Here is a 57,671-nt window from a genome sequence, read left to right as displayed (position 1 = left end):
GGGCTCGGCACGTTCCTGGGCTGGGCGATCGGCCAGTCCATCAAGCCCGGACTGCCCGGCTACGCCCTGGTCATCCCGTGGGACCGGATCGGGATCTTCCTGGTCCTGGCCGCGCTGGTCGGCGTCCTCGCCGCGATGTGGCCGGCGCGCAGCGCCGCGAAGTTGAACATGCTGAACGCCATCAAGGCCGAGTAACTCCGCCGGTGATGTGCCGAAGGGCCGGGTCCTCCCGTGGTGCGGGGGCCCGGCCCTCGGCGTGTCAGCGGTCGCCGCCCCCGGTCCACCGTCTGGGCCGCAGCGGCATCCCCGACGCCCCGCTCTCGGGCGTCTTCACCGCCAGGACCTGGTTGACGCCGATGCGGTTGCGCTCGAAGGAGACGGCGGACGCGGCCATGTAGAGGCGCCAGACCCGCGCGCGGCCGGGGGAGGTCAGGCGCTGCGCCCGGGCCCAGTCGGCCTCCAGGTTGGCCACCCACTGGCGCAGGGTGAGGGCGTAGTGATCGCGGAGGGCCTCGATGTCGCGGACCTCGAACCCGGCCTCCTCCAGGGTGGCGGTGGTGCGGCCGATGGGTGCGAGCTCCCCGTCGGGGAAGACGTACGCGTCGATGAACTCGTCCACGTGGTACGCGGTCTCGTCCGGCTCGGGGCGCCGCGAGATCTGGTGGTTGAGGAGCCGGCCGCCCGGCTTGAGCAGGGCGTACAGGGCGTCGGCGTACTCGCGGTAACGGACGGCGCCGACGTGTTCGGCCATCCCGATGGAGGAAATCGCGTCGTACGGCCCGTCCCTGACGTCCCGGTAGTCCTGGACGCGGATCTCGATCCGGTCGGTGAGGCCCTCCTCGGCGATGCGCTTGCGCGCGAAGGCGGCCTGTTCGGTGGAGAGGGTGACGCCGACGACTCTGGCGCCGTACTCGCGGGCCGCGTGGATGGCCATGGAGCCCCAGCCGCAGCCCACGTCGAGCAGCCGGTCGCCCTCCTTCAGGCCGAGCTTGCGGCAGATCAGGTCGAGCTTGTCGCGCTGGGCGTCCTCCAGGGTGCCGCCTTCCGTCCAGTACGCGCAGGAGTAGACCATCGACGGGCCGAGGACGAGCTCGTAGAAGTCGTTGCCGACGTCGTAGTGGTGGCTGATGGCCTCCTTGTCGCGGCGCTTGGTGTGCAGCGGCCCGGTCCGCCGCCGGACCTCCTCGGCGGGTGGCGCGGGCGGCAGCCAGGCGCCGGCTATCTTCACCAGCCCGCGGACCGCCGCCCGTACCTGCGGGTCGCGCAGGGCGTGGACGGGGTCCTTCGCGTCGGCGCCGCGCTCCCAGATGAAGCCGGCGAGCCGGTCGAGGGCCTCGTACAGATCGCCGTCGACGTCGAGCTCACCGGCCACCCACGCCCGCGCCAGGCCCATCTCCCCCGGCTTCCACAGCATCCGCCGCAGGGCCCGGCGGCTGCGGATGACGAGCACGGGGACGTCGCCCGGAGGCCCCGCCTCACTCCCGTCCCAGGCCCGGATCCGGACCGGCAGGGGGACTCCCAGCAGGTCCTCGGCGAGAGTGGTGAGCCGCGACGCGGCGTCGGCCATGGTGCACACCTCCGTGACGTTCGATCCCAGAAATGCTCGTCACCACGTAAACACCGACAGCGACGGGTGACAGTCCCGGAACGACGCAATGGAAGGGCAAAGAAGCGCCAGGGCCGGCGCGCGGGCAACGCGAAGGGGCCGCCCGCACCACGGATGGCGGGCGGCCCCTCGGGAGCCGGACTTACGGCCGGTCCGGCTCAGCGCTGAGCGTGCGTCAGGAGGCCTTGGCCTTCTGCGGCGGCGTCGCGGAGGAGGACGACGCCTGCGGCGCCGGCTTGGCCGCCTCGTAGAACTCCTCGCGCGGCGACTCGATGGCGCCGAGCGAGACGACCTCGCGCTTGAGGAACATCGCGAGCGTCCAGTCCGCGAAGACGCGGATCTTGCGGTTCCAGGTCGGCATGGCCATGCCGTGGTAGCCGCGGTGCATGTACCAGGCGAGACGGCCCTTGAGGCGGATCTTCATCTTGCCCATGACGATCATCGCGACGCCCTTGTGCAGGCCGAGACCGGCGACCGCACCCTTGTTGGCGTGGCTGTACTCCTTCTGCGGGAAGCCCCGCATGCCGGAGATCACGTTGTCGCCGAGGACCCGGGCCTGGCGCAGCGCGTGCTGGGCGTTCGGCGGGCACCAGGCGTTCTCGTTGCCCGCCTTGCGGCCGACGAGGTCCGGGACCTGGGCGTTGTCGCCCGCGGCCCAGATGTAGTCGGTGCCCTTGACCTGCAGGGTGACGTCGGTGTCGACGTGGCCGCGCGGGCCCAGGGGCAGGCCGTAGCGGGAGAGGACCGGGTTCGGCTTCACACCGGCGGTCCAGACGATGGTGTTGGAGTCGACCTCCAGGCCGTTCTTCAGCACCACGTGGCCGTCGACGCAGGAGTCCATGGAGGTGTTGAGGTAGATCTCCACCCCACGGCTCTCCAGGTGCTCCTTGCCGTACTGGCCGAGCTTCGGGCCGACCTCGGGGAGGATCTTGTCGGCGGCGTCCACCAGGATGAAGCGCATGTCCTCGCGCTTCACGTTCTTGTAGTACTTCGCGGCGTCGCGCGCCAGGTCCTCGACCTCGCCGATGGTCTCCGCGCCGGCGAAGCCGCCGCCCACGAAGACGAAGGTCAGCGCCTTGCGGCGAACCTCCTCATCGGTCGTCGAGTCGGCCTTGTCGAGCTGCTCGAGGACGTGGTTGCGCAGGCCGATGGCCTCCTCGATGCCCTTCATGCCGATGCCCTGCTCGGCGAGGCCGGGGATCGGGAAGGTGCGGGAGACCGCGCCGAGCGCGATGACCAGGTAGTCGAACGGCAGCTCGTACGCCTCGCCGACGAGCGGCGAGACCGTGGCGACCTTGCGGTCCTGGTCGATGCTGGTGACCCGGCCGGTGAGTACCTCGGCCTTGGGCAGCACGCGTCGCAGCGGGACGACGACGTGCCGCGGCGAGATGCTGCCGGCGGCGGCTTCGGGCAGGAAGGGCTGGTAGGTCATGTACGACCGGGGGTCGACGACCGTGACGGTCGCCTCGCCGTAGCGCATCTTCTTGAGAATGCGCCGAGCTGCGTACAGGCCTACGTACCCACCGCCTACTACGAGGATCCTGGGACGCTCCGTGGTGCTCATGCCATCGAGTATCCACCCGCTGGAGGGGGGTCGCTCGTGCGCCCCTTCACAAGCTTCCGGGGGACCTCTGCTACACTCCGCCGCCCACGTGACCGAGGTCATGGCGCCGCAGGGGAACCGCGGTGTAACGGAAGACGTTGTTCACCCCCGTTGAACTGGGACAGAGAGCACCTTGCAACGGTGGACCGCACCGGAGTTCACGCCTGCGAAACATAGGTGAGGTGCCCCTCACGAGGACGGGAAAGGGCCCCGAAGGGGCCCTTGGAGGCCCCGAAACGCCTCCGCGACCCCCCTCAGGGCCCTTTTCCTTGTGAAGAACTTCACGAACTTTCCCGACGGGCCGTCCGGCGACCCTTCCGGCCGGCCGTCCGGCGGTCCCGCGTCAGACCAGCGAGAGGGCGATTCCGTCCAGAATGTCGTGTTCGGAGACCACGACCTCCCGCGCCCCGATCCGGTCCATCACGGCCAGCAGCACCAGCGCCCCGGCGGCGATGACGTCCACCCGGCCCGGGTGCATCACCGGGATCGCGGAACGCTCGTCGTGGGTGGAGGCGACCAGCCGCCCGGTGACCTCCGCGACCTGCTCGTAGGAGATCCGGGAGCGGTGGATCGCCACCGAGTCGTACTCCTTCAGGCCGAGCGCGATCGCCGCCACCGTGGTGACCGATCCGGCCAGCCCGACCAGCGTCCCCGCCCCACGCAGCGGAACGGTCTCCTCCGCGAGGTCGAGGGCCGCCTCGACGTCCGCCCGGATCGCCGCGACCTCCGCCTCCGAGGGCGGGTCGCTGCGCACATGACGCTCGGTCAGCCGTACGCAGCCGATGTCCACGGAGCGGGCCGCGCGCGCGTGCTCGGTGCCGACGACGAACTCGGTGGAGCCGCCGCCGATGTCCACCACCAGGTACTCCTCCCCGGTGCCGGGCAGTTCCTTGGTGGCCCCGGTGAAGGAGAACTCCGCCTCCTGGTCGCCGCTGACGACCTCGGGCTCCACGCCCAGGATCTCCCGCACGCCCCGCACGAAGTCGTCCCGGTTCTCGGCGTCGCGCGAGGCCGAGGTGGCCACGAAACGCAGCCTCTCGGCGCCGTACTCCTCGATGACGCCGGCGTACTCGCGGCAGGCGGCGAAGGTCCGCTCCAGCGCCTCGGGGGCGAGCCGGCCGGTCCGGTCGACGCCCTGGCCGAGGCGGACGATCGTCATCCGCCGGTCCAGGTCGGTGACCTGACCGGTGGTCGGGTCGACGTCGGCGACGAGCAGGCGGATGGAGTTCGTACCGCAGTCGATGGCGGCGACCCGGGTCGTCACTGCGCGTCCTCCCGGTGGGCGCCGACGCACGGGCCCTTGGCCCACCACTCCGGCAGCATCGCCAGCGCCTCGTCGCCCAGCGGGTTCACGCCCGGGCCGGCCACCAGCGAGTGCGCGACGAGCACGTGCAGGCACTTCACGCGGTCCGGCATGCCGCCCGCGCTCGGGAAGCCCTCCAGGACCTCGATGGCGTCCCGGCGCGCGATGTAGTCCTCGTGCGCGGCCCGGTAGGCGGCCGCCAGCTCCGGGTCGGACTGCAGCCGGTCGGTCATCTCCTTCATGACGCCGTTCGCCTCCAGCGTGCCGATCGCGGAGTTCGCGCGCGGACAGGTGAGGTAGTACGTCGTCGGGAACGGCGTGCCGTCCGGCAGCCGGGGCGCGGTCTCCACCACGTCGGGGTTGCCGCACGGGCAGCGGTGCGCGATGGCGCGCAGGCCGCGCGGCGGGCGGCCGAGCTGTTCCTCGAACGCCGCGACGTCCGCCTCGGTGGGTTCGGTGCGTTCGGTCTGCGGAGGGGGCGTTTCCATGCCTGCCTTGGGTTCTACTTGCGGTCGGTGCGAGCGGCGCGGTCCGTGCCGTCGGTGCGGTCGGCGGAGTCCACGCCGTCCCAGAGGTTGGAGTACCAGGCGCGGTCGGCCGCGCCCTGGTCGGTGCGGCGCTGGCGCACCGCGTCGGGGTCGATGACCGTGTAACCGGTCTCCCCGGGGCGTACGTAGTGCAGGTGTGCGCGGGCGAGGCGCCTGATGTAGGCGTCGTCCTGGAGCCGCGCCTTCTCGTCGCGCAGCCGCTCGACGCGCTCGGCCGCCTCGGCCGCCAGCCGCTCCTGCTCGGCGATCTCGCTCTGCTGGGAGACCCACTGGCGCATCGGGTACGCCAGGGCCACCACCATCGAGCAGACCACGAGCGCGAGGAAGGCCGCGCGGCCGGTGAGCCGGGAGCGGCGGTCCTGACGGCGCGTCTGGGAGCGGTACACGCGGGCGGCGGTCTGCTCCGTGAGCAGCCGCAGCCTGGTCGCGGTCGAGAACCGGTCCCGGGCCATCCTCGCTCCTCCCCTGCACCCCGTTACGTACGTACGTCCCCGGACACGGTACGGGACCGTGGCCGGGGACGTACGTAACCGGGCTACTGAGGGCCTCTCGGCCTTACTCGCCCGAGAAGCGGAAGCGCGGGAAGGCGCTGCGGCCGGCGTACACCGCCGCGTCGTCGAGGATCTCCTCGATGCGCAGCAGCTGGTTGTACTTGGCGACGCGCTCGGAGCGGGCCGGGGCGCCGGTCTTGATCTGGCCGCAGTTGGTGGCGACGGCCAGGTCGGCGATGGTGACGTCCTCGGTCTCGCCGGAGCGGTGGGACATCATGCACTTGAAGCCGTTGCGCTGGGCCAGCTCGACGGCGTCGAGGGTCTCGGTCAGCGAGCCGATCTGGTTGACCTTGACGAGCAGCGCGTTGGCCGCGCCCTCCTCGATGCCGCGGGCCAGGCGCTCCGGGTTGGTGACGAACAGGTCGTCGCCGACCAGCTGCACCTTGGCGCCCAGCTTCTCGGTGATGGTCTTCCAGCCGTCCCAGTCGTCCTCGAACAGCGGGTCCTCGATGGAGACCAGCGGGTACGCCTCGACGAGCTCGGCGTAGTAGTCGGTCATCTCGGCGGCCGAGCGGGACTTGCCCTCGAACTCGTACGCGCCGTCCTTGTAGAACTCGGACGCGGCGACGTCGAGCGCCAGCGCGATGTCCTTGCCCGGGGTGTAGCCGGCCTGCTTGATGGCCTCGAGGATGAGGTCGAGGGCGGCACGGTTGGAGTCCAGGTTCGGGGCGAAGCCGCCCTCGTCGCCCAGGCCCGTGGAGAGGCCCTTGTCCTTCAGGACCTTCTTCAGGGTGTGGTAGACCTCGGCGCCCCAGCGCAGGGCCTCGGAGAAGGACTCCGCGCCGATCGGGGCGATCATGAACTCCTGGATGTCCACGTTGGAGTCGGCGTGCGAGCCGCCGTTCAGGATGTTCATCATCGGAACGGGCAGCAGGTGCGCGTTCGGGCCGCCCAGGTAGCGGAAGAGCGGCAGGTCGGACGCCTCGGAGGCGGCGTGCGCGACGGCGAGGGAGACGCCGAGGATGGCGTTGGCGCCGAGCGAGGACTTGTCCGGCGTGGCGTCCAGGTCGAACATCGCCTGGTCGATCAGCCGCTGCTCCGTGGCGTCGTAGCCGACGAGCTCCGGGCCGATCTGCTCGATGACGGCGAGGACGGCCTTCTCGACACCCTTGCCGAGGTAGCGGTCCTTGTCCCCGTCGCGGAGCTCGAGGGCCTCGAACGCACCGGTGGAGGCACCGGACGGAACGGCAGCACGGCCGGTGCTGCCGTCGTCGAGGCCGACCTCGACCTCGACCGTGGGGTTGCCTCGGGAGTCCAGGATTTCCCGGGCTACGACGACGTCGATGGACGGCACGAGCATCTCCTTCTGGGATGTGACGCTAATGGTGACGCGAGCGGTGCAGGGTGCAGGGTCTCTTTGGCCTTGCGCCGTGCGACAAGAGCCTAACCGGCCGGGGGGCCGGGGCCAGCCGACGCCCGTCTCGTGGGACGAAAAACGACCCGAGGGACCCGATAGCGGGGCAAAACCGCGCAAGGTTTACCTGCGGGTAACCGCGAAGGCCCCGGCCCGCCGCGTCAGCGGTCGGGCCGGGGCCATACGGGGGTCAGCTCAGGTGGAGCTGCTGGCCCACGTAGATGAGGTCGGCGTCGTCGACGATGTCCTTGTTCAGCTCGAAGAGCTTCTCCCAGCCGCCCGCGACCTTCTTCTCGGCGGCGATGGTGCTGAGCGTGTCCCCGGCCTTGACCTCGTACTCGCCGTCGCCCTTCTCGACCTTCTTGCCGGTCGGGGTGGTGACGGTCTTCGACTCGGCCTTCGGCGCGGACTCGGCGGCCTTCGGCGCCTTGGGGGCGGCCTTCGGCGCGGTGCGCTGCTCGCTGCGGGTGGTGGGCTGCTCGGCCGTGCGCTCGGCGGCGCCGCCGTTGTACGCGGCGTTGGACAGGCCCACGCCGCACACCGGCCACGCGCCCTTGCCCTGGCCGGCCAGGACCTTCTCGGCGATCTCGATCTGCTGGGCCTTGCTGGCCTGGTCGGCGGTGGAGGCGTACGCGGTGCCGCCGTACGCGGCCCAGGTGGAGGCCGAGAACTGCAGGCCGCCGTAGTAGCCGTTGCCGGTGTTGATGGACCAGTTGCCGCCGGACTCGCACTGGGCGACCTTGTCCCACTCGGCGGAGGTGGCGGCCGAGGCGGAGGTGGCACCCATCAGCGGGGCGGCCACGGCGACGCCGGTGATGCCGGCGAACGCGGCGAAACGGACCGCCTTGGACGGGCGACGGTGCTTGGCCTTGCCGGAAACCTTGCTGGAAAACAGCATGGAGCATCTCCTCACCGACGCCTGCGAGGTGAGCTGTCGGGTTAGGGCTGATGAGCTGCCCCGCCGCGCTTTCGCGCGGCCTCACCCCAAGCCGGCTCACGGACCGTCATTCGACGGCCGGGGGCCGGCACCTACCTTGGGTCCCCCGCTCCTGCCTTCGGCGCATGACGCGACGACTGTTCCCTCGCGTCCGGCGGCAGGATTCGGCGTACCGGTCGGAGGGGCCCGCGGTGGCGAGCGATAAAGACCGTAAACACAGAGCCCGGCGAAGTTCAAAGACGGACATCCGGGTCAATCCGCCCCTACTGCCTTGCGCTTGACGGACGTTTGCGCAGGTGAGGGGCGGAACGGACACATCGTGCGTTCGTGAGGCGCCAGTTGGCATAAAGAGACTCATGTCTCACTGGCGCAGAACCGGACATAGGGGCACCAATAGCCCCTGCCTGACCCGGGTCAACTAGGGCTTGTCGGGCGCCAGATCGAGGCTCTGGCCGGGGAGGATGAGGTCCGGATCCTCGCCCACGGTCTGGCGGTTGGCGTCGTAGAGGGCGGTCCAGCCGCCTTCGAGGTCCTTCTCCGCGGCGATGGCGGAGAGGCTGTCGCCGGGGCGGACGGTGTACGCGCCCGGCTGGGCGTCCGCCAGGTCGCGTGCCGCACCGTCACCCCGCGAGGCGTGGCCGTCCGTTTCGCGCCCGCTGACCGAATTGTCGGCGCCGGTGGTGGTGCCACCTTCCGGTGCGGCCGGGTCCGTGGCCGCCGGGTCCGTCGCCGCCGGGGGCTCCGCGGGGTCGGGCGCGCCGCGGTGCTTTCCGGTGCCGGGGGCCGGCGGGGCGGCCGGGGCGGCCGCGTCCGGGGCGGCGTCCGGCGTGGTGGGGGTGGTGGGCTCGGCGGGCTCGGTCGGCAGGAGGCTCTCGACCGGGTCGGCCGGAGCCACGGGCTCCGTGGGCTCCACCGGCTGCGTGGCGTCGGCCCCGGCCGGGGCGGGCGTCTCGGGAGCGGCGTCCGGCGTGGCCTCGGGCGTCGCGGCGTCGGTGGACGCGTCGGGCTTGGCGCCCTTCGCCGGCGCGGCGGCGGTGCCGCCCAGGCCGACGATGGGGGCGCAGGTCTCCCAGGTCTTCACGCCCGTCGCGGCGTAGACCTGCTCCGCCACGGCTATCTGCTGGGCGCGGCTGGCGAGGTCGGGGCGCAGGGCGTACTGCTTGCCGCCGTACGCGTCCCACGTCTCCTGCGAGAGCTGGAGTCCGCCGTAGAAGCCGTTGCCCATGTCGGCGCTCCACGCGCCGCCGGACTCGCACTCGGCGACCCGGTCCCACGTGTGGGCGTCGACGGCCGACGCGGAGCCGGCGCCGAGCAGCGGAAGGGCGATGGCGGATCCGGTCACCCCTGCCGCGACAACGATGGCGGGGGCCTGACGGGGTCGACGGTGCCTGCCGTTCCCGGAGCGCATGCGGTGTGCCTTTCGCGTGACTGCTGAGGTGACGGTGAACGTAGCGGCATTCGAACGCTAGTCACAAGTCGATGCAGCGGAGATTACGCGAAGATCACATTACTGACGGATCGTCATGTCGTCGTCACGTCTGAGGGCTCCGCAAAGGGGGTGAACTCGACCGGGAGCGTGCGCAGTCCACGCATAATGAGCCCTCCGCGCCACCGCAAATCGGCAGGATCCACCGCGAGTCGGAGGTCCGGCAGCCGGGTCAGCAGCGTCGCCAGCGCGGTCTGCCCTTCGAGGCGGGCGAGCGGCGCGCCGAGGCAGTAGTGGATGCCGTGCCCGTACCCGAGGTGCTGGTTGTCACGCCGCGCCAGGTCCAGCGTGTCGGGCTCCGCGAACCGCTCCGGGTCCCGGTCGGCGGCCGCGAGCACCACCAGCACCGGGTCACCCGCCGCGATGCGCTCCCCGCCGATGGTCAGCGGCTCCGTCGCGAACCGCCACGTGGCGAGCTCCACGGGCCCGTCGTACCGCAGCAGCTCCTCGACCCCGGTCTCCAGCAGCCCGTGCTCGCCCGCGGCGAGGGACTCCTGCAGCCGGGCGCGCTGGCCCGGGTTGCGCAGCAGGGCGTACACGCCGTTGCCGATGAGGTTGACCGTGGTCTCGAACCCGGCGAAGAGGAGGATGAACGCCATCGCCGCGGCCTCGTTCTCGGTGAGGTGCTCGCCGTGGTCGCTCGCCCGGATGAGCCCCGAGATCAGGTCTTCTCCGAGGTCCTCGCGCTTGCGGTGGATCAGCTCGGCGAGGTAGCCCCGCATCTTCTTCACCGACCGCGCGACCCCGCCGCGCGGCCCGCCGCCGTGCCGGATCATCATCCCGGCCCAGTCCCGGAAGTCGTCCTGGTCCTCGGGCGGGACGCCCAGCATGTCGCAAATCGCGTAAATGGGAAGCGGGAACGCGAACTCGTGGATGAGGTCCGCGCTCCCTTTTGTAGCGAAGTTGTCGATCAACCGGTCCGTCAGCTCCTGCACCCGCGGCGCGAACTCCGCCACCCGCCGCGGCGTGAACGCCTTCGACACCAGGCGCCGGAGCCGGGTGTGGTCCGGCGGGTCGATGTTCAGCAGGTGCGTCATCAGCTCCGCCTTGCGCTCCCCCGGAATGCCGGTCTTGCCCTTGGCGTGCGCGGGCTCGTCGTGATGCGCCGGATTCTTGCTGAGCCGCTGGTCGGCGAGCGCCTGCCGCGCATCCGCGTACCGGGTGACCAGCCACGCCTCGACCCCGCTCGGCAACTTGGTGCGGTGCACGGGGGCGTGCTCGCGGAGCCAGGCGTACGCGGGGTAGGGGTCGGTGGCGAACTCCCAGGTGAAGAGCTCGGGGGCGGCGTTTCGGTGGTTCGAGGCGTTCACCCCTCGACGGTATCCGCCTTGGCTTCCACCTTGGCGAAGAGCGCTTCCCGGGCACCGGGCTGCGACTTGTCGGTGCGCTTGTACATCCACCGCTGTTCCTCGGCGGTCCACGAGGGCGTCTCGCTCCTTCCGGTGGCGCCTCTGCCGAAGGAAGCCTCGCTGTACAGGTGCGCCGCCTCGGCGTCATGGGCCAGGGCCGCCTTGCCCAACCAGTGCTTCGCCCGGCCCCACAGCAGCTTCCCCAGCAAGGTCGCCGCCTCCACGTCCCCCGCCCCTGCGGCGGTCTCCAGGTACGGCTCCGCCTCCCGGGTCTCGCCGCGATCGGCGAGCAACCGGCCCAGCTCGCGACAGGCGCCCGCGTGGCCCGACTCAGCGGCCTTCCGGAACCACGCCTCGTCGTCGGTAAGCCGCGCGAAGCGGTACATCGCCTCCGTGTCCCCGGCTTTCGCCTCCGCCCGGTAGTACTCGCGCGCGACCGGTGTCACGGCCTCGGGATCGTACGCGAGGGCGGCCTCCACGATCCTGTACGGCACTGGCCACAGGTCGTCCTCGCCCAGCGCGTCCGCGACCAGGGAGCCGTAAGGGCGCCAGCCGCCACCCACCTCGACCAGCAAGCCCGCGATGCCGAGCCGGGTCCGGGCTGCCCAGGCGAGGGCGTCCTCAAAGGACTCGCCCGAGACTGCATCCGAGTCGTACAGCTCGTGCGTCTCGCGCAGCAGCTCCACCGGTAGCGGCTCGCTGATCCCGCACCGGGCCAAGTCGATGGCCGCCCTGACCAGCCAGTAGCCACGTGGGTGGTTGGCCGGGCGGCGAGCCCGCTGCCATTCGGCCCACAGCTCCGGGCCGATGCCCAAGTACTGCGTCACGCCGGTCCGGCCGCGCCACTCCGACGCGCCCCAGTAGTGCAGATCGGCGCTCTCTTCGAGCCGCCCGAGCTCCGCCTCGCTCCACTCCAGGCCCAGCTCCACCGTCCGCCCCCGGCTCAGCACCCGCGCGTGTGCCGACGCACCGAAGCGGTGCTCGTCGTACGCCTCGTCCGACATCGTCGCGAGCACCGGCACACCCTGGCTGGTCAGCCGGGCCAGCAGCCCCGGGTCCAGGCCGCGTTCGTGGAGGTGGCCCTCCAGGTCGTCGAGCCACAGCACCCACGGGCCGCCGTCGTGCCGGGCCAGGGGCCGCAGGTCGGCGCCCCGCGGGGGCACGCACACCTGGTGATCCGGCAGCGCGCGGACCATCGCCGCCCACGCGGTCGTGGTCTTGCCGGACAGCGGCTCGCCGGTGACGACGACCAGCCCGCCCAGCTCCGCCAGTTCGGCGTCGCGGTCCCGGCGGACGTACGGGCCGTCATAGTGGCGGCCGCCCAGCGCCACCGGGTCCGTCTCGCGGACCCGCAGCCAGAGGAAAGGATCGGGCGGCGAGGCCGCACCCACGTGGACGGCGCCGATCGAGCCGGCCTGCACGATGCCCGCAGCCATGCCGCCGGACACCTGATTGCGCACGGCGGCGACCTCGGCCGCCCGCGTCTCCTCGTCCATGGCCCCCGCCCTGTTCGTCCTTCAGGGACACGCTACTGAGCCGCGTGCCCCTCCGCCGCGCGGATCGCGTCCCGGTACGCCCGCCCCGCCGCCCGCAGCGCCGCCTCCGGGTCGACGCCGTCGGCCTCGGCGCGGACCGCGAGGGCGAGGAGCTCGTAACCGATGCCCTCGCCCGACGGCAGCGGCACGTCGAGTCCGGCGTTGCGCACGCGGCTCGCGAGCTTGGCGACGAGGGCGAGGCCCGGCTGGCCCAGCGGGACGCCGTCGGTCACCGACTCGCGCTGCTTCTCGATCGCCTTCGTACGGAGCCAGTGCTCCTTGACCTCCTCCGGCGTCTCGGCGCGCTCCTCGCCGAAGACGTGGGGGTGGCGGTGGATGAGCTTGTCGACGATGGTGCCGGCGACGTCGTCGATCGAGAACGGCTCCTCGTCGTGCTCCTGCGCGATGCGGGCGTGGAAGACGACCTGGAGGAGTACGTCGCCGAGCTCCTCGCGCAGCTCGTCGCGGTCGCCGTCCTCGATGGCCTCGACGAGTTCGTACGCCTCCTCGATGCCGTACTTGGCGAGGCCCTCGTGGGTCTGCCGCGACGACCAGGGGCATTCGCGCCGGATGCGGTCCATGACCTCGACCAGGTCCAGCAGCCGGGCGCCCGGCAGGTCGTACGAGCCGGGGAGCAGCTCCAAGTCGGGCATGGCCACGCGGCCGGAGCCGGCCATGCGGGCCAGCCCGTCCGTGAGGGCGCTGTCGCCCTCGCCGGACGGGACGACCACGACGGTGCGGCCGCCGGCGCAGGCGTCGACGAGCTCCTGCGCGGTGGGCGCGGTGATCTCCACGGCGACGCCCGCCTCGCGGAGGTACGGCAGCTGCGGGTGGCCGGCGTCGGCGCACAGCACCCGGTCGGCGGCGTGCAGCGTCTGCCACGCGGGCCAGGACAGCAGCCCGGGCGCGACGCGGTGGCTGGCGGTGAGCAGGACGATACGGCCGGGGGTGTCAGCGTTCACCCCACGAACCTACATCTGCTGCTGGGCGCCCAGCTCCCGGATCCAGGGGGCCCGGTACTCGCCCAGTTGGATCTTGTCGTTGTCCCACGTGCCGTAGCGGGGGTTCACCTCGATGTCGAGCGCCTTGGAGGCGGCGGCGAAGACCTCGGTGAGCTTCTTCTGCCCCTCGGGCGTATTCGTGGCCCCGAGCTTCTCGGCGATCTTGTTCATGAGGACGTTGCGGCGGACGACGGCGTCGATCTCGTCGGGCGCCACGCCCTGCTGCTGGAGCAGCATCGCGGCCAGCTGCTCCTCGCCGCCGGTCTGCCGGGCCGCCGAGCGCCGGGTCTCCTGGATCTCCTTGCGGCTGGCGGTGATGCCGTGGTCGGCGGCGACCTTCTCCACGACCCGGTCGAAGATCATGCCGTTGAGCTTCTCGCGGTTGAGGTCCCCGGTCGCCTTCACCAGCTCCGCGGCCTGCGGCGACGCCTCCTGCGCACTGCGCACGTCCTTGACCTGTGCCTGGAGGGCGGCCACCTCGATCCGCTGCCCGTCGATGACGGCCGCGGCCCCTGGATGCGCCTGGCTCCCGCACCCCGCCAGCAGGGGCCCGGCCACGAGGAACGCGGCGGAGACGGAGAGCGCGGTGCGACGGCGTCGATGCAGGCGGTGCAAAGGAGCCTCCCGGCGTGGGTCGTGCGTCAGTAGGAACGACCTTGCGGTGATCGATGGTAGGCAGTGGACGTGGCCTGGGCCACTACTTCGGCAGCAATGCCGCGGCTGATTCGGTCGTCGCCGGCTCTTCCGGCCGCTTCGGTCAACGATTCACCGGCCCACCGGTCGCGCCGAAGGGATATGCGCGGGAACGGGCGCGGCCCGGCCGGAATCCCCGGCGGGCCGGTGGGGCACACGGCGCGGGTCGACCGGACGGACCGGACCGGCGGCGACCACGTGGCACCGCCCGGCCCGGATGTCACCGACTGCGCACGCTACTTGCAGAACTTGTCCGCGGCGAGCTTCGCGCCCGCCTTGTAGCCCTTCTCGTAGTTCGGGTCCAGGGCCGTGATGTTCTTCGGAGGCTTGGCGTTGCAGTTCTTCTTGATGGCGTTGAAGCCGTCGGTGTGCCCCTTGCGGTACTGCTCCTTCGCCTTCTTGTCTTCCTTCTTCTTCTTGTCGTTCTTCTTCTTGTCCTCCTTCTTCTTGTCCTCCTTCTTCTCGTCCGGCACGTTGGCCTTCGGGCACGTCACCTTGGCGAATTTGGACGTCACGGTGTAGGTGTCGTTGGGCAGTCCGGTGAACTCGAACCCGCCACCCGGCAGCGTGGTGGTGGTGCCCACCACGGCACCCTTGGAGTTGGTGGCCGTCACCTTCTCGTTGTCCGGGAAGCCGCTCCCCGAGACGCCGAACGTCTTGCCCGCTCCCTTGGTCACCTGGCAGGTGATGGCCGGTGCCGCGGACGCCTCCGCGGCCAGGGCGCCGACGCCCACGCTTCCGGTGAGGAAGCATGCCGCTGTCGCCACCGAGATGATCCTTCTCTTCATCGCTTGTCTCCCATCGCGCGCACGCAGCCGGGACTACCGGCATGTGGCCTTGGAGCATGTGTCTGCTGATGTGAGACGGCCGGAGGGGGTGCGGGCCGGCCGGGCTCGGCCCGGTCCCGTCGCCCGCGGCCGTGAAGCACCGCGCTTCGGGTGCGGCACCGCCCTCTGGCCGCGTCGCCGGGCGACTGCGCCGGTGCGCGGCCCACTGATGTGCACGAGGGTTACCGGTGCGAGTTGTCCTCTTCAGGATCTCGCTCATACCTCGCCATGTCGAGCGCAGGGCACGGCCTCGGCTCGCTCCGCCGGAGGGGCGCTCGGCGGCTCGGGCCGCAGCATGATCGTCCGCGAGACGACGAAGGTGATCGGGATCGCCGCCGCCGCGGCCAGGAGCGGGGCGTAGCGGCTGGAGAGGCCTGCCACGTCGACCAGGAGCCACACGCCGCTCGTCGTGATGACGAAGTTGGCGGCGTTGGTGAGCGGGAACAGCAGGAACTTCCGCCAGGTCGGCCGGGTGCGGTAGGTGAAGTGGCTGTTCAGGAAGAAGGAGCCGGTCATGGAGAGGAGGAACGCGACGACGTGCGCGGCCACGTAGGGCAGGCTCAGGGACAGGAACAGCAGGTAGAAGCCGTAGTACGTGGCGGTGTTCACCACGCCCACGAGCGCGAACCTGACGATCTGGCCCCGGACCTTGCCCTGGACCCGGCCCCGACTCTGGCCCTGGACGGTCATCGGCGTACGAGCTCCCCTGAACGGTCACGCCGGGGTGGCGGCGCGGTGGTGTTCGACGCCTTCACCAGGAAGTGCGGGCGGCGCTTCACCTCGTAATAGATACGCCCCACATACTCCCCGACGACCCCGAGCATCACCATCTGGACCCCCGCGAGCGCCGTCACCGTGACCAGCAGGGTGACGTAACCGGGGGTGTCGACGCCCTTCACCAGGGCCGCGCCGACGATCCAGGCGGCGTACGCGGCGGCGAGGGAGACCAGCAGCAGGCCGAGGTGGAGGGCGGCGCGCAGCGGGCGGTCGTTGAAGGACAGCAGACCGTCGAGGCCGTAGTTGAGGAGCCGGCGGAAGGTCCACTTCGAGCGGCCCCGCTCGCGGGCCGCGTTCTCGTACGCGAGGGTCGTCGTGGCGAAGCCGACCCAGGCGAAGAGGCCCTTGGAGAAGCGGTTGTACTCGGTGAGCTCCAGGACCGCGTCGACGGTGCGCCGCGACAGGAGGCGGAAGTCTCCCACGCCGTCGACGAGCTCGACGTCGACGAGACGGTTGACCAGCCGGTAGTAGGCGCGGGCGGCCAGGGTGCGGGTGACGCGGTCGCCCGTGCGGGTGCGGCGCGCGACGACCTGGTCGAAGCCCTCGCCGTGCAGCTCCAGCATGCGGCGCAGCAGCTCGGGCGGGTGCTGGAGGTCGGCGTCCATGACGACGACGGCGTCCCCGGTCGCGTGGCGCAGGCCGGCCAGCATGGCGGCCTCCTTGCCGAAGTTCCGGCTGAAGGAGACGTAGCGCGTACGGGATCGGGGGTCGCGGGCGGCCGTCTCCTCCAGCAGCGGGAGCGTACGGTCGTGGCTTCCGTCGTCCACGTAGACCAGCTCGAACCCCGTCCCGGTCTCGGCTTCGAGGCGTTCGAGTTCCGTGGTCACGCGGGCGTGGAAGCGGCCGATGATCTCCTCTTCGTTGAAGCACGGCACGACAATCGAGATCAGCACGGAAGTACGACAACGGACCCGCGTGTCGCCGGCGGTCGCTTCGCATGGCGGCCCGGCGACCATTGCGTGAACTGGCGCACGAAGCGCACTTTCCGGGGCCGGGGCGCTGGCATATTCGGCGCCATCATGCAGAAAGACGCCTTCCGGGCGCGTGCGCTCCCCGGTGTGTTCGCCGGTGCGCTCCCCGCTGTGTTCGCCGGCGTGTTCGCGGGGCTGCTCACCGCGCTCGCGGTCTGCGCCGGTGACGCCGCCGCCCGTACCTTCCCCTTCGGGCCGCGTACGCGCGCGGTCAACGACCTCGGCAACCAGTTCGTGCCGTTCCACGCCCACCTGTGGGACCTGCTGCACGGGCGGACGGACGGCGGGCTGCTGCTGAACTGGGCGTCGGGATACGGCACCGCCCTCCTGCCGGACCTCGGCACGTATCTGTCGAGCCCCTTCGCCCCGCTCGTCGCGCTCTTCCCGCGCGACGAGATCGACCTCGCGGTGTACGTGATCACGGTCCTGAAGACGGCGGTCGCCGCGGGCGCCATGGCCGTCCTGCTGCTCGCGCTGCGCGCCACCGGCCCCTGGTGGGGAGCGGGCGTGCTCGGCGCGTCGTACGGGCTGTGCGGCTGGGCCGTCGTCGAGGCGTCGTACAACCCCATGTGGCTGGACGGGCTGATCGGCTTCCCGCTGCTGTGCCTGGTGGGCGAGTGGGTCCGCACGGGACGGCGCCCGCTGCTCGGGCCGCTGGTGGTGGCGCTGGTCTGGGTGGCCAACTTCTACACCGCGTACATGGCCACGCTCGGCGCCGCGCTGGTGCTGCTGGCACGGGGGCTGGGCGGGTGGCGCGCCCTCGGCCGGGCCGCCGGGACCGTGCTGCTGGGGGTCGGGCTGGCGGCGCCCGTGCTGGTGCCGGTGTTCCTGGGGTCGCGGCACGCGTACCCGGGGTGGACGCGCGAGTTCCGGGCGGCCGGGTGGGCGGAGGTGGCGGCGCGGGCGCTCCCGGCGACGTACGGCTTCTTCACCCCGGCGCTCTTCGTCGGGACGGGCGCGCTGCTGCTCGCCGCGGCGCTCCCCTTCCACCGCGCGGTGCCGGTGCGGGAGCGGTGGGTGTTCTCCGGCCTGGTGGCGGGGGTCCTGCTGTCGCTGCAGTGGGAGCCTACGCACCTGGTGTGGCACGTGTTCGCCACGCCCAACGGCAGCCCGTACCGCCAGACCTTCGTGCTCGCCGGAGTGGTGGTCATCGCGGCGTGGACGGCCGTGTCGTACGGCTGGCCCGGGCGGCGGGCGCTGCTCGGCGGGACGCTGGTGCTGGGCGTGGTGGCGGCGGCCTCGGTGTCCGGGACCTCCGCGACGCGGTGGTCGTACGCGCTGTTCGCGGGTGGGCTGGCGGCCTCGGTGGGCGCGCTCGCGCTGGTGCGCCGCCGGCCGTCCGGCGGCGCGGTGGCCGGGGCCGTACTGCTGGCGGGCGCGCTGGCCGTGCAGGCGGCGGCCACCACGGCGTACGCCGACCGGGAGCGGCCGGCCCGGCTGGACGACTACCCGGCGTGGGGCGCGGAGCACGCGGCGCGGGCGGCGGCGGTGTCCGGGGCGGACGGGTGGCCGCGGTACCGCACCGACCCGGGGCGGCCGCAGCTGACCGGGAACGACCCGCTGCTGGTCGGCGGGCAGGGCGCCGCGTACTACAGCAGCCACACGCCCGCCGTGCTGACGCGCACGCTGGCGGCGCTCGGCGGCGGCTGGACGTCGAACGGGCGGAACGTGCAGTCCCTGGACAACCCGGTGACGGACGCGCTGTTCGCGGTGGGCGCGCGGGTACGGGGGCCGGACACCGTACGGCGGGACGGAGGCGCGCTGCCGCTGGTGACGGTCCGGCCCCGGAGTGCGGAACTCCGGTACGGCGACTCGGCGTTCCACAACCAGGAACTGCTGCTCGGGTCACGCGTCTACGACCTCCCCGCGGACGGCGCGTGCCCGGTCGGCAGCGAGGTCTTCGTGTGGGCACCCGACTTCACGGGGACGGCGCGGCTCGGCGCCGCGGCCGGCCCGCCCGTGAGCCCGCCCGTGGAGCTGCGCGGCGGCCTGCCCAAGCGGCGCGCGGCGATGGCGCCGCTCGGTACGCAGCGCACGGCGGGCGCGCGGGTGGTGCTGGAGGGCCGCGGCTCCGTGCCGCCCTCCGGCAGCGTCGGATGCCTGGACCGGGCGCGGCTCACGGCGGCCGTCGCGCGGCTGCGGGCGACCGCGGCGGTGGCGGTCGACGTCACGCCCGACGGCGTGCGCGCGGAGCTGCCGCCGGGCAGCCGGACCGCCGGCACGGCGGTCCTGGCGGCACCGCGCATCGCGGGCTGGCGGTGCGGGGGCCGCCCGGCGGACGCGTACCTGGGGCTCGTCGCCGTACCGGTGACGGCGGGTCAGACGTCGGTGAGCTGTACCTTCCGGCCGCCGGGGCTGCGGGCGGGGACGGCGGCCGGCGCGGCGGCGGTGATGGTGTGGGCGGGCTGGGCGGCCTGGACGTGCCGGGGGGCCTGGACGAGCCGGGCGGTCGTACGGCTGCGGCGGCGACGGTACGGGCGGCCCACTGGGCGCCACCAAGACTTCACCGGAGCGGCACCGTCCCGTGGCCCGCGCGCGGGCGGTGCGGCGTAGCTTGCGGCGCATGCCCTCTCTACTGAGCAACCGGCTGGCGAAGCGGGTGCTGAAGCCCGCGTTCGCCCTGGTCGAGCAGCGCCTGGAGCGCGCCACGACCGCGCTCCAGTCCGACCTGGACGCCCTGCACCACGAGGTGGCGGACCTGCGGCGGCAGAGCTACGGGCTCGGGCTGCTGCTCGACCGGGCCGGGCGGGACGGCGACCGGATGCCGACCGCCACCCAGGTCGACACGCTGGTGCGCGAGGTCGCCGCCGTCACCGGGGAGCGCGGCGAGCGCGTGCGGCACGACATCACCGTCGCGTACCGCCACCTGGTCGCGCTGGAGGCACTCGGGGCCGGCGGACTCGGCGGGTCTCTGTCCGACGTGTGCGGACGGCTCGCGACCGTGCCGCTCCTCGCGCCGCCGAACGGCGAGGTCCTGGAACTCGGCACGCGGCACGGCCTGTTCGCGGCGGCGCTGCGGCGCATGCTCCAGCGCGGCGGCCTCGACGCGCGGCTGACGGTCGTCGTCGACCCGCTGGACGGCCCGCCCGCCCGCGAGGACGTCGTACGCGGCAACCTGGCGCTCGGCGGCGCGCATCCGGCCGGCGACACGGCACGCCTGGTGCGGGGCTCCCTCGCCGAGGCGGCCGTACGGGACGAGGTCGGCGACCGGCGCTACGGCGTGATCGTCGTCAACGGCGACGGGCACGACGTGGCGGCGGCGCGGGAACTCGCCGCGCCGGGCGCGGTGGTGGTCCTCGGCGACCAGCCGCGACCCGCGGGCCTCACGGGCCTGGGGCGGGTGGCGGAATCGGTGTACTGCCGGGCGGAGGCGTAAATCGTCTGCTTGACGACGTCGTCGTCGCACCCGCTAGAAGGTGCGTATCTGCTGCTGGCGTTCCAGCCCGCGCCGCAGCTCCGCCGCCTGCGGGTGGTACGGCCCGTAGACCCGCTCGGTGTCGTACAGCAGGCTCTGCAGCTGCTGGTACGCGGCCGAGTGGTCGCCCATCGCCAGCAACAGGTGGCCGATGCGGTGGCGCAGGTCGAAGGCGCGGCCGGGGTCGGGGGCGCCGGTCGTCCGGGTGCCGTTCTCGTAGTACGGGAGGAGCGCGCGGTACTCGGCGAGGGCGGCCGCCGTCTCGCCGAGCTGCTCCAGGCAGAGCGCCGCGTCGTACCGGAACTGGAGCGTCTGCGGGTCGCCCGGGCCGGCCTCGGCCGCCCGGTCGTCCGCGAGGCGCCGCAGCTCGGGCAGGGCGCGGCGGTACTGGCCGTCGTCCATCAGGGTCGTCGCGTACTGCTTGCGCAGGATGCGGACGACCGGGGAGTGCTCGCCGTGCTCGGCGGCGGCGGCCGGGAGGATGCCGCCGAGGATGTCCACGGCCTGGGTGATGCTCCCCTCGCCGAGCAGCCGCTTGACCTCGTCCACGGCTGCGGCGACGTCGGGCCGCGCGGCGGCGGGCGGCACCGGCGGGCGCGCCGGCGGCGGGGGCGCGGCGGCACGGTCCGGCCAGGGCGCGTACGGGCGCAGGAAGGGGCGCGTCGGGTCGAGGGGCCCGGCCGGGGTGCCGCGCACGGGCAGCAGCGGCGCGAGGGCCTCGTACACCTCCTGCGCTCCGGACGGCCGGTGCTGCGGGTCCTTGGCGAGCAGCCGCAGCACCAGGGCCTCCAGGGCCTCCGGTATCTCGGGGCGCAGGCGGCGCACGGGCAGCGGCGGCTCGTAGAGGTGGCGGTGGAGGACGCCGAGGGCGGTGGAGCCGGCGAAGGGCACGTTGCCGCTGAGGAGTTCGTGGAGGAGGACGCCGAGGGCGTACAGATCGGTGTACGGGCCGACGGCGCCGCCCATGGCCTGCTCGGGCGCCATGTAGGCGGGGCTCCCGACGGGCGAGCCCGTGTGGGTGAGGCGGGTGGTGTCGGTGTCGATGACGGAGGCGACGCCGAGGTCGAGGACGGTGAGGGTGCCGTCCGGTTTCACCATCACGTTGCGGGGCTTGAGGTCGCGGTGGACGATCGGCACGGCGTGCACGGCGGCGAGCACGGCGCACAGCTGCGCGGCGACGGCGACGGCCCACTGCCAGGGGTAGGGGTCGTGCTCGGCGAGGTGGTCGGCGAGGTCGGCGCCCTCGACGTACTGCATGACGAGGTACAGGTCGTCGCCGTCGCTGCCCGCGTCGTGGACGGTGACCAGGCCGGGGTGGGAGACCTGGGCGGTGACGCGGCACTCGCGCACGAAGCGGCGGCGCATCTCCTCGGCGGCGGTGGCGGCGGCCATGTGGTCGGGGCGCAGCAGCTTGACGGCGACGCGGCGGTCGAGGCGGCCGTCGTAGGCCGTCCAGACCTGGCCCATGCCGCCCTGGCCGATGACGGTGGACAGCTCGTACCGGTCGGCGATGATCCGTCCGCTCACCGGCGCTCGCCCCCGCCGGGCCCGGGGTCCTGGCGGAGCAGCTGGCTGAGCTCGTCGAGCTCGGCGCGGACCTGGTCGATGCGGGGCGGCGGCTGGGACTGCGACTGCTGAGGCTGCTGGGGCTGGGGCTGGGGTTGCGCGGGGGGTGTGGGCAGCGGGGGCTGCGTGGGCGGCGGGCCGTATCCGTACGGCTGCGGCTGCTGGTGGGGCAGCGGGCCGTAGGGGGGCGTGTGCGGTACGGGTGGCCCGGCGTGGCCCGGCGTCGGCGGCAGCACGGCGGCCCGCTGCCGGTGGTGGATGTCGACGATCAGGTAGTACACGACGACGCCGACCATCTGCAGCAGCAGCCCGGCCATGCCGACGTTCGAGATCCAGTGGTCCGCGAAGTGCTGCTCCAAGGTCACCAGACAGCCGATGTTCAGCGCCAGTTGGCACCAGAACAGCGTCCAGTCGCGGCCCGTACGGCGCACGATCGCGATCCGGAGCATGGCCACCCAGGCGAGCATGCCCAGGGTCAGCACGATCAGCATGCAGATGATCACGCGCACGGCGATCACGCCCGCCGTCACGGCGGGACGCGGTGGCGTCATGGGCGCGTGCCCGTGCATACGTCGCTCCAGGGGGTGCGGATCAGAGGAACTCGAGCGTATACACCGACACCGACAGCCGCCCCAGGGTTGTACGAAACGGCCGACCAGCTGATCACTCGGCCCGCTCAGCTCACTCGGGAAGCACCGTGCCGTCCGCCAGGCCGTCGTACAGGCCCTGCACCAGCTGCTCGCCGAGCCGTCCCGCGAGGCGCAGCGCGTCCTCGAACTCCGCGAGGGCGCGGAAGCGTTCGCCGTAGCGGTGCTGCTCGGCCAGGGGCAGCCGGGGCAGCCGGAGGCGCCGTACGTCGAGCCGGGTGGCGGTGGACGCGTAGCTGCTGGCACGGCGGTTGTTGGCGGTGCCGCGCAGGAAGCCGGCGAGGAACCAGGGGTCCAGGGCGGTGCGGTCGGGCCGCAGCAGCTGGAGGTTGCGGCCGAGCGCGGCGCCGGCCGTGGCGGCGTCGACGACGCGCGCGACGGAGCCGCCGCCGAGGACGGGGACGACGACGTCGCCCTCCTCGGTGAGCACCGGTTCTTCCGGGGGACCGTCGGGGAGGGTGCCGGAGGGGGCCGTGCCGGCGAGCACGTCGTGCTCGGTGAGGACCGCGACGGGGTGCCCGGAGGGGGCCGTGCCGGCGCCGCCGGCGCGCAGCTGGAGGGCTCCGGCGCGGGCGAGTTCGCCGACCGTGGTGAGGGGCCGGGCGGCGGCACCCCCGGCGGGCGCGGCGGGCGGCGGCGTGAGCTCCATGGTGCGGCGCAGGGTGGCCCCGAGGCGGTCGCGTACGGCTTCGAGGCCGGCCGCCGAGCCGCCGGGGGCGGGGACGGGCAGGTGGCGGGCGGGGGCGAGGTCGACGTCGTCGTCGAGGAGTTCGATGACCGGTACGGAGCGGCTCACGCCCGGGACGCCGGGGTGGTCCCCGCGGCCGCGCCAGGCCTCGAGCACCGCCGACTGGAGCGCGGGCCAGGGCAGTTTGTCGCGGCCGCCGTCCGGGACGAGCCCGGTCGTGTCGACGAACAGCAGCTCCGGGGCCGGTCGCTGGTCCGCGCCGGGCCGGCACAGCACCCACAGGTGCAGCGGGATGCCGTACGGGGGCGCGGCCCCGGCGGGCAGGGCGATCACGGCACGCAGGGCGCCGCGGCGCAGCAGGTCGGCGCGGATGCGGCGGCCGGAGCGGCGGGAGGCCACGGCCGGGGGCATCAGGAGGACGGCGGTGCCGCCGTCGCGGAGACGGGCGAGGGCGTGCTGGACCCAGGCCAGTTCGGACTCCGTACGGGCCGGGAAGCCGTACTCCCAGCGGGGGTCGTAGGCGAGCTCGTCGTGGCCCCAGTCGCGTTCGTTGAACGGCGGGTGGCAGACGACGGCGTCGGCGGCGAGGCCGGGGAAGGCGTCGCGGCGCAGGGTGTCGGCGGCGGCCGTGCGGATCTCGGCCGACGTGTGCAGGGCGAGGCGCAGCGCGGTGAGCGCGGCGAGGTCGGGGTCGGCGTCCTGGGCGTGGAGGGTGCCGGCCCGGTCGACGGCGCGGTCGACGGCGCGCAGGAGCCCGCCGGTGCCGCAGGCCGGGTCGAGCACGGTCCGCGGGGAGGGGCCGGCGAGGGCGGCCATCAGCTCGGCGAGGCCGGGCGGGGTGAGCGTGTACTGGCGGGGGTTGGCGTCCAGGTGCCGTCCGAGCAGGAACTCGAACGCCTGGCGCGCCCCGCCGAGCTGGGCGGCGAGTTCGGCGCCGCCGCGCAGCAGCGGCAGGGAGGGGGCGAGGTCGGCCGCCGTGGGGGTGCGTACGGAGCGGGGAGTGCCGAAGCGGGCGGTGAGCACCTCTTCCAGGGCGGTCGGCAGGGCGTCGGCGAGGCGGTCGTCGGGGAGTGCGGACCGCTCCAGCCACCCGGTGGGCCGCTCGTGTACGAGGAGCAGGGCGCAGCCCGCGTGGACGAGGGCGGTGAGGGGCCCGGCGGGGTGGGCGGTGAGCTGCTGCCAGACGCGCTCGCGCAGCGGTACCTCGGCGAGCTTGCCCTGGTCGCGCAGCCATCGCTCGACGTCGGCGAGGGCGAAGGAGGGGCTGGTCTCGGTGCCGCCGACGGGCTTGGGGAAGTCGGCGTGGCGCCTGCGCCAGTTGCTGACGGCGGCGCGGCCCACCCCCGCGAGCCGGGCGATACCGGCGGCGGTGACCTCCGGCGCGGCTGCTGCGGCAGTCGCGGCCGCCGCACTCGACGCGGCGGCTGTCGCGTGTGCCGCTGCCGGCGCGCCCCCTGTGCCTGCTGTGCGTTCCTGCGGCACGTGTCCGTCTCCCCTCGTCCGCGCTCTCACCGCGCTGAAGGAACGAGCATACCGAGCCAACGGTTCACAGTGTGAGTCGATCCGATTTTCGTGAACCGTGTTGACTCGGTTCACAGGCTCTGCTGTGATTGACCCATCGAACAACGGAGCAACTCCAGCGCCCGGGAAGGTGCCACAGCCATGTCTCAGTCCATGTACGCCCCGCAGCAGCCCCAGCAGCCGCAGCACGGCCGGCCGGAGAAGAAGCGCGGCTGGTTCGCCCGCCACAAGGTCCTCACCGGCCTGGGCGCGGTCGTCGTGGTCGTCGCGATCGCCTCCGCGGTCGGCTCGGGCGGTGACGACTCGTCCCCCAAGGCGGCGTCGGGCGACACCAAGGGCAAGCAGGAGCAGCAGGCCAAGCCGGAGGAGGCGAAGAAGGCGCCCTCGATCGCGGGCGACGGCGACCACGAGGTCGGCAAGGACGTCCAGCCCGGCCTGTACCGCACGAGCGGCAACGACGACGGCCTCTGCTACTGGGAGCGCGCGAAGGACTCCACCGGCGAGACCGACTCCATCCTCGCCAACGACAACGTCACGGGCACGAGCTACGTGCTCCTGAAGGCGAGCGACAAGATCTTCAAGTCCTCCGGCTGCAAGGACTGGGAGGCCGTCGACGAGAAGGCCGCCGGGACACCCAAGGCGGAGGCGAAGGGCGACGGCGGCATGTACAAGGTGGGCGCGGACCTCGCGCCCGGCACGTACAAGTCCACCGGCAACGAGGACGACATGTGCTACTGGGAGCGCGCGAAGGACGCCTCCCACAGCTCGGACGCGATCCTCGCGAACGACAACGTCTCCGGCACGGCCATCGTGAAGATCACCGCGAGCGACGCGTACTTCAAGACGACCGGCTGCAAGGACTGGGTCAAGACGGGCTGACGCCTCCCCCTGCGGGGAGCACCGCTCCCGGCACCGGCCCCAGGAGCCTCCCTCCAGGGGTCTCCCGCCCAGAAGCCCCGGCCCCAGGTGCCTCGCCCGGGGCACCTCGCCCCCAGGCGCCCCCTCCCGGAAACCTCTCCGCCGGCCTCACCCCGGGCGCCTCACCCCCCAGGCACCCTCACCTCCGGGGCGCCTCACCCCTAGGCACGCCCGGGCGCCTTACCGCCAGGCGCCTCAGCCCCCGGGCGCCTCACCCCCTGGCCCCCGGACACCCCTGGGCACCTCCGGGCACCGCCACCCAGGCGCCTCGCCCCCGCCGGCCTCACTCCCGCTCCACCGTGACCGTCAGCGCCGCGTCCCGTACGTCCGCCACCGGGTGGCGGCGCAGCGCGCGCAGGGCGGCCCGCCAGGGTGCGGGCCAGCCGAGGCGGACGCCGAGGGTGTGGACCAGGTCGACGGCCAGCAGTCCGGCACCCGGGTCGCCCGCCGCCGCGCACCCCTCGGCGGCGGCCAGCAGCGGCGCCGGGTCCTGCGCCCGGTGCATGACCGCGACCCGCGAGCCCAGCCGGCCGGCGATCCGGGCGGCGAGCACCGGCCTGCCGTCGACGGCGTCGGCGACGGCCCGCAGCCGGGCCGTCAGCTCCGACGGCTCCGCGTCGAGGTCCACGAGGCTCACGAGGAGCTGGGCCCGGGCGGCCGCGAGGGACGGCTCGGCGGCCAGCTGCGCGGCGACCGCCTCCACCACAAGGCGGGCGCCGGCCGCCTGGCCCCGGTCCGCGGGGAGGTTGTCCACCAGGGACAGCAGCCGCTGCCGGGCCGGCAGGTCGCGGTCCTCCAGCGCCTCGTACTCCCCGGCCGCGACGGACGCCAGCAGCCGGGTCACCGTGTCGTGGAGCAGGCTCCCGGGCGCCGCGCCGCCCAGCGGGTGCGGCAGACCGGAGACGGCGAGCGTCGCGACGGCCTGCGCGGCGGTGCGCCACGGGCGCTGCCAACCGTCCTCCCCGATGCGCTCCTCCAGGTCCGTGACCGTGCCGGTCAGGACGGCCGCCTCCTCGGGTGCGTCCCCGGCCCAGCGCGGCAGTCTCTCCAGCGCGGCCACCGCGGCACCGCGGTGCGCGGACCGGCACACCTGGCCCACCAGCCGCGCGTACCGGGCCCGGTGGGCGGCCGGCACGGCCTCGTACTCCGCGCCCACCAGCGCCCGCAGCACCTGCTCGGCGCCGGCGCGCGCGGCCTCCGTGAGGACCGCCCACGCCTCCTCGCGCCCGAGGAGTCCGGTGCTGGCGGCGACCACGGCCGCCTGGACGTCCGGGTGGGCGCCGGGCGCGCGGTACGCGGCCGCCAGCAGCGCGGCGGCGCGGTGCGGCGGCAGGTGGCGGGCCGCGAGCCGGACGGCCTCCTTGCGGCTGGTCACCTTCACGCCGTCGCTCGCGGTCAGCAACGCCCGCAGGCGGCCGTCCAGTTCGGAGGGCGCGGCATAGCGGGCGGCGCGCCCCGCCGCGTACACGGCGACCCGGGCGCGGTCGCCTCCGGCGTGCGCCAGCAGCAGCGGCAGGGCGAGCTGTGGCTGCTCGGTCCACACCAGCGCGCCGAGAGCGGCCTCGACGAGCACCACCTCGGCCGGCCCGTCGCCCTCCTCCCCCTCCTCCCCCTGCGCGTACCGCAGCGCGAGCGCCCGCCCGTGCACCGGCAGCGCGGCCGACGCCCGGAGCACCGCGGCCCGCTCGTGGAGCGGCAGGGTCGCGTCCGCGACGGCCTCGGCGGCCAGCCGGGCCGCCGCCGCCTGCTGGCGGGGCAGCCACCGGTGGGCGTACCCGAAGAGGGGCAGGGGGCGGCGGGTGCCGGGCTTGAGGAACCGCCCGTACGGCGGGGTCCGGCCGATCACGGTGTCGAGGAGGTCGGTGCGGCGGGCCGCCAGCACGTGGTGCACGGACGGCAGGGCGGCCGCCGACGGTTCGAGGGCGAGGATCCGCTCGGCCCGCTCGTCGCGGGTCGCGGCGGGTTCGAGCCACAGCCGCGCCGCGGTCTCGAAGGCGCTGTCGTCGCCGGACGCCAGGGCGTCCTGCAGCATCCGCTGGAGGGTCTCCATCCGGTGGGCGCGCGGCCCGAGCGCCTGGACCAGCGCGAGGAGCGGGCGGTGGTCGCCCTTGTGCGCGGCGGCTTCCAGCCAGGGCCGCAGGGCTTCGAAGAGCCGCTGTTCCTGGCCGCGCGGCAGGCCGCGGTGGAGGGCGCCGAGGTCTCCGACGCCCACGTGCCCGGCGATCCGCTCCAGCGCGGACAGGGCCCAGTCGCGCAGCGCCGCGTCGCCGTCCGGCACGTGGGCGCGCAGCACCGCGAGGGCGAGGCGGCGCAGCGCGCCCCGGGTGCGCGGGGAGCCGTCGCGCGCCTCCAGCGCGTCACGCACGATCTGGTCGAGGGCGCCCACGCACTCGGCCGTGAACAACTCGGCCCGTACGCCGGCGAGCGCTTCGAGCGCCGCCGCACGCACCGGGTCCTGTTCGTTGCGGAGCCGTGTGCTCATCAGGTCCAGCAGGTCGCGTACGTCGGCGGTGTCGCCGGACGCGTCCACGTTGGCGGCCAGCAGCGGCCAGACCACGGCCCGTTCGGTCGCGTCGGGCCGCCGCAGCGCCTCCAGCAGTTCGGGGCGGGCCTCGGCGACCGGGCAGAGGGCGAGCGTCTCCAGGATCTCGGTCCAGTACCACCCCTCCTCGCGGCCCTTGCGCACCCAGTGGCGGGCCTCCGCCCACCGCCGTTCGCGCGGCAGCACGGCGAGCACCGCGTCCGCGATGGTGGCCCTGCCGTCCGTGCCCTCCATCGCCGTGTCGAGGAGGTCACCGCGGCGCCCCGGCGCCACCGCCTTGAGCAGCGCGGCGAACTGCTCCGTGCGGCGCACCCAGTGGCGGGCGAGCGCGGGCAGGGAGGGCGGGTCGGCGCGCGCGATCCGCCGCAGCACCGAAGCAGACAGCAGCGGCTCGTAGCGCTGCGCCGGGCGTTCCGGCGAGATCAGCCACCGGACGACGCGCTCGGCGTCGGCATCCGCCAGTACGCCCAGCTTGTCCCGCAGCGGCGCCGGCAGGACGCCGGGCCCGTACGCCTCCAGCAGCGCGAGCACCCGCAGCGGCCGGGCGGGCGCGGCGGCCGCGACCCCGCGCGCGTGCGCCTGCCACCAGGCCGCGCGCAGAGGGAGCGGCTGCACGGCGAGTTCGCGTGCGGCATGGTCGAGCACGGCGTCGGGGTGACGGCGGCCGAGCTGTGTCCACGACTCGACGGCGTACGCGAGCGCGGGCAGCGTCCGCGCCACGAACGGCGCCGAGCACACGGACAGCAGCCGCGCGGCCTCCGCGTCCCCCCACTGCTCGCGCAGCCGCTCCACCAGGCGCTCGGCGAGCGCCGTGCGCCGCCCCCGCTGTACGACGCGGGTGAGGGCGCGCCGGACGTCCTCCGACGCGTCGTCGTACGCCGCCTCGATCACGGCGTCCGGCAGCGGGAAGGTACGGGCGGCGCGCAGCGCGTACCCGCGCACCACCTCGTCGGGGTCGGTCAGCCGCTCCGCGAGGAAGCCGTCCTGCCGCCCGGCCAACGCGGCCAGCGCCGCGAGCCGCCGCCCGTACGGCCCCTCGTCGCCGCCGAGGCCGTCCCACTCCGCCAGCACCTCGGGCAGTCCCCCGTCCCGCGCCAGATCACGGGCCGCGTGGCCGAGGTGCCGCAACCGCCGTGCGTGCGGGAGGGATTCGAGGTCGGCGAGCAGGCGTGCGGCGGTACGAGACATGGGGGTGATTGTGTCCTGAAACGGCCACCGCGCCGCACTGATTATCGGACCACCGGCGTCTGGACGGGCGTTCAGCCCTCGCCGCACTGCCGCAGCATCGCCTCCTTGTCCGCCGCGGTCACCGGGAGCGCGTACTTGACGGCCACCTGCGAGAAGCGCACGGCGTAGGCGCACCGGATCCCCTTGTCCGGCGGCAGCCAGGACGCCGGACCGGAGTCGCCCTTCGCCGAGTTGGCGCGCCCCTCGACCGGGAGGAGGTTCAGCGGGTCGTTCGCGAGCTGTTCGCGCTTGCTCTCCGGCCAGCGGGAGGCGCCCATCTGCCAGCTGTACGACAGCGGCACCACGTGGTCTATCTGCACCTCGGCCGCGTCCTGCTTGCGCCACTCGATGGTCCGGCCGGTGTACGGGTCCGCCAGCGTCATCGCCATGACCACACAGTCGGACCCGTCGCGGAACCGCAGTCGCCGCCCGTCGCGCCGCAGCAGGTCGTTGCGGGTGTCGCAGCCGTTGCGGGCCAGCGGTACGCCGTCGGCCGTGTCCATCCAGGCGTAACCGAACTCGTCGCGGTCGTACCCGGTCTTCGGCCCGCGCCCCTTCACCGCCACGCGCTCCAGGAGCCGCCGGGCCTCGGCGCGCTCGCCCTCGGAGGTGAGGGGCGCGAGGCCCGGCTTCGTACCGTCGGGGTTGTCGAGCGGCCGGACGGCGCTCGACGAAGAGCCCGGCGGCCCTGACGCACCGTCGTCCGCGCCGCCGCCCGCACCGGGACCGCACCCGGCGGCGAACGTCGCGGCACCGGCCAGCAACACGGCGGGCAGAACCCTTCGGGACGTACGCATGCCCGAATCGTAGGGGCTGGGCGGGAACCGGGCCCCGGCGCTCCACCTTTCCGGTCCCGAGGGCCCGTCAGCCCCAGGAGCGGGACACCCCCGGCGGGCGGCCCTCCTCACCGGCGCGCGTCCATCCCCCACGTGACGCCACCTCGGCCCCGTCGTTGGCCAGGCATGATCACACGCCAGTCCTTGACAGCGCTGTCTCTCACCGCCGCGGCCGTGGGAGCGGGAATCGCCACGGCCTCCCCCGCGGCCGCCGGAGGCATCGGGGACTTCCTCAGTCCTGCCTTCGGCACGCTGTGCAGCAATCACGGCAGCCCCCAGCCCGCCGGTGCGACGGCCGGGGAAACCGGCATCCTGGGCGGCAATCTGGCAGGCCTGCCCGTCGGCAGCCCCTTCAACCACTGCGGCGGCGCCGACATCGACCTCCCTGAGGCCGACCCATGCGGTGTGTACGCCTGCGGTCCATGGGGCAGCGGCTGACGGCGTGGCCCTCCGGCCGGACCCGCCAGCCTCTCGTGACACACGTCACACGCGCCCGGCCCGTCGGCATGTCACATCCGGGCCGGGCCGTCCCGTCCTTGCCGTGTAACCGTCACCACGGCAAGGAGAACACCATGGACGCCCGCCTCAACCTCTTCAGCAGCCCCCTCGCGCCCCAGCTCATGAAGTACCTCGGCGCGGCGGGCAAGGTCATCGCGGACTCGGCCCTGCCGGCCGCGACGCAGGAGCTGGTGAAGATCCGGGCCAGCCAGATCAACGGCTGCGGCTTCTGCCTCGACATGCACACCAAGGAGGCCGCCCACGCCGGGGAGACCGCCCTGCGCCTGAACATGGTCGCGGCCTGGCGGGAGGCCACCGTCTTCACCGACGCCGAGCGCGCCGCGCTGGAGCTCGTCGAGCAGGGCACGCGCATCGCGGACGCGGCCGGCGGCGTCACGGACGAGGCGTGGGCGAACGCCGCCCAGCACTACGACGAGGAGCAGCTCGCCGCGCTGGTGTCCTTGATCGCCCTCATCAACGCCTACAACCGCCTGAACGTGATCGCCCGGCAGCCGGCCGGCGACTACGTGGTGGGCCAGTTCGGCTGACCCGCCACGCGTCACCCCGCCGCGAAGCGGCCACGGCCCACCCGGCCGCGCGGGCCCACGAGCCCCACGAGCCCCACGGGCCCTACGACCCCAGGATCGTCGTCAGGAACTCCCCCGTCCACGCCAGCAGTTCGCGGCCCACCACCGGCTTGCCGCCGATCTTGCCGGTGGTCGGGCGGGGGACCAGGATCTGGTGCGTCTGCGGCTTGATCACCGTGCGCGGGTACAGGCGCTTGAGGCGCAGCTCCTGCGACTCGCGCAACTCCACCGGCCCGAAGCGGATGTTCGGGCCCTGCAGGACGATCTCGCCGACGCCGCAGGCGCGGGCCAGCATGCGCAGGCCCGCCACCAGCAGCAGGTTCTCGACGGGCTCCGGGAGCTTGCCGTAACGGTCGGTGAGCTCCTCGCGGACCGCCTTGATGTCCTCCTCCGAGTTCGCCGAGGCGATCGCCCGGTACGCCTGGAGGCGCAGGCGCTCGCCCGGCGCGTAGTCGTGCGGGACGTGCGCGTCGACCGGCAGCTCGATCTTGACCTCCAGCGGCGGCTCCTCCTCCACGCCGCCCTCCAGCGAGGCGCGGTAGTCCGCCACCGCCTCGCCCACCATGCGGACGTACAGGTCGAAGCCGACGCCCGCGATGTGGCCGGACTGCTCGCCGCCCAGCAGGTTGCCCGCGCCGCGGATCTCCAGGTCCTTCATGGCGACGTACATACCGGCGCCCATCTCCGTGTGCTGGGCGATCGTCGCCAGCCGCTCGTGGGCCGTCTCCGTGAGCGGCTTCTCCGGCGGGTAGAGGAAGTACGCGTACCCGCGCTCCCGGCCACGGCCGACGCGGCCGCGCAGCTGGTGCAGCTGCGACAGACCGAAGTTGTCGCCGCGCTCGACGATCAGGGTGTTGGCGTTGGAGATGTCGATGCCCGACTCGACGATGGTCGTGGAGACCAGGACGTCGAACTTCTTCTCCCAGAAGTCCACCACGACCTGTTCCAGGGCCTGCTCCGACATCTGGCCGTGGGCGATGGCGATCCGCGCCTCGGGCACGATGTCCCGCAGCCGGGCCGCCGCCCGGTCGATCGACTCGACGCGGTTGTGGATGTAGAAGACCTGGCCCTCGCGCAGCAGCTCGCGGCGGATCGCCGCGCCGATCTGCTTCTCCTCGTACGGGCCGACGAACGTCAGGACCGGGTGCCGCTCCTCCGGCGGGGTGGTGATCGTCGACATCTCGCGGATGCCGGTCACCGCCATCTCCAGCGTCCGGGGGATGGGGGTCGCGGACATCGTCAGCACGTCGACGTTGGCGCGCAGCTTCTTCAGCTGCTCCTTGTGCTCGACGCCGAAGCGCTGCTCCTCGTCGACGATGACCAGCCCCAGGTCCTTGAACTTCGTCTCGGACGAGAAGAGGCGGTGCGTGCCGATGACGACGTCGACCGAGCCGTCCTTCAGCCCCTCCAGCGTCGCCTTCGCCTCCGCGTCGCTCTGGAACCGGGACAGCGCCCGCACGACGACCGGGAACTGCGAGTACCGCTCGGAGAAGGTCCCGAAGTGCTGCTGCACCAGCAGCGTCGTGGGCACGAGCACGGCGACCTGCTTGCCGTCCTGCACCGCCTTGAACGCGGCGCGCACCGCGATCTCCGTCTTGCCGTAGCCGACGTCGCCGCAGATCAGCCGGTCCATCGGGACCGTCTTCTCCATGTCCTCCTTCACCTCGGCGATGGTGGACAGCTGGTCCGGCGTCTCCGCGTACGGGAAGGCGTCCTCCAGCTCCCGCTGCCAGGGCGTGTCCGGACCGAAGGCGTGGCCCGGCGCCGCCATCCGGGCCGAGTACAGCTTGATCAGGTCGGCGGCGATCTCCTTGACCGCCTTCTTCGCCCGCGCCTTCGTCTTCGTCCAGTCCGCGCCGCCCAGCCGGTGCAGGGTCGGCGCCTCGCCGCCCACGTACTTGGTGACCTGCTCCAGCTGGTCGGTGGGGATGTACAGCCGGTCGCCGGGCTGGCCGCGCTTGGCGGGGGCGTACTCGACCAGCAGGTACTCGCGGGTCGCGCCCTGCACCGTGCGCTGCACCATCTCGATGTAGCGGCCGACGCCGTGCTGCTCGTGGACGATGTAGTCGCCGGTCTCCAGCGTGAGCGGGTCGATCGTCTTGCGGCGTCGCGTCGGCATCCGCTGGCCGTCCTTGCCGGCGGCCTTCTGCCCCGACAGGTCGGTCTCGGTCAGGACGGCGATCTTCAGGCCCGGGTCGACGAAGCCGTACTCGATCGAACCGCACGCCACGTGCACGACGGACGGCGAGATGTCGGTGAGGTCCCCGTCGAGGCGCGCCGCGATGCCCTCGCCGCCCAGCACCTCCACCGTCCGGGCCGCCGGGCCGTGCGCCTCGGTCACGAAGACCGTGCGCCAGCCGTCCGCCAGCCAGCCCTTGGTGTCGGCGAGCGCGCGGGCGGTGTCACCGCGGTACGACTCCGGCGCGTGCATGCCCAGCTTGAGCGTGTCCTCGTCGAGCTCGTCGTCGGCGGCGAACGGCGACACCGACCACCACATCATCCCCAGCTCGCGCGCCCGGTCCCGGACGTCCGCGATCCCCCACAGCGACGCCGCGCCCAGGTCGATCGGCGCCTCGCCGCCCCCGGCCGTGGCCGCCCACGACGCCTGCAGGAACTCCTGCGACGTCGCCACCAGGTCCGCCGCCCGCGTACGCACCCGCTCCGGGTCGCACACCACCGCCATCGAGCCCTTCGGCAACACGTCGAGCAGCAGCTCCATGTCGTCCACGAGGACCGGCGCCAGGGACTCCATGCCCTCCACCGCGATCCCCTCGGCGATCTTGCCGAGCAGCTCGCCGAGCTCCGGGTGCTCCTCGGCCAGCGCCGCCGCACGCGCCTTGACCGACTCCGTCAGCAGCAGCTCCCGGCACGGCGGCGCCCACAGCCCGTGCTCGGCCACCTCCAGGGACCGCTGGTCGGCCACCTTGAAGTAGCGGATCTCCTCGACGTCGTCGCCCCAGAACTCGACCCGCAGCGGATGCTCCTCGGTCGGCGGGAAGACGTCCAGGATCCCGCCGCGCACCGCGAACTCGCCACGCTTCTCCACCAGCTCCACGCGCGCGTACGCCGCCGCCGCGAGCCCCTCGACCACCTCGTTCAGGTCCGCCTGCCGCCCCGTGCGCAGCGACACCGGCTCCAGGTCACCCAACCCCTTGACCTGCGGCTGCAGCACCGACCGCACGGGCGCCACCACCACCGAGACGGGGCCGGCGGCCGGGTCGTCCGCCGACGGGTGCGCCAGGCGCCGCAAGACCGCCAGCCGGCGGCCCACGGTGTCGGAACGCGGCGAGAGCCGCTCGTGCGGCAGCGTCTCCCACGCCGGGTACTCCACGACCGTGTCCGGGTCCAGCAGGCTCCGCAGCGCCGCCGCCAGGTCCTCGGCCTCCCGCCCGGTCGCCGTCACGGCGAGCACCGGCCGCCCCGCGTCCCGGGCCAGCGCGGCCAGCGCGAAGGGGCGTGCGGCGGGCGGGCCGACCAGGTCGACATGGCTCCGGTGACCGTCGGCCGCCGCCTTCACCGCTTCGGCGAGGGCGGGGTCCTTGACGACGGCGTCGAGCAGACCGTGCAGGCTCATGGAGGCTTCCATCCCGAGGTAATGGGGCCCCGACGTGTGGGGCGAGGGGCAACGCGAACCGCCCGACACGTCTCACGGGCCGGGGGTTCCCAGCCTACGACGTCGTCGGCACACCCGCGTTCGAAACAACCCCCGGCCCGTCCCGGACACGTGCCACCCCGATGTCAACCGGAACCGTGTCCCCCTGCGTATACGTCACGAAACCCGTTCCGCCCGATTCCACCCGCGCCGCTGGGAGCCGCATTGACCGAAGAGGAGTTCCACGACCTCTACGCGCACTCCGTCACGCGGCTCGTCGGCCAGCTCTACCTGATGACCGGCGACCTCCACGAGGCCCAGGACGTGGTCCAGGAGGCGTTCGTACGGGCCTGGGGGCGCCGGTCGCGGCTCGTACGCGACGCGGGGCCCGAGGCGTGGATCCGCACCGTGGCGTGGCGGCTCGCCGTCAGCAGGTGGCGACGCGGGCGCCGGGCCGCCGAGGCGTGGCGCCGCCACGGCGCCGGGCTGCGGGACACCGCGCCCGCGCCCGACGCCGGACCGGTCGCCCTGGTGGCGGCGCTGCGCACGCTCTCCGAACGCCAGCGGCGCGTCGCCGTCCTGCACTACGTGTGCGACCTGACCGTGGAGCAGGTCGCCGCCGAGACCGGCATCGCCACCGGGACCGTCAAGACGCACCTGTCCCGGGCCAGGGCCGCCCTCGCGCCCCACCTCACCGAGGCCCTGACAGAGGAGGAGCACGGTGTCTGACCAGCAGCACAGGGACGAAGCCCTCGCCACGGCGCTGAAGCGGGCCGCCGACCGGGGCGCCCGCCGCGCCGTGCCCGCCCCGCCCGCCGAGGTGGTCGCACGGGGACGGCGGCGACGCGGCCGTACGCTGGCCGCCGCGGCGGCGACCGCCGTGTGCGTCCTGGCCGCGACGGGCACCCTCACCGCGCTCGCCCTCCGGCCCGACCCGCCGGCCGCGCCCGCGACACCGCCGTCGCCCGCGCCCTCCCCCTCCCCCTCGTACCCGCCCTCGCCCGCGACCTCGTACCCCTCGTGGCCCTCGACCCCGGCGTCGACCCCGGCCACCACCCCCACGCCCTCCCTCACCCCGACCGCCTTCCCCTCGTCCGTACCGCCACCGCCCCTCGGGTCCCGCAACCCGTAAGTGACCCGAAGGAGTCCCCGACGCATGCGTGGAGTCGCCGTCGCCCCGCACCCCACCGACCGCACCGGACCGATACCGAAGCCGGAGCCGATACCCCGGCCGCCCGCCCCGCGACCCGACCCGGCGGGCGGCCGCACCCCTCACCTCCCCCACCTCCTCGCGCTCGTGCTCTTCGCCGCGTACACCGCGCTCTCCGTCCTGCGCTACCGCCGCATGGAGACCCGCTCCTGGGACCTGGGCATCTTCGAGCAGGCCGTACGCGGCTACGCCCACCTCCAGGCGCCGGTCGCCGACCTCAAGGGCCCGGGCGTCAACGTCCTCGGCGACCACTTCAGCCCCGTCACCGCCCTGCTGGCCCCCGCCTACCGGCTCTTCCCCACCCCGGTCACCCTCCTGGTCGCCCAGGCCGCGCTGTTCGCGCTCGCCGCCGTCCCCGTCACCCGCGCCGCGACCCGCCTGCTCGGCCGGGGCCCCGGTCTCGCCATCGGCACCGCCTACGGGCTGTCGTGGGGCATCCAGCGGGCGGCCGACTTCGACTTCCACGAGATCTGCTTCGCCGTCCCGCTGATCGCCTTCTCCCTGGAGGCGGTCCTCCGGGCCCGGTGGCGGGCCGCCCTGCTGTGGGCGGCACCCCTCGTCCTGGTCAAGGAGGACCTGGGCGCCACCCTCGCGGCCCTCGCGCTCGTCGTCGCCTGGCGGGCCCGGCGCACCGCGCCGCGTACCGCCGCGTACGCGCTCGGGGTCGCGTTCCTCGGCGCCGCCGCCACCCTCCTCACCCTCACCGCCGTCATCCCGGCCTTCAACCCGACCGGCGGCTACGACTACTGGACCAAGCTCGGCGACGGGCCCGGGCCCTTCACCGGCGCCGAGACGAAGCTGCGCACCCTCGCCTGGGTCCTGCTGCCCACCAGCGGCCTGCTCGCCCTGCGCTCCCCGCTCCTCCTGGCCGCCGTCCCCACCCTCGGCTGGCGCTTCCTCTCGGGCGACCCCCACTACTGGTCCACCGCGTGGCACTACAGCGCCGTCCTGATGCCGGTGCTCTTCCTCGCCCTCACCGACGCCGCCGACCTCGCGCGCCGCAGCCCACGCCCGTGGCTGCGTACGTACGCGGACCGGCTGCCCGCGTGCACCGCCGCGGCCGCGCTCGCCCTGACCGCCACGCTGCCCCTGGCGTCGCTCACCGAGGCGCGGACCTACCGCGAACCACCCCGGGCCGTCGCCGCCGAACAGCTGCTGTCCCGGATCCCGGACGGCGCCACCGTGGAGGCGAACGTCGGCCCCATCAGCCGCCTCGCGGGCCGCTGCCGGGTCCTGTGGATCGGTGACCCGCGCAACCCCGCCCCGGAGTGGATCGCCATCGACAACGCCTCCGGCTGGGTCCGCGACCCGCTCGCCTACGCCGAGCGGCTCCACCCCGACGCCCGCTACCACGCGGCGGACACGGCGGCCGGCTTCGTACTCCTCGAACGCCGCGCCTGACCACCGGACGGCTCGCCGGGGCTTCTCCATCCGCGGGGCGGGGTGAGAAGCTGGGCCGACGGATATACATGCATAGGGAAAGGACCCGACTCGGTGACCGACGCGATACCCGACGCCGCGTCCCCGGACACGGGCCCCACCACCCCCGCCCCGCCCGGCACCCGCGGCCGACGCGGCCCGGTCGTCGCCGCGCTCATGCTCGGCATGGCGCTGGCCGCGCTCGACGGCACCGTCATCGCCACCGCCGTACCGCAGATCGTCGGCGACCTCGGCGGCCTCTCCGTCTTCTCCTGGCTCTTCTCCGGCTACCTCCTCGCCGCGACCGTCACCCTCCCCGTCTACGGCAAGCTCTCCGACACCTTCGGCCGCAAGCCCGTCCTCATCGCCGGCATCATCCTCTTCCTCCTCGGCTCCCTCCTCTGCGCCGCCGCCTGGAACATGGCCTCCCTGATCGCGTTCCGCATCGTCCAGGGACTCGGCGGCGGTGCCCTGCAGGGCACCGTGCAGACCATCGCGGCCGACCTCTACCCGCTCAAGGAGCGCCCCAGGATCCAGGCGCGGCTCTCCACCGTCTGGGCGACCTCTGCCGTCGCCGGCCCCGCGGTGGGCGGCCTGCTCGCCGGGTACGCCGACTGGCGCTGGATCTTCCTCGTCAACCTCCCGGTCGGCGCCCTCGCCCTCTGGCTGGTCGCCCGCCACCTGGTGGAGCCCGCCCGTCCGCGGACGACGCCGGTACGCGTCGACTGGCCCGGCGCCCTCGCCGTCTTCGCCACCGGGACGCTCCTGCTCACCGCCCTCGTCCAGGGCGGCGTCGCCTGGCCGTGGCTATCCGCCCCGTCCCTGGCCCTCTTCGCGGGCGCCGCGCTGCTCGCCGCCCTGGCCGTCGTCATCGAACGCCGGGCGGCCGACCCGATCATCCCCGGCTGGGTCTGGCGCCGCCGCACCATCGCGGCCGTGAACCTCGCCCTCGGCGCGCTGGGCCTGCTGATGGTGGCCCCGACCGTCTTCGTCCCCACGTACGCCCAGACCGTCCTGGGTCTCGGCCCCATCGCCGCCGGGTTCGTCCTCTCCGCGATGACCCTGTCCTGGCCCATCACCGCGGCCTTCTCCAACCGCCTCTACACCCGCATCGGCTTCCGCCTCACCGCGGTCACCGGCATCACGCTGGCCATGCTGGTCCTGCTGGCCTTCCCCCTGCTGCCCTACCCCGGCGAGCCGTGGCAGCCCGCCCTGATCATGCTGCTGCTCGGCGGGGCGCTCGGCCTCTTCCAGCTGCCGCTGATCGTGGGCGTCCAGTCCACGGTCCCCTGGTCCGAGCGCGGCACCACGACCGCGTCCGTGCTCTTCTGCCGCCAGGTCGGCCAGAGCCTCGGCGCCGCCCTCTTCGGCGCCCTCGCCAACGCCGTACTCACCGTCCGCCTGCCCTCCGGCGACCTCAACGACCCGGCGACGCTCACGCCCCGGGCGGTGGACGCGGCCGTCGACCACGTCTTCACCGCCGCCGCGGGCGCCGCGCTCCTCGCCCTCCTCGTCCTGCTGATCCTCGCGCCGCGCCGCTTCCCGGTTCTGTCGGCCGACGAGTGAACGCGCCGGGCGCGGACCGCATCTTCTCCGGCATGACGTTGGGGATGCGGTTCGGCATGAAGACGATCGTGGCGGGTCTCGCGGGTGGCGCTGCGGGTGGGGCGGCTTTCGGGGCGGCCACCTCTGTCGTCAACGCGCTCTCCTCCCCGTACATCTGGCTCGGCGTCCCTCTGGCGGGCACCGTCTGGGGCGATGCGGCCAAGGTGCTCAGCCTGCTGATGGACGTCGGCTGGGCCTGGGCCGCCCTCGCGGTGCTGATGGGCCTCGCGGCCGCGAGCCCGGCCCGCGGGGCGGTGACCGGCGCGCTGGCGCTGCTCGCGGCGACGACGACGTACTACCTCACGGACTCCATGGTCCGCGGTGAGCCGCTCACCTGGTACGCGGGCGACCTGGCCCTGTGGTGGACGGCGAGCGTGCTGCTCGGGCCCGCGCTCGGTGCCGTGGGCGCGTCGATCCGGCGCCCTGGGACGGCCGGCCTGCTCGCCGGGCTGACCGTACCGGTCGGGGCGGCCGCCCAGATGCTCCTGCTCCCGCCCCGGCCGGGCCCCGTCCTCACCCCGCAGATCCTGGTGGCCGAGGCCCTCGTCTGGACGGCCGCGGCGACCGGCGCCGCCTGGGCCGTCCACCGCTACGTGACGACCCGGCGCGCGACGTCACCCAGGACGGCGGGGTAGGACGGGCGGCGGGCGTCAGCCCCCGCCGCCCCGCCCCGGCGGACCGGGGGCTCCGCACGGCACCCGCCCGGAGGGCGGTGCGGGCGCGGCACCGTGTGGGCAGGGGCGGCTGGCCCCGTGCCCACCACGGCGGCGCCGGGGCCGCGGGCCCCGCCGCCGGGACCCCGACCCGCCGCGAGCCCCGGGGCCCGTGCCTCCCGCACCCACGCCGCCACGAGGGCCATGAGCCGCGGGCGCGTACGGTCCCGGACCCGAGGCCCGTGCGTCCCGCACCCACACCGTCAAGAGGGCTGCGAGCCCCGGGTCCCGTACGCACCCGGACCGAGGCCCGTCCGTCGCGTACGGCTCACGCCGCGTCCGGGTCCGGATCCGCCGGGCGGCCCGTCAGGGTCGCGAGGCTTTCCCTCACGTGGGCCATGTGCTCCCGCAGCCCCTCGCGTGTCTCCGCGTGCTCCAGCAGCAGCCGCTCGGTCTCCTGCTCCACGCGCTGCTCCTCCACGCGCGCCTCGGCCAGCAGCTCCGCCGCCCGCGCCTCCGCCTCCCGCTCGCGCTGACGGGCCATCTCCTCCGCCTCGGCGTACACCTTCTCGGCCTCCGCCAAGTGGCCCTCCGCCTCCGCGATGAGCCCCGCCAGCCGTTCCTTCTCCTCCGCGCGCCGCTCGGCCAGCTCCTGCTCCGCCGTCTCGCGCTGCTCCGCGTGCACCTTCTGCTGCGCCGCCATCAGCGCCTCCGTGCGCTCCCGCACCTGCCGGAGCTCCGCCTGCGCCTCGCCGCGCGTACGCTCGGCCTCCGCCCGGGCCTCGGCCCGTACCTCCTGCGCCTTCTCCCGGGCCGCGAGCAGGATCTGCGCGGCCTCCTCCTCCGCCGCCGCCCGCAGCGCGTCCGCCGCCTCGCGCGCCGCGTCCCGGGCCTGCCGCCCCGCCTCGTCCGCCGCGTCGGCCATGGCCTGCGCCTCGGCGGCCGCCCCGGCCCGTACCGCCCCGGCCTCCTCCTCCGCGAGCACCAGCAGCTGCTGGGCCTGCGGCCCGAGCGACTCGTACCGCTGCGGCTTCAGCCCGGCGACGACCTCCCGCAGCCGGGCGGCCTCCTTGTCCATCTCCTTGGCCAGTACGGTCAGCCGCGCCGCGCGCTCCCACGCGCCGTCGCGGTCCGCCGAGAGCTGGCCGATGTAGTGGTCGACGTCCTTCGGGCGGTAGCCCCGCCCCTTGGCCACGACCCCGAACCCGTGCGGTGATGTTGATGCAGTGTCAGGACTCATAGGCCCAGAATGCGTCAATCATCACAAAAAGGGACGTAATGACCGGCCTGCCGGGTGCAAGCCGGTCACCCCCACCCCCCTCCGGCTCACCTCACAGCAAGCCGTCCCACATCTGCTCCAGCAGCACCGACCACCAGCTCTCCGGCGACGCCAGCGCCGCCGGGTCCAGCATCGCCAGCTGCGCCTGGAAGTCGACGGTCCACCGCCCCGCCTGCTCCGGCGTCAGCCCGAACCGCAGCCGCCACATCCGCCCCAGCAGCGCCAGGCACCGCGTGAACTCCGGCAACCCGCTGTTCACGAACTGCGGCGCCACCGGCTGACCACCCGGACCCGCCTCCACCGGTACGGCGACGATGTGGGCGGTCCCGTACTGCACACACAGCGCCCGCCCGAAGTCCGAGCCCAGCACCAGGTACGAACCCGCGTCACCCGCCGGCTGCACCTGCCGCTGCGCCGCCAGCTCCGCGAGCGTCGGCACGACCGGCTGCGCGGGCTGCGCCCAGAAGAACGGCCCGAAGTCCGCCGGCAGGCCCGCCCACACGAGCGTGCGCGCCACCAGCTCCGGCACCCCCTGCCGCGACACCGCCCGCTGGTCGAACCGGCAGATGCCCTGCGGCCCGAACGCCCCCGCCAGCTCCTGCGCGATGCCCTCCGGCGGGATCGGCGGCGCGGGCTGCACCGGCGGCAGCGGAGCACGCAGCGGCGCCGGACGCGCCGGACCGTCCGCGACCTGGTGCAGCTCACCGTGGTGCGCGATGAGCTGCGCCATGCCCTGCTGACGGCTCGCGTGGTCACGCCCGTACGAGGCGATCGACGTGATCCGCGCCTGCGGCCAGGTCTCCCGGATCATCCGGGCGCAGTAGCCGCCGGGCAGATCGCACGACTCCAGCTCGGTGTGCAGCTCCAGCACCTGGTCCGGCGGGATGTTCATGGCACGCAGCTCATGGAACATCTGCCACTCGGGGTGCGGCGTACCGGGCGCCGAACGACGGATGAGCTGCTGCTCGGAGCCGTCGGGCGCGCGGTAGCGCAACACGGCCTGATAGCCCGGACCGACGGTCGGCTGCCCGGACGGCTGCCCCGGGGGCGGACCCATGGGCTGGCCCATCGGCTGGCCCATCGGCTGGCCCATCGGCGGCTGCGGGAACGCCGGCGCGGCGGGCGCGGGCGCGGGCGGCGCCGGAGGCTGCGGCCCGCCGGGCCCCGGCTGCGCCAGCATCGTCGCCGCATGGTGCACCCCACCGCCCGGCGGCGGCGTGGCACCCGGCGGCCGCGGCGCCCCCGGAGCCCCGGGAGGCCCGGGCGGAGCCGGCGGCTGCGGACCACCCGCACCACCGGCACCACCGGTACCGGCTGCAGAACCGATACCGCCCGGCCCCGGATGGGCCAGCATCGTCGCCGCATGGTGCGCGTCGCCACCGACCGGCCCCGGCGGCGCCGGAGGCGGCGGCGGACCCCCAGGCCCTCCAGGCCCCCCGGGACCCGGGTGCGCCAGCATCGTCGCGGCGTGGTGCACCCCACCCCCCGGCGGCGGCGTCGCCCCGGGCGGAGCCGACGGCGCGGGAGGCGCAGGCGGCTTCGGACCCTCGGGACCCAACTGCGCCACCAGCTGCGTCGGTACGTAGCCCCCGGCAGGCGCACCCGGAGCACCCGGGCCCGACGCGGGCGGCCTGACCCCCGGCGCACCGGGCGCACCCGGCGGCGGAGGAGGCGTCGCACCGGCACCCCGCGAGGCCCGCGCGGCACGCGGCGGCAGGACGGCCTTGCTGGTCGCGGCGTCCGCGATCTCACCCGCCGACAGCCCCGGCGCACCCGGCGCACCCGGCGCGGCATCGGGCAGGGACTGCGGGTCCAGCGCGGGCGCGATGGCGGTACGCGGCAGCTGGCTGCCGCCCGGCAGCAGCGCCGTCGGCGCGTCGGCGCCGACCGCCGGCGGCGGCGTCTCGTCATCGTCCGCCCCGGTCAACGGCGGCGCGAACACGGTCGCGGGCAGCGGCACGGACCCGTCGTCCCCGCTGCCGTTCCCCCCACTGGTGTCGTTCCACGACGGCGTGGCGGGCGCGGCCGGTACGCCGTCGGAAGCGGTCGGCTCGTAGTCGACACCCCCGCGCGTACCTCCGCCCGACGGAGGGGCCCACACGTCCTCGGCAGGCGCACTCACCGAAGCCCCTGCAGCGGGCGCGGGCGCAGGCGCAGGCGCGGGCTCCGAAGGCTCCGCCCGCGGAATGCCCCGCCTGTCCGCCGCGTCCTGCAGCCACTCCGGCGGCGTCAACAGGAACGACGTCTGGTTCAGGTCGATGCGCTCCGGCGCGGGCGCCGCCGCCGGGGCCGCGTCGGCCGGCGGAGCCCCGTACTCCTCCTCGTACCGGCGGATCACCTCACCCACCGGCAACCCCGGCCACAGCGTGGCCTCGCCGCTGTCCCGGGCGATCACCAACCGCTGGCGGCCGCCGTCCGACGTCGGCCCCTCCTCACGGTCCTCCGCCCACACCACGAACCCCAGCTCGAACTCCCGCACCCGCACCTCACGGTGCTGGTACGCGGGCACGTCGCCGTTGACCCACTCTTCCGCGCGCTCCTGCGCCTGCGCGAAGGTCACCACCGAACCGTCACCCCTCGTCCGAAACCGGGACGGCCCGCGCGAAGCCGCCGTCCACCATCAGGTTCGCCACCGTCTCCAGCTCCGGCGGATTGCCCGCCAACCGCTGCAAGAACTCGTCGAAATCCGCCCCACACGGCAACAGCAACCGCTCCACGCGCTCCTGCACCGTCAAACCGTCCTGATCCCGCGCGTCGTCATACGCGCAGAACCACACCGACCCCGCACCCGCGCCCCTCACCTTGACCGCGAGGATCCCGCCCTGGACGAAACCGACACCCAGGTAATCCTTCGTCAGATGGTCCCGCAGGCACTTGTTCACGTACACCAGGTCATTGACCGCCGCCTCCTCACGCACCGTGAAGAACGGCTGGTCCACCAGCAGCCCCAGCTCCGCGTCGAGCGCCGCACCCACCGGCGCACAGCCACCCGCCGCCTTCAGGAACGACCGGTACGCACCCGGCAACCGGTAACCGAGGTCCTCCTCCACGCCCTGCACCTGCGCCTCGGACACCGACAGCGCACCCTTCGGCAACCCGAAATGCGCCGGACGGGTCTCCTGCAGCGGCCGCGTACCGCGCTTGCCGTGGTCCACCGCGGCCGTCGCCAGCCCACCGTGGTGCCGCAGCAGCGCCTTCACCTCCACCGGCACCAGCTCCATCCGGCGCGTGCCCGCCACGTGGTGCCACGTCCAGCCGTGCGGCGTCGCCACCGCCGGAATCGTGTCCCACAGCTCGTGCCCCGACGCCGCGAGCGCCGCGTTCGCCGACACGTAGTCCGTCAGCCGCAGCTCGTCGACACCGAAACCCTCCGGCGGATCGGCGATCTCCGCGGCCGCACGCGCGTACGGCGAGAAGACCGGACGCCCGTGCTCGTCCACCCGCACACCCCTGGGGTGCCGAGCGGCACGCACCGGGTCCGGGAAATGCACGACCTGCCCGGCGTAGGCCGCGTTCGGTGGCGCGGCATGCTGCTGCCCGAGCCGACCTGTCGTCATGGCGGTTGCCCCCTGCTGCTGCTGGCTTGGTCCGCACAGCCTATGCGGTGGGGCAACAGGGGGAACCCGTCCTCCGTTTCAGTGACCCGACGTCACCCCCAGGTGACCCACTGGCGACCCCACGACACACCGATCACACGTTTCAGCGCCCCCGCTTCCCCATCACCTCACCCATTTGGCAGGCTGTTGATCGCAACTCGGGGGATTGCAGAGGGGACGACAAGCACCATGTACACAGCGCAACCAGCGACCACACCCGCGGTCGGCACGACCGGCGGGACTCCAGGCACCGCCGGGGCTGCCGGGACCGCCGGGGCTGCCGGGGCTGCCGGGACCAGCGGGACGCCCGCCACCGGCGACCCCCGCCTCACCTGGAGCAGCAGCACCCCCGACCGCACCCCCACCCTGCGCCACCGCCGCGACGGCATACTCCCCACCGTCGGCGCCGCCCTCTCCGTACGCGGCGAAACCCTCACCTGCACCGCCGGGCGCGGCAACCGCCCACCCGCCCTGCACCCCCTCGTCCAGGACTTCCTCGACACCCTCACCAGCGGCCAACGCGAACGCTTCACCGGCCGCTGCCCCGAAGCCATCCTCCTCTCACGCCACCTCACCGCCACCGAGACCAACCGCTCCAAACGCGCCCAACGCAAACCCCTCACCCACAGCGAAGCCCGCCGCGCCCTCAAACACGCCAAACTCACCGCACGCCGCATCCGCGAAGACGGCGACCCCCTCCACGGCAGCTACACCGCCCCCTGCCGCTCCTGCGCCGCACTCCTCGCCCACTTCGGCGTACGCCCCGTCGACCCGACGACCACCGACCGGAACGGCTGACCCCACCCCCATGCCCGACCTCAACACCACCCGCTTCCCCGTCCCCGTCGACGCCGCCCTCCGCGCAGCCGGATGGCAACCCGGCCGCTGGGACATCAAGCAGGCGGAACACTGGGCCGACGCCCTCCGGGCACACGTCTCCCCCGCCGGACACCGCCACAGCGTCTTCCCCGCCGCCGTCGAAGCCTGGGCCGAATTCGGCGGCCTCCACATCGCGGGCCCCGGCCCCGGCCGCCAGATCGCCCCCACCCCCATCCACTTCGACCCCCTCGCCGGACTCCACCTCGCCCGCAGCCTCGCCGACCTCGGCCGCGCCCTCGAAACCGAGATCGCCCCCCTCGGCGAAGAAGCCGACCACCAGGCCATCCTCGCCATCGACACCGAAGGCCGCGTCTACAGCCTCGACCACGCCGGCGACTGGTACCTCGGCCCCGACATCGACCACGCCCTCGGCACCCTCATCACCGGCACCCTGCCCACGCGCCTCACATCGCCCTGAAAGCTACGCCGCGGATCGGCGGATCGGCGCATCGGCCTAGGCGGCCCGCACCGGCAACACCGCCGACACCTTGAAACCACCCTCATCCGTCGCACCCGACACGAACACCCCACCCAGCGCGGTCACCCGCTCCCGCATCCCCACCAGACCGTTCCCCCCACTCGGCAGACCCGCATCCGCCGCCGCACCATCCGACGGACCGTTCTCCACCTGCATCGCCACCTCATCACCCCGATGCGCCAGCCGCACCACCACCTTCGCGCCCGCCGCATGCTTGTGGACGTTCGTCAACGCCTCCTGCACCACCCGGTACGCCGTCTGCTCCACATCCGGCGCATACGACCGCGCCTCCCCCATCACCCGCAGCTCCACCACCATGCCCGCCTGCCGCGACTGCTCCACCAACTCGTCCAGGGCGTCCAGACACGGCCCGTCCTCAGCCGCCGCCTCTGCGGCAGCGGCGGCCGCCCGCCCGACGGCCTCCAGCGGCACCGACGCGGACTCCACGGTCTCCACGGCCCGAGGCGCCACCGGCTCCCGGTCCTCCGTCGCCCGCAGCACCCCCAACATCTCCCGCAACTCCGTCAGCGCCTGCCGCCCCATGTCACCCACCAGCGCCGCGTTCTTCACCGCCTTCTGCGGATCCTTCAACGCCACCGCCTGCAACGCCGCCGCATGCACCACCATCAAACTCACCCGGTGCGCCACCACGTCGTGCATCTCCCGCGCGATCCGCGTCCGCTCCTCCACCCGCGCCATCTGCGCCCGCTGCTCCGCCCGGTCCGCCAGCAGCGACAACTCCTGCTCCAGACTGTCGGCCCGCTCCCGCAGACTCTCCATGAGCCGCCGCCGCGCCCCTATGTACAGCCCGAACAACACGGGCGGGGCGTTCAACCCCAGCGACAACATCACCGACACCAGCGGCACGTACCACGACGACGTCTCGAAGTCCGCCGCCGCGACGTCCTGCCGCACGCGTACGTACGTCACGATGAACACCGCCGCCAGCGACATCCCCGCCAGCGCCGCGATGATCCGCCGAGGAACCTCCGAAGCCGCGAGCGTGTACAGCCCGACGATCCCCATCAGGTAGCCCATCTCGGCGGGCGTGATCGCGATCGACACCAGCACCACGGCGATCGGCCACCGCCGCCGCACCAGCAACGCCGCCCCGGCCACCAGCCCGAACAGCACCCCCACCGGCACCGGCAGCCCCGCGTTCTCCGCGAAACCGACCCCCTCGCCGGCACACTCCAACGCCGACACCAACGCCAGCGCCACATCCAGCACGGCACTGCGCCGTCTCCCCCACCACCACCAGCCACGGGCGGTCGTGCCCGCAGCGTCCTGGTGTGCCCCCGTTGTGGTCATGTCTTCCAGCCTACGGGCGGCGACCACCCGTTTTCCGGCGAGTCCAGCAGCACAGAACGGGACGATCCGCACCCGAAACACACACTGATCCCTCGAACACGTGAATCGCCCGCACATTCGACCCGGACGTCCGCATTCCGGACGAAGCTGTCCGCGTGACCACCGCCATCGGCAAGTACGCCGACTTCGAGAGCCTGCGCGAGCAGGCGATCGCCCTGCGCAGAGAAGGCCTCAGCCTTCGCCAGATCCGCGACCGCCTGGGCGTCTACAACAACGACATCCTCAACCGGCTCGTGAAGGGCGAGCCACCCCCTGACTGGACCAAGCGCCCCCGCGCCAAGGACGACCTCCGAGCCCGCGCCCGCGAGCTACGGCTCCAGGGCATGACCTACGACCAGATCCAGATGGAGCTCGGCTGCTCCAAGAGCTCAATCTCGCTGTGGGTGCGAGACCTGCCGAAGCCCGAACCGCGCTACACGGACGAGGAGCGCCGCGAGCTCATGAACAAGGGCCTCGCCCATCTCCGCGCGGCACGAGATCAAGAGCGCGAGGCAACCAAGCGCTCAGCGCGCGACGCGATCGGGCAGCTTTCGGACCGCGAGCTATTCATCGCCGGGGTAACGCTGTACTGGGCCGAAGGCGCCAAGGACAAGACGTATCAGCGCCGCGAGTCTCTGCAGTTCATTAACAGCGACCCCAACGTGATCACCCTCTACCTCAGATGGCTTGCCCTCCTTGACGTGCCACGCGAGCGAATGCGCTTCCGACTGAGCATTCACGAGTCGGCAGACATCGCCGAAGCCGAGAAGTTCTGGGCCGACCTGGTCGGCGTCGATGCCTCGACCTTCCAGCGGGCGACACTCAAGAAGCACAACCCCAGGACCACACGGAAGAACACGACCGACGCCTACCGAGGCTGCCTGGTGATCTACGTGACCAAAAGCGCCGATCTGTACCGTCGCATGGAAGGGGCTTGGTACGGCATAGTAGGGGCTGCCGTCCCGACGGACTGACTTGATGTCCGGTTTAGTCGGGTTTAATCCCCCATGGTGTAATCAGGCAGCACTGCGGTTTTTGGTACCGTCTGTTCAGGTTCAAATCCTGATGGGGGAGCCGCCATATTTGCCGGGTCCTGACCTATCCGGTCAGGACCCGCCCTCGTTTCCTCCCCGAAACCCCCCGGTATCCTGCGGTTGTCCACCACCCGAAAGCCGAAGGGCATTCCCGTGAGCGCCAACCGCCCGGCAGCCGTCGTCGTCCTCGCAGCGGGTGAGGGCACCCGCATGAAGTCGAAGACCCCCAAGGTCCTGCACGAAATCTGCGGGCGTTCGCTCGTCGGCCACGTCGTCTCGGCGGCGCGTGAGCTGGAGCCCGAGCACCTGTGCGTCGTCGTCGGGCACGCCCGCGAGCAGGTCACCGCGCACCTCGACGAGTACTACGCGGGCACCCGGACCGCCGTGCAGTACGAGCAGAACGGCACCGGGCACGCCGTGCGCATGGCGTTGGAGGAGCTCGGGGCCGGGGCGCTGGACGGGACGGTCGTCGTGGTGTGCGGGGACACGCCCCTGCTGTCGGGCGAGACGCTCGGCGCGCTGGCGGCGACGCACGCGGCGGACGGGAACGCCGTCACGGTGCTGACGGCCGAGGTGCCGGACTCGACCGGCTACGGGCGGATCGTGCGCGACGCCGGGACCGGCGCGGTGACGGCGATCGTGGAGCACAAGGACGCGACCGACGAGCAGCGGGCGATCCGGGAGATCAACTCCGGGGTGTTCGCGTTCGACGGGAAGCTGCTGGCCGAGGCGCTGGGGCAGGTGAGGACGGACAACAGCCAGGGTGAGGAGTACCTGACGGACGTCCTCGGCATCCTGCGGGAGGCCGGGCACCGGGTGGGTGCGTCGGTGGCGCCGGATCACCGGGAGATCCTGGGGATCAACAACCGGGTGCAGCTGGCGGAGGCGCGGCGGCTGCTGAACGAGCGGTTGCTGGAGCGGGCCATGATGGCCGGGGTGACGGTGGTGGACCCGGCGTCGGTGTTCGTGGACGCGACGGTGACGTTCGAGCGGGACGTGCTCGTGCATCCGAACACGATTCTGCTGGGTGCCACGCATCTGGCGGAGGACGCCGAGGTGGGGCCGAACTGCCGGCTGAAGGACACGCGGGTGGGCCGTGGGGCCCGGGTGGACAACACGGTGTCGGATCGCGCGGAGGTCGGCGAGGCGGCGTCGGTGGGCCCGTACGCGTATCTGCGTCCGGGCACGGTCCTGGGGCCGAAGTCGAAGGCGGGTACGTACGTCGAGATGAAGAACGCGCAGGTGGGTGAGGGGTCGAAGGTCCCGCATCTGTCGTACGTGGGTGACGCGACGATCGGTGAGTACTCGAACATCGGCGCGGCGAGTGTGTTCGTGAACTACGACGGTGAGGCGAAGCACCACACGACGATCGGGTCTCACTGCCGGACCGGTTCGGACAACATGTTTGTGGCTCCTGTCACGGTGGGGGACGGGGCTTACACGGCCGCCGGCTCGGTGATCACGAAGGATGTGCCGCCGGGTTCGCTGGCCGTCGCCCGTGGCCAGCAGCGGAATATCGAGGGTTGGGTGGCGCGGAAGCGTCCTGGAAGTGCCGCCGCGCAGGCTGCGGCGGAGGCCTCCGAGCAGGCTCGACGCGAGGACTGACCGGAAACAGGTGCGTCGAACTCGGCGTACCGTGATACGTGCACACAAATTCGGCTGGTTCGCGCGGAAGTGGCTCGCGGCCAGGGAACACGTCTGAGGAGACAGTGCTGTGACCGGGATCAAGACGACCGGCGAGAAGAAGCTGATGCTCTTCTCCGGCCGCGCCCACCCCGAGCTGGCCGAGGAGGTCGCACATCAGCTGGGTGTCGGTCTCGTGCCGACCAAGGCGTTCGATTTCGCCAATGGTGAGATCTACGTCCGCTTCCAGGAGTCGGCGCGCGGTGCGGACTGCTTTCTGATCCAGAGCCACACGGCTCCGATCAACAAGTGGATCATGGAGCAGCTGATCATGATCGATGCTCTGAAGCGGGCTTCGGCCCGGAGCATCACCGTGATCATCCCGTCGTACGGCTATGCGCGGCAGGACAAGAAGCACCGTGGTCGTGAGCCGATCTCGGCGCGTCTGATCGCGGATCTGCTGAAGTGCTCGGGTGCGGACCGGATCCTGACGGTGGACCTGCACACGGACCAGATCCAGGGCTTCTTCGACGGTCCGGTGGACCATCTGTCGGCGCTGCCGGTGCTGGCGGACTACGTGGGTGCGAAGGTCGACCGGAACAAGCTGACGATCGTGTCTCCGGACGCGGGTCGTGTGCGGGTGGCGGACCGCTGGTGTGACCGGCTGGACGCGCCGCTGGCGATCGTGCACAAGCGGCGTGACAAGGACGTGGCGAACCAGGTCACGGTGCACGAGGTCGTCGGTGAGGTCGAGGGCCGGGTGTGTGTCCTGGTGGACGACATGATCGACACGGGTGGCACGATCTGTGCGGCGGCCGAGGCGCTGTTCGCGCACGGTGCGGAGGACGTGATCGTCACGGCGACGCACGGCATTCTGTCGGGTCCGGCGGCGGACCGTCTGAAGAACTCGAAGGTGAGTGAGTTCGTGCTGACGAACACGCTGCCGACGCCGGGTGAGCTGGAGCTCGACAAGATCACGGTGCTGTCGATCGCGCCGACGATCGCCCGTGCGGTGCGTGAGGTGTTCGAGGACGGTTCGGTGACGAGCCTCTTCGAGGAGCAGGGCTGACGGTAGTGTGATGAGGCCGTCCCGACCGTGTGTCGGGGCGGCCTTTTCGTTTCGGTTAAGCTGGTGTAGTTGCTCGGCGAGGGAGGCCGTACCCGTTCATCCGGTACGGCGGTCCGTTATCGACGCGCTCTTCGTAGCAGGCCAAGTCCAGTCGTGGCCGGGTAACCACGACCGTTGATCCGTCTGACACTTACGAGGAGTGCATATGTCCGAGGTGAAGATCACCGCGCAGACCCGTACCGAGTTCGGCAAGGGTGCGGCCCGTCGTATCCGCCGCGCGAACCAGGTTCCGGGTGTTCTCTACGGCCACGGTTCGGACCCGATCCACCTGACGCTGCCGGGTCACGACCTGCTGCTGGCGCTGCGTACGTCGAACGTCCTGATCTCTCTGGACATCGACGGCAAGACCACCGAGCTGGCGATCCCGAAGGACGTGCAGCGTGACCCGCTGAAGGGCTTCCTGGAGCACGTCGACCTGCAGCTGGTGCAGCGTGGCGAGCAGGTCACCGTCGAGATCCCGGTCGTCGCCGAGGGCGAGCTGGCCCCGGGCGGCAACCTGCTGGAGCACGTGCTGAACGCGCTTCCGGTCGAGGCCGAGGCCACCCACATCCCCGAGTCGCTGACGGTCTCCGTCGAGGGCCTGGAGGCCGGTGCCTCCGTCCTGGCGAAGGACATCCCGCTGCCGAAGGGCACCTCGCTCGCGGTCGAGGGTGACACCGTCGTGCTGCAGGTTCTGGCCGCGCAGGCGGAGGAGCCGGCCGCTGAGGGCGCCGAGGGTGACGAGGCCGCCGAGGCCTGAGCCCTTTCGGGTTCCGCTTGACGGGGTGGTGGGCTGTGGCCCGCCGCCCCGTTTCCCTGTTCCGGTACGTGTACGAGGAGACGTGACGACATGACGACGGACGCCGGCGCCCCCTGGCTGATCGTGGGTCTGGGCAATCCGGGGCCTGAGTACGCCGGTCATCGGCACAACGTCGGGTTCATGGTGGCCGATCTCCTCGCGGAGCGGATCGGCGGGAAGTTCAAGCGTGCGCAGAAGGCGCAGGCGCAGGTGGTGGAGGGCCGGATGGGGCCCGTGGGTCCGGCGAGCCGGCGGGTGGTGCTGGTGAAGCCGATGTCGTACATGAATCTGTCGGGTGGTCCGGTGACGGCGCTGCGGGATTTCTACAAGGTGCCGACGGCCAACATCGTGGCGGTCCATGACGAGCTGGACATCGATTACGGCGTGCTGCGGCTGAAGCTGGGTGGCGGGGACAACGGGCACAACGGGTTGAAGTCGATGACGAAGGCGATGGGTGCGGAGTATCACCGGTTGCGGTTCGGTATCGGGCGGCCGCCGGGGCGGATGCAGGTGGCGGACTTCGTGTTGAAGGACTTCTCGTCGGCGGAGCGCAAGGAGCTGGACTACTTCGTGGACCGGGCGGCGGATGCGGTGGAGTGTCTGGTGACGGAGGGGTTGGAGCGGGCTCAGTCCGCGTATAACTCCTGATCGTTTTCATGACCGATCTCCTGACCGGTCCCCTGACCGTTCTCGACCGAGATTGACCGGGCGTGGTCGTATCACCGAGGATCGCGCCCCATGAGCAAGCCCTCGCGCAAGAAGCGGACCTCCGCGTTCCTCCCGTTCGCCCGTGCCGCCGTCATGGCTCTGGTCGCCCTGCTGCTGGTGGTGGCGGGCGTCTGGGCGTCGTGGGGCACGGCGCAGCACGTTCTGCTGTCCAAGGGGCGGGAGCACGGCGTCCTGACGGTGACGGGCTGCTCGGCGGACGTGTGCACGGGCCGGTACGACCCGGAGGGCCCGGCGGGGCCGCGTACCGACATGGCGATAGCGCACACGGTCGCGGTGCGCGAGGACGGTGTCTATCCGGTGGTGGTGAAGCCGGACACGACGGAGCTGGTCCGCACGGGCTGGGCGGGCGGTCTGCACGCGTGGCTGCCGCTGGGCGGGGCGCTGCTGCTGGCGGCGCTGGTGATCGGGGGCGGGTTGCGGTTGCCGCGGCTGGCTTCGGCGGCGGCGTTGGGGGGCGCGGTGCTGCTGGTGGGGACGTTCTTCGCGCTCTGAGGCGTGTACGCGAGAGGGGCGCCCGGGTGATCCGGGCGCCCCTTCGTCGTATGGCCGTACGCCGTGCGTCAGCCGGTGTTGCGCAGGCCGGCCGCGACGCCGTTGACGGTGAGCAGCAGGGCGCGGGCGAGCAGCGGATCGGGCTCTTCGCCGCGTTCGGCTGCGGTGCGCTGGCGGGCCAGCAGGGCGACCTGGAGGTAGGAGATGGGGTCCAGGTAGGCGTCGCGGATGGCGAAGGTCTGCTGGAGGACGGGGTTGGAGTCGAGGAGCTTCTCGCCGCCGGTGACGCGCAGGACCTCGGCGACGGTGAGCTCGTGCTCGGCCCGGATGGTGTCGAAGACGTGCCGGAGGTTTTCGGGCACGAGGGTCTCGACGTAGTGGCGGGCGATCCGCAGGTCCGTCTTGGCGAGGGTCATCTCGACGTTGGAGAGGAAGTTGCGGAAGAAGTGCCACTGCTCGTACATCTCGTCGAGCACGGCGTCGAGGCCGGCTTCGCGCAGGGCCTTGAGGCCGGAGCCGACGCCGTACCAGCCGGGGACGATCTGGCGGGACTGGGTCCAGCCGAAGACCCACGGGATGGCGCGCAGGCCGTCGAGGCCGGCGCCGGAGTCGGGGCGGCGGGAGGGCCGGGAGCCGAGGTGGAGGTCGGCGAGCTGGTCGACGGGGGTGGAGGCGAAGAAGTACGCCGGGAGGTCGGGGTCCTCGACGAGCCTGCGGTAGGCGGTGTGGGCGGCCTCGGAGGCGGTGTCCATGGCCGCGTCCCAGCGGGCGAGGGCCTCGTCGGACTGGCGGGGCGCGGTGTGCAGGGCGGACGCCTGGAGGGTGGCCGCGACCGTGAGTTCCAGGTTCTCCCGGGCGAGGGAGGGGATGAGGTACTTGTCGGAGATGACCTCGCCCTGTTCGGTCACCTTGATCTCGCCCTCGAGGGTGCCCCAGGGCTGGGCGAGGATGGCCTCGTGGGTGGGGCCGCCGCCGCGGCCGACGGTGCCGCCGCGGCCGTGGAAGAGGCGGAGGCGGACTCCGTAGCGGTGGGCGACGTCGCGCAGGCGGCGCTGGGCGCGGTGGATCTCCCACTGGCTGGTGGTGATGCCGCCGAACTTGGAGGAGTCGGAGTAGCCGAGCATGACCTCCTGGACGTCGCCGCGCAGGGAGACGAGGCGCCGGTAGGAGGGGTCGGCGAGCATGTCGTTGAGGATGACGTCGGCGGCCTTGAGCTCGTCGGTGGTCTCCAGGAGCGGCACGATGCCGATCTTGGCCCAGCCGGCGTGGAGGTCGATGAGTCCGGCCTCGCGGGCGAGGACGGCGGCGGCGAAGACGTCGTCGGCGCCCTGGCACATGGAGATGATGTAGGACTCGACGACTTCGGGGCCGAAGCGTTCGAAGGCGTCCTTGATGGTGAGGAAGACGCCGAGGGTCTTGGTGCCGGCCGCGTCGAGGGGGGCGGGCTGGGGGGCGAGGGGCCGGCGGGAGCGGAGTTCCTTGGCGAGGAGCTTCTGCCGGTAGTCGCGCGGCATGTCGGCGTAGCGCCAGGATTCCTCGCCGAGGCGGTCGAAGAGCTGGCCGAGGGCGTGGTGGTGGGCGTCGGCGTGCTCGCGTACGTCCATGGTGGCGAGCTGGAGGCCGAAGGCGGCGAGGGTGCGGATGGTGCGGTCGAGGCGGCCGTCGGCGAACAGGCCGCCGCGGTGCTCGCGCAGGGAGGTCTGGATCAGGGTGAGGTCGGCGAGCAGCTCGGCGGTGCCGAGGTAGTCGCGGCCTTCCTGGTGGGGGGTGCCCTTGGCGAGGCGCTCGCGGGTGTTGAGGAGCTTCTGGCGGATGCAGGTGGCCTTGAGCCGGTAGGGCTCTTCGGCGTTGAGGCGCTTGTAGCGGGGGCTGATCTCGGGGAGGTTCTCGAGGTCCTGCTGGAGGGAGTCGAGGAGGTCCTGGGTGGCGCCGGCGTAGCGGATGGAGTTGGAGAGCTGCGCGCGGAGCTGGTCGATCAGCTCGATGGCGTCGGTGATGCCGTGCTCGTGCTGGAGGATCAGCACTTCGCGGGTGACGGTGGGCGTGACGTTGGGGTTGCCGTCGCGGTCGCCGCCGATCCAGGTGCCGAAGGTGAGGGGGCGGGTGCCGGGGGGCAGCTCGACGCCGACGCGCTCGAGTTCGGCGGCGAGGTCTTCGAGGACGTCGCCGACGGCGTTGGCGTGGAGTTCGTCGAGGTAGTAGATGGCGTTGCGGGCTTCGTCGGCGGGCTCGGGCCGGACGACGCGGAGCTCGTCGGTCTGCCAGACGAGGTCGATGGACTCGGCCAGGCGCAGGTCGTGGCGGCGCCGGTCGGAGGCGATGACCGGGGTTTCGAGGAGCTCGGCGATGCGGCGGAGCTTGTTGAGCACGGAGCGGCGCGCGGCCTCGGTGGGGTGCGCGGTGAAGACGGGCCGGACGTTGAGGTTCCGGACGGTCTCGCGTACGTGCTCGGGGTCGCCGTCCTTGAGCATGTCGGCGGTGCGGGCGAGGAGGCCGCCTTCGGCGGCGCGCTTCTCGCGCAGTTCCTTGCCGCGGTGCACCTGCTCGGTGACGTTGGCGAGGTGGAAGTAGGTGGAGAAGGCGCGGACGAGCTTGGCCGCGGTCTGGAGGTCGGTGTCGCCGAGCAGCTCGGCGGCGGCCTCGCCGTCCTCGCGGGTCAGGCGGCGGACCTTCTCGACGAGCTCGAGGAGCTCGGGACCTTCCTGGCGCACGAGTGTCTCGCCGAGGAGGTCGCCCAGTCGGCGGATGTCGGAACGCAGCTCGGCGTTGGCGGTGGAGGTCTGGTCTGCACTGCTCACAGGTGCGGCTCCTTGCAGTGTTCGAGCACGTCTGGAGGGGTACTGAAAGCTCGCGGACCGCGCTGTCCGACGACTCCCAGGATAGGTGTCGCCTGGTGTGGCGCCGTCCACTGCCCCCTTGCCGCGCGCCCGCGCGCTGACATACTTACGACGCCGTAGGTTACGGGACCGTAGGAAGTGGGTACCCGGGACCCGGTTTTCCGTTGTATCCCTCACCCCCTGGGGACCCTATGACCACAAGCCCCGACACGCTCCGTACCGTGGACCCGGCGGCCGACGCCGCCGCCTCCCCGGATCTGCCCCCCGCGACGCTGGGCGGAGACAACAAGCGTTCGATCGAGCAGATCGCCCTGCTGCTGTTCATCACCGTGCCGTTCCTGGCCCTGCTCGCGGCGGTGCCGCTGGCGTGGGGCTGGGGCGTGAGCTGGCTGGATCTCGGTCTGCTGGTGGCGATGTACTTCATCGGCTGCCACGGCATCACGATCGGTTTCCACCGGTACTTCACGCACGGTTCGTTCAAGGCGAAGCGTCCCCTGCGGATCGCGCTGGCGGTCATGGGGTCGCTGGCGGTGGAGGGCCCGCTGGTGCGGTGGGTGGCGGATCACCGCAAGCACCACAAGTTCTCGGACGCGGAGGGCGACCCGCATTCGCCGTGGCGGTTCGGGGAGACGGTGCCGGCGCTGATGAAGGGCCTGTGGTGGGCGCACATCGGGTGGATGTTCGATGAGGAGCGCACTCCGCAGGCGAAGTACGCACCGGATCTGATCAAGGACCCGGCGATCCGGGCGATCTCGCGGGGCTTCATCGGCTGGACGGTGCTGTCGCTGGCGATCCCGCCGCTGGTCGGCGGTCTGGTGACGATGTCGTGGTGGGGCGCGTTCACGGCGTTCTTCTGGGGCTCGCTGGTGCGGGTGGCGCTGCTGCACCACGTGACGTGGTCGATCAACTCGATCTGCCACGCGGTGGGCAAGCGTCCGTTCAAGTCGCGGGACCGTTCGGGGAACGTGTGGTGGCTGGCGGTGCTGTCGTGCGGTGAGTCGTGGCACAACCTGCACCACGCCGACCCGACGTCCGCGCGTCACGGTGTGATGCGCGGGCAGATCGACTCCAGCGCGCGGTTGATCCGCTGGTTCGAGAAGCTGGGCTGGGCGTACGACGTGCGCTGGCCGAGCGCGTCGCGGATCGAAGCCCGCCGCCAGGACCGCGCCGCGAACGCGGCATGATGGACGGTGTGGCGATCGACGGCAGCAGTACCAGCAGTAGTGACAAACCGAGGCGCGGTCGGCGGGTCCGGATGACGGGAGCCGAGCGCCGCCAGCAGCTGCTCGACATCGGCCGCACCCTCTTCGCGGAGCGGGGCTTCGAAGGCACGTCGGTGGAGGAGATCGCGGCGAAGGCCGGGGTGTCCAAGCCGGTGGTGTACGAGCACTTCGGCGGCAAGGAAGGTCTGTACGCGGTCGTCGTGGACCGCGAGATGCGCCAGCTGCTCGACATGGTGACCGGCGCCCTGACCGCGGGGCACCCGCGGGAGCTCCTGGAGCAGGCGGCGTTCGCGCTGCTGGACTACATCGAGACGTACACGGACGGCTTCCGGATCCTGGTCCGGGACTCCCCGGTGGCGCAGTCCACGGGTACGTTCGCCTCGCTGATCTCGGACATCGCCACGCAGGTGGAGGACATCCTGGGCCTGGAGTTCAAGGCCCGGGGCTTCGACCCGAAGCTGGCGCCGCTGTACGCGCAGGCGCTGGTGGGGATGGTGGCCCTGACGGGCCAGTGGTGGCTGGACGCCCGCAAGCCGAAGAAGGCGGAGGTCGCCGCGCACCTGGTGAACCTGGCGTGGCACGGGCTGGACGGGCTGGAGCCGAAGCCGCGGCTGATAGGTCACCGCAAGAGCTGATCACCCTGGTACCGGCGGAGGGGGGGGGGGGGGGGGGGGGGGGGGGGGAGGGGCCCCCCCCCGCCCCCGCCCCCACCCCATGTATGGACAAGAAAGGACCACGAAAAAGAAAAAAAAAAAGCCCTCCCGCCTATACGAGCAGGC

General features: G+C 72.9%; 47 protein-coding genes, 1 tRNA gene and 1 riboswitch (1 of these 49 running past the window's edge). Of the genes, 22 read left to right on the top strand and 26 right to left on the bottom strand.

Translation table 11 applies throughout. From position 1 onward, the window contains the following. Window positions 1-195 carry the end of an ABC transporter permease gene (locus AC07FJ_RS18165; RefSeq protein WP_479050039.1) on the top strand. 2,334 nt of this gene lie to the left of the window's left edge, so the window shows 195 of its 2,529 coding nt (coding positions 2,335-2,529); the start codon falls outside the window, past its left edge; the stop codon is at window positions 193-195. A 64-nt stretch (window positions 196-259) separates the two neighbouring features. On the opposite strand, the gene AC07FJ_RS18160 is transcribed toward AC07FJ_RS18165, so the two are convergent. The 15 genes from AC07FJ_RS18160 to AC07FJ_RS18090 all read right to left on the bottom strand — a co-directional run bounded on the left by AC07FJ_RS18160 (window position 260) and on the right by AC07FJ_RS18090 (window position 16,463). Continuing rightward, the gene (locus tag AC07FJ_RS18160) at window positions 260-1,567 is read right to left on the bottom strand and encodes a class I SAM-dependent methyltransferase (protein WP_479050037.1); all 1,308 of its coding nucleotides are present in this window, start codon (window positions 1,565-1,567) and stop codon (window positions 260-262) included. Between the two features lie 214 nt (window positions 1,568-1,781). After that, window positions 1,782-3,170 (bottom strand): NAD(P)/FAD-dependent oxidoreductase, encoded by a 1,389-nt coding sequence (locus tag AC07FJ_RS18155; RefSeq protein ID WP_361418306.1) that lies wholly within the window; start codon window positions 3,168-3,170, stop codon window positions 1,782-1,784. A 382-nt stretch (window positions 3,171-3,552) separates the two neighbouring features. Further along, window positions 3,553-4,473, bottom strand: coding sequence for a Ppx/GppA phosphatase family protein (locus AC07FJ_RS18150; protein ID WP_479050035.1), 921 nt, complete (start codon window positions 4,471-4,473; stop codon window positions 3,553-3,555). Further along, window positions 4,470-5,000, bottom strand: a complete 531-nt coding sequence (locus tag AC07FJ_RS18145) for a DUF501 domain-containing protein (RefSeq protein WP_361418300.1) — start codon at window positions 4,998-5,000, stop codon at window positions 4,470-4,472. The genes AC07FJ_RS18150 and AC07FJ_RS18145 overlap by 4 nt, the downstream gene beginning before the upstream one ends. A 14-nt stretch (window positions 5,001-5,014) precedes the next feature. Then, complete coding sequence (locus AC07FJ_RS18140; RefSeq protein ID WP_479050033.1) at window positions 5,015-5,512, bottom strand: FtsB family cell division protein; 498 nt, start codon at window positions 5,510-5,512, stop codon at window positions 5,015-5,017. A gap of 103 nt (window positions 5,513-5,615) precedes the next feature. After that, window positions 5,616-6,905: a phosphopyruvate hydratase gene (gene eno / locus AC07FJ_RS18135; RefSeq protein WP_355361930.1), complete on the bottom strand. Its 1,290-nt coding sequence runs from the start codon at window positions 6,903-6,905 to the stop codon at window positions 5,616-5,618. A gap of 250 nt (window positions 6,906-7,155) precedes the next feature. Beyond that, the gene (locus tag AC07FJ_RS18130) at window positions 7,156-7,863 is read right to left on the bottom strand and encodes a transglycosylase family protein (RefSeq protein ID WP_479050031.1); all 708 of its coding nucleotides are present in this window, start codon (window positions 7,861-7,863) and stop codon (window positions 7,156-7,158) included. Between the two features lie 3 nt (window positions 7,864-7,866). Further along, a riboswitch (cyclic di-AMP (ydaO/yuaA leader) is annotated at window positions 7,867-8,036 on the bottom strand. A 284-nt stretch (window positions 8,037-8,320) separates the two neighbouring features. Further along, complete coding sequence (locus AC07FJ_RS18125) at window positions 8,321-9,244, bottom strand: transglycosylase family protein (protein ID WP_479050029.1); 924 nt, start codon at window positions 9,242-9,244, stop codon at window positions 8,321-8,323. A 179-nt stretch (window positions 9,245-9,423) separates the two neighbouring features. After that, on the bottom strand, window positions 9,424-10,698 hold the full coding sequence (locus AC07FJ_RS18120) for a cytochrome P450 family protein (protein WP_479050027.1): 1,275 nt from the start codon (window positions 10,696-10,698) through the stop codon (window positions 9,424-9,426). Continuing rightward, window positions 10,695-12,233, bottom strand: coding sequence for a tetratricopeptide repeat protein (locus AC07FJ_RS18115; protein WP_479050025.1), 1,539 nt, complete (start codon window positions 12,231-12,233; stop codon window positions 10,695-10,697). The genes AC07FJ_RS18120 and AC07FJ_RS18115 overlap by 4 nt, the downstream gene beginning before the upstream one ends. A 32-nt stretch (window positions 12,234-12,265) precedes the next feature. Next, complete coding sequence (locus AC07FJ_RS18110; protein WP_479050023.1) at window positions 12,266-13,234, bottom strand: nucleoside triphosphate pyrophosphohydrolase; 969 nt, start codon at window positions 13,232-13,234, stop codon at window positions 12,266-12,268. 9 nt (window positions 13,235-13,243) lie between these two features. Continuing rightward, window positions 13,244-13,879 (bottom strand): SurA N-terminal domain-containing protein, encoded by a 636-nt coding sequence (locus tag AC07FJ_RS18105; RefSeq protein ID WP_479050203.1) that lies wholly within the window; start codon window positions 13,877-13,879, stop codon window positions 13,244-13,246. Between the two features lie 323 nt (window positions 13,880-14,202). Further along, the gene (locus tag AC07FJ_RS18100) at window positions 14,203-14,733 is read right to left on the bottom strand and encodes a hypothetical protein (RefSeq protein WP_479050021.1); all 531 of its coding nucleotides are present in this window, start codon (window positions 14,731-14,733) and stop codon (window positions 14,203-14,205) included. A gap of 276 nt (window positions 14,734-15,009) precedes the next feature. Beyond that, complete coding sequence (locus AC07FJ_RS18095; protein WP_479050019.1) at window positions 15,010-15,483, bottom strand: GtrA family protein; 474 nt, start codon at window positions 15,481-15,483, stop codon at window positions 15,010-15,012. Continuing rightward, entirely contained in the window at window positions 15,480-16,463 is a 984-nt protein-coding gene (locus AC07FJ_RS18090; protein WP_479050017.1) for a glycosyltransferase family 2 protein, read from the bottom strand. The genes AC07FJ_RS18095 and AC07FJ_RS18090 overlap by 4 nt, the downstream gene beginning before the upstream one ends. A 126-nt stretch (window positions 16,464-16,589) precedes the next feature. Here AC07FJ_RS18090 and AC07FJ_RS18085 point away from each other — a divergent pair, with 126 nt between their 5' ends. Beyond that, window positions 16,590-19,094 carry a YfhO family protein gene (locus AC07FJ_RS18085; protein WP_479050015.1) on the top strand — a complete coding sequence of 835 codons (2,505 nt, stop codon included), beginning with the start codon at window positions 16,590-16,592 and terminating at the stop codon, window positions 19,092-19,094. Between the two features lie 10 nt (window positions 19,095-19,104). Next, window positions 19,105-19,917 (top strand): class I SAM-dependent methyltransferase, encoded by an 813-nt coding sequence (locus AC07FJ_RS18080; RefSeq protein ID WP_479050013.1) that lies wholly within the window; start codon window positions 19,105-19,107, stop codon window positions 19,915-19,917. 33 nt (window positions 19,918-19,950) lie between these two features. Here AC07FJ_RS18080 and AC07FJ_RS18075 read toward each other — a convergent pair whose 3' ends face one another. The 3 genes from AC07FJ_RS18075 to AC07FJ_RS18065 all read right to left on the bottom strand — a co-directional run bounded on the left by AC07FJ_RS18075 (window position 19,951) and on the right by AC07FJ_RS18065 (window position 24,216). Further along, window positions 19,951-21,483 carry a protein kinase domain-containing protein gene (locus tag AC07FJ_RS18075; protein WP_479050011.1) on the bottom strand — a complete coding sequence of 511 codons (1,533 nt, stop codon included), beginning with the start codon at window positions 21,481-21,483 and terminating at the stop codon, window positions 19,951-19,953. Then, window positions 21,480-22,073 (bottom strand): hypothetical protein, encoded by a 594-nt coding sequence (locus AC07FJ_RS18070; RefSeq protein WP_479050009.1) that lies wholly within the window; start codon window positions 22,071-22,073, stop codon window positions 21,480-21,482. Before AC07FJ_RS18070 ends, AC07FJ_RS18075 begins: the two co-directional genes overlap by 4 nt. Before the next feature lie 130 nt (window positions 22,074-22,203). Next, a complete protein-coding gene (locus tag AC07FJ_RS18065; protein ID WP_479050201.1) occupies window positions 22,204-24,216 on the bottom strand; it encodes an N-6 DNA methylase in 2,013 nt (670 codons plus the stop codon). Window positions 24,217-24,519: 303 nt separating this feature from the next. Between AC07FJ_RS18065 and AC07FJ_RS18060 the strand changes: the two genes are divergently transcribed. After that, on the top strand, window positions 24,520-25,257 hold the full coding sequence (locus AC07FJ_RS18060) for a hypothetical protein (RefSeq protein ID WP_361418255.1): 738 nt from the start codon (window positions 24,520-24,522) through the stop codon (window positions 25,255-25,257). 322 nt (window positions 25,258-25,579) lie between these two features. On the opposite strand, the gene AC07FJ_RS18055 is transcribed toward AC07FJ_RS18060, so the two are convergent. Then, window positions 25,580-29,026 (bottom strand): hypothetical protein, encoded by a 3,447-nt coding sequence (locus tag AC07FJ_RS18055; RefSeq protein ID WP_479050007.1) that lies wholly within the window; start codon window positions 29,024-29,026, stop codon window positions 25,580-25,582. Window positions 29,027-29,097: 71 nt separating this feature from the next. After that, window positions 29,098-29,862, bottom strand: a complete 765-nt coding sequence (locus AC07FJ_RS18050) for an HNH endonuclease family protein (RefSeq protein WP_479050005.1) — start codon at window positions 29,860-29,862, stop codon at window positions 29,098-29,100. A gap of 183 nt (window positions 29,863-30,045) precedes the next feature. Here AC07FJ_RS18050 and AC07FJ_RS18045 point away from each other — a divergent pair, with 183 nt between their 5' ends. Both AC07FJ_RS18045 and AC07FJ_RS18040 read left to right on the top strand, forming a co-directional pair. Further along, complete coding sequence (locus AC07FJ_RS18045; protein ID WP_479050003.1) at window positions 30,046-30,339, top strand: hypothetical protein; 294 nt, start codon at window positions 30,046-30,048, stop codon at window positions 30,337-30,339. 134 nt (window positions 30,340-30,473) lie between these two features. After that, window positions 30,474-30,947: a carboxymuconolactone decarboxylase family protein gene (locus AC07FJ_RS18040; RefSeq protein ID WP_479050001.1), complete on the top strand. Its 474-nt coding sequence runs from the start codon at window positions 30,474-30,476 to the stop codon at window positions 30,945-30,947. Between the two features lie 82 nt (window positions 30,948-31,029). Here the strand turns inward: AC07FJ_RS18040 and mfd are convergent, their stop codons facing one another. After that, a complete protein-coding gene (gene mfd, locus AC07FJ_RS18035; RefSeq protein ID WP_479050000.1) occupies window positions 31,030-34,560 on the bottom strand; it encodes a transcription-repair coupling factor in 3,531 nt (1,176 codons plus the stop codon). A 243-nt stretch (window positions 34,561-34,803) separates the two neighbouring features. Between mfd and AC07FJ_RS18030 the strand changes: the two genes are divergently transcribed. The 5 genes from AC07FJ_RS18030 to AC07FJ_RS18010 all read left to right on the top strand — a co-directional run bounded on the left by AC07FJ_RS18030 (window position 34,804) and on the right by AC07FJ_RS18010 (window position 39,447). Continuing rightward, a complete protein-coding gene (locus AC07FJ_RS18030) occupies window positions 34,804-35,307 on the top strand; it encodes a SigE family RNA polymerase sigma factor (protein WP_468289154.1) in 504 nt (167 codons plus the stop codon). After that, window positions 35,300-35,710 carry a hypothetical protein gene (locus AC07FJ_RS18025; protein WP_479049997.1) on the top strand — a complete coding sequence of 137 codons (411 nt, stop codon included), beginning with the start codon at window positions 35,300-35,302 and terminating at the stop codon, window positions 35,708-35,710. The genes AC07FJ_RS18030 and AC07FJ_RS18025 overlap by 8 nt, the downstream gene beginning before the upstream one ends. Window positions 35,711-35,734: 24 nt before the next feature. Then, the gene (locus AC07FJ_RS18020; RefSeq protein WP_479049996.1) at window positions 35,735-37,189 is read left to right on the top strand and encodes a DUF2079 domain-containing protein; all 1,455 of its coding nucleotides are present in this window, start codon (window positions 35,735-35,737) and stop codon (window positions 37,187-37,189) included. A 72-nt stretch (window positions 37,190-37,261) separates the two neighbouring features. Continuing rightward, entirely contained in the window at window positions 37,262-38,773 is a 1,512-nt protein-coding gene (locus AC07FJ_RS18015; RefSeq protein WP_479050200.1) for an MFS transporter, read from the top strand. 32 nt (window positions 38,774-38,805) lie between these two features. Beyond that, the gene (locus AC07FJ_RS18010; RefSeq protein ID WP_479049994.1) at window positions 38,806-39,447 is read left to right on the top strand and encodes a hypothetical protein; all 642 of its coding nucleotides are present in this window, start codon (window positions 38,806-38,808) and stop codon (window positions 39,445-39,447) included. Window positions 39,448-39,793: 346 nt separating this feature from the next. Here AC07FJ_RS18010 and AC07FJ_RS18005 read toward each other — a convergent pair whose 3' ends face one another. From AC07FJ_RS18005 to AC07FJ_RS17995, 3 genes are all read right to left on the bottom strand, one after another. Then, window positions 39,794-40,660, bottom strand: coding sequence for a cellulose-binding protein (locus AC07FJ_RS18005; protein WP_479049992.1), 867 nt, complete (start codon window positions 40,658-40,660; stop codon window positions 39,794-39,796). 136 nt (window positions 40,661-40,796) lie between these two features. Further along, on the bottom strand, window positions 40,797-43,307 hold the full coding sequence (locus AC07FJ_RS18000; RefSeq protein ID WP_479049990.1) for an SUKH-4 family immunity protein: 2,511 nt from the start codon (window positions 43,305-43,307) through the stop codon (window positions 40,797-40,799). Between the two features lie 7 nt (window positions 43,308-43,314). Then, window positions 43,315-44,301 (bottom strand): SMI1/KNR4 family protein, encoded by a 987-nt coding sequence (locus AC07FJ_RS17995; RefSeq protein ID WP_479049988.1) that lies wholly within the window; start codon window positions 44,299-44,301, stop codon window positions 43,315-43,317. 228 nt (window positions 44,302-44,529) lie between these two features. On the opposite strand from AC07FJ_RS17995, the gene AC07FJ_RS17990 reads away from it, so the two are divergent. After that, window positions 44,530-45,138, top strand: a complete 609-nt coding sequence (locus AC07FJ_RS17990) for a YwqJ-related putative deaminase (protein ID WP_479049986.1) — start codon at window positions 44,530-44,532, stop codon at window positions 45,136-45,138. Window positions 45,139-45,148: 10 nt separating this feature from the next. Further along, a complete protein-coding gene (locus tag AC07FJ_RS17985) occupies window positions 45,149-45,637 on the top strand; it encodes an SUKH-3 domain-containing protein (RefSeq protein WP_479049984.1) in 489 nt (162 codons plus the stop codon). 36 nt (window positions 45,638-45,673) lie between these two features. On the opposite strand, the gene AC07FJ_RS17980 is transcribed toward AC07FJ_RS17985, so the two are convergent. After that, window positions 45,674-47,008 (bottom strand): sensor histidine kinase, encoded by a 1,335-nt coding sequence (locus AC07FJ_RS17980; protein ID WP_479049982.1) that lies wholly within the window; start codon window positions 47,006-47,008, stop codon window positions 45,674-45,676. Window positions 47,009-47,163: 155 nt separating this feature from the next. Between AC07FJ_RS17980 and AC07FJ_RS17975 the strand changes: the two genes are divergently transcribed. The 7 genes from AC07FJ_RS17975 (at window position 47,164) to AC07FJ_RS17945 (ending at window position 52,832) form a co-directional block, all read left to right on the top strand. After that, window positions 47,164-48,021: a hypothetical protein gene (locus AC07FJ_RS17975; protein WP_479049980.1), complete on the top strand. Its 858-nt coding sequence runs from the start codon at window positions 47,164-47,166 to the stop codon at window positions 48,019-48,021. A gap of 27 nt (window positions 48,022-48,048) precedes the next feature. Next, window positions 48,049-48,121: transfer RNA gene (locus AC07FJ_RS17970), tRNA-Gln, on the top strand. A gap of 113 nt (window positions 48,122-48,234) precedes the next feature. Beyond that, window positions 48,235-49,686, top strand: a complete 1,452-nt coding sequence (glmU, locus tag AC07FJ_RS17965) for a bifunctional UDP-N-acetylglucosamine diphosphorylase/glucosamine-1-phosphate N-acetyltransferase GlmU (protein WP_479049978.1) — start codon at window positions 48,235-48,237, stop codon at window positions 49,684-49,686. A gap of 109 nt (window positions 49,687-49,795) precedes the next feature. Then, the gene (locus AC07FJ_RS17960; protein ID WP_031068797.1) at window positions 49,796-50,773 is read left to right on the top strand and encodes a ribose-phosphate diphosphokinase; all 978 of its coding nucleotides are present in this window, start codon (window positions 49,796-49,798) and stop codon (window positions 50,771-50,773) included. Window positions 50,774-50,978: 205 nt separating this feature from the next. Then, entirely contained in the window at window positions 50,979-51,572 is a 594-nt protein-coding gene (locus AC07FJ_RS17955; RefSeq protein ID WP_479049976.1) for a 50S ribosomal protein L25/general stress protein Ctc, read from the top strand. A 90-nt stretch (window positions 51,573-51,662) separates the two neighbouring features. Beyond that, window positions 51,663-52,259: an aminoacyl-tRNA hydrolase gene (gene pth, locus AC07FJ_RS17950; RefSeq protein WP_479049974.1), complete on the top strand. Its 597-nt coding sequence runs from the start codon at window positions 51,663-51,665 to the stop codon at window positions 52,257-52,259. 90 nt (window positions 52,260-52,349) lie between these two features. After that, window positions 52,350-52,832 (top strand): hypothetical protein, encoded by a 483-nt coding sequence (locus AC07FJ_RS17945; protein WP_479049972.1) that lies wholly within the window; start codon window positions 52,350-52,352, stop codon window positions 52,830-52,832. Between the two features lie 68 nt (window positions 52,833-52,900). Here AC07FJ_RS17945 and ppc read toward each other — a convergent pair whose 3' ends face one another. Further along, complete coding sequence (gene ppc / locus AC07FJ_RS17940) at window positions 52,901-55,630, bottom strand: phosphoenolpyruvate carboxylase (protein ID WP_479049970.1); 2,730 nt, start codon at window positions 55,628-55,630, stop codon at window positions 52,901-52,903. Between the two features lie 230 nt (window positions 55,631-55,860). On the opposite strand from ppc, the gene AC07FJ_RS17935 reads away from it, so the two are divergent. Both AC07FJ_RS17935 and AC07FJ_RS17930 read left to right on the top strand, forming a co-directional pair. Next, window positions 55,861-56,853, top strand: coding sequence for an acyl-CoA desaturase (locus AC07FJ_RS17935; RefSeq protein ID WP_479049968.1), 993 nt, complete (start codon window positions 55,861-55,863; stop codon window positions 56,851-56,853). Beyond that, window positions 56,850-57,527, top strand: coding sequence for a TetR/AcrR family transcriptional regulator (locus AC07FJ_RS17930; protein ID WP_084899105.1), 678 nt, complete (start codon window positions 56,850-56,852; stop codon window positions 57,525-57,527). The genes AC07FJ_RS17935 and AC07FJ_RS17930 overlap by 4 nt, the downstream gene beginning before the upstream one ends. Window positions 57,528-57,671: the final 144 nt, after the last annotated feature.

The organism is Streptomyces sp. NPDC045998 (assembly GCF_056430285.1).
This window is presented reverse-complemented; position numbering and strand designations above follow the sequence as displayed.

Bases quoted from the DNA above. Each gene is read 5' to 3' on its own strand.
- AC07FJ_RS18160 (WP_479050037.1), bottom strand. From the start codon at position 1,567: ATGGCCGACGCCGCGTCGCGGCTCACCACTCTCGCCGAGGACCTGCTG.
- AC07FJ_RS18155 (WP_361418306.1), bottom strand. From the start codon at position 3,170: ATGAGCACCACGGAGCGTCCCAGGATCCTCGTAGTAGGCGGTGGGTAC.
- AC07FJ_RS18145 (WP_361418300.1), bottom strand. From the start codon at position 5,000: ATGGAAACGCCCCCTCCGCAGACCGAACGCACCGAACCCACCGAGGCG.
- AC07FJ_RS18140 (WP_479050033.1), bottom strand. From the start codon at position 5,512: ATGGCCCGGGACCGGTTCTCGACCGCGACCAGGCTGCGGCTGCTCACG.
- AC07FJ_RS18130 (WP_479050031.1), bottom strand. From the start codon at position 7,863: ATGCTGTTTTCCAGCAAGGTTTCCGGCAAGGCCAAGCACCGTCGCCCG.
- AC07FJ_RS18115 (WP_479050025.1), bottom strand. From the start codon at position 12,233: ATGGACGAGGAGACGCGGGCGGCCGAGGTCGCCGCCGTGCGCAATCAG.
- AC07FJ_RS18095 (WP_479050019.1), bottom strand. From the start codon at position 15,483: ATGACCGTCCAGGGCCAGAGTCGGGGCCGGGTCCAGGGCAAGGTCCGG.
- AC07FJ_RS18085 (WP_479050015.1), top strand. From the start codon at position 16,590: ATGCAGAAAGACGCCTTCCGGGCGCGTGCGCTCCCCGGTGTGTTCGCC.
- AC07FJ_RS18080 (WP_479050013.1), top strand. From the start codon at position 19,105: ATGCCCTCTCTACTGAGCAACCGGCTGGCGAAGCGGGTGCTGAAGCCC.
- AC07FJ_RS18070 (WP_479050009.1), bottom strand. From the start codon at position 22,073: ATGACGCCACCGCGTCCCGCCGTGACGGCGGGCGTGATCGCCGTGCGC.
- AC07FJ_RS18060 (WP_361418255.1), top strand. From the start codon at position 24,520: ATGTCTCAGTCCATGTACGCCCCGCAGCAGCCCCAGCAGCCGCAGCAC.
- AC07FJ_RS18055 (WP_479050007.1), bottom strand. From the start codon at position 29,026: ATGTCTCGTACCGCCGCACGCCTGCTCGCCGACCTCGAATCCCTCCCG.
- AC07FJ_RS18050 (WP_479050005.1), bottom strand. From the start codon at position 29,862: ATGCGTACGTCCCGAAGGGTTCTGCCCGCCGTGTTGCTGGCCGGTGCC.
- AC07FJ_RS18040 (WP_479050001.1), top strand. From the start codon at position 30,474: ATGGACGCCCGCCTCAACCTCTTCAGCAGCCCCCTCGCGCCCCAGCTC.
- mfd (WP_479050000.1), bottom strand. From the start codon at position 34,560: ATGAGCCTGCACGGTCTGCTCGACGCCGTCGTCAAGGACCCCGCCCTC.
- AC07FJ_RS18020 (WP_479049996.1), top strand. From the start codon at position 35,735: ATGCGTGGAGTCGCCGTCGCCCCGCACCCCACCGACCGCACCGGACCG.
- AC07FJ_RS18010 (WP_479049994.1), top strand. From the start codon at position 38,806: ATGACGTTGGGGATGCGGTTCGGCATGAAGACGATCGTGGCGGGTCTC.
- AC07FJ_RS17995 (WP_479049988.1), bottom strand. From the start codon at position 44,301: ATGACGACAGGTCGGCTCGGGCAGCAGCATGCCGCGCCACCGAACGCG.
- AC07FJ_RS17990 (WP_479049986.1), top strand. From the start codon at position 44,530: ATGTACACAGCGCAACCAGCGACCACACCCGCGGTCGGCACGACCGGC.
- AC07FJ_RS17985 (WP_479049984.1), top strand. From the start codon at position 45,149: ATGCCCGACCTCAACACCACCCGCTTCCCCGTCCCCGTCGACGCCGCC.
- AC07FJ_RS17980 (WP_479049982.1), bottom strand. From the start codon at position 47,008: ATGACCACAACGGGGGCACACCAGGACGCTGCGGGCACGACCGCCCGT.
- AC07FJ_RS17955 (WP_479049976.1), top strand. From the start codon at position 50,979: ATGTCCGAGGTGAAGATCACCGCGCAGACCCGTACCGAGTTCGGCAAG.
- pth (WP_479049974.1), top strand. From the start codon at position 51,663: ATGACGACGGACGCCGGCGCCCCCTGGCTGATCGTGGGTCTGGGCAAT.
- AC07FJ_RS17945 (WP_479049972.1), top strand. From the start codon at position 52,350: ATGAGCAAGCCCTCGCGCAAGAAGCGGACCTCCGCGTTCCTCCCGTTC.
- AC07FJ_RS17935 (WP_479049968.1), top strand. From the start codon at position 55,861: ATGACCACAAGCCCCGACACGCTCCGTACCGTGGACCCGGCGGCCGAC.
- AC07FJ_RS17930 (WP_084899105.1), top strand. From the start codon at position 56,850: ATGATGGACGGTGTGGCGATCGACGGCAGCAGTACCAGCAGTAGTGAC.